Here is a 57,671-nt window from a genome sequence, read left to right as displayed (position 1 = left end):
CATTTAGGAAATGGAAAAGATGAAATTTATCATCTTGCGAATACTTTTGATGAATTATTAGACCAGGTAGAAGACTCCATCAAACGTGAACAGCAATTTACATCCGATGTTTCACATGAACTTCGTACTCCATTAAGTGTTATCTCTATGCAGTGTGATGCATTATTAGATACAGATAATTTAGATGAAACAATAAGAGAAAAACTGCTTGTTATCCATAAAAAAACACGCATACTAACAAACATGTTATCCCAGCTTCTTTTATTATCAAGAGCTGATCAGGGAAGAGAAAAACTGCATATGGAGCGTTTAAACTTTACAGAATTATGTGAAATGGCAATCGAAGAATGCCAGCTATATGCCAAAGAAAAAAATATTTCCATAACACATGAAATTGAAGAAAATATACAAATTTATGGAGATCAGACACTTCTTATCCGTTTGTGGATGAATCTGTTAAATAATGCTTTGCAGTATGGAAAAGAAAATGGACATATTCATGTTTCTTTAACAAGCCATGATGGATATATTTATGGAAGTGTGGAAGATGATGGATGTGGTATACATGAAAAAGACCTTCCATATATATGGAATCGTTTCTATCAGGCAGATAGTGCCAGATCAAATAGTGAAAGCAGTGGATTAGGTTTATCCATGGTGAAATGGATCATAGAGGTACATCATGGGGTGATTCATGTTGAAAGCACACTGCATAAAGGAACAAAATTTTTCTTTGAAATTTCTCAAAAAAATGAAATATTTTAATCTTTCTTTAATCTTTGCCTGTTAAATTATAGATGTAAAAGATAAAAAGGAGAGATGAAATATGAAAAAATTATACAAATTATGTTATCCATTATTAGCAGTTGCAATTTTAGCCGGATGTTCAAATGGAATGGCAAATACAGCTTCAGATGGATCTTATATCAGTGAAGATAGCGCAAAAACTACTGCTTATAATCATGCGAATGTGAATGAAAAAGATGTTGCATCTATACAACTAACAAAAGATAAAGAAAATGGAAAAGATGTATATTCTATTGAATTTTACACAAAAGATAAAAAATATGATTATGATATTGATCGCAGCACAGGTGAAATTCTTAAAAATGAATCTGAAAATTTAACATCTGCAATGAACAATGAAAAAAATACAGATTCTAAGAAAAACAATACTTCCACTACTGTAAATACAACTTCAAATTCAAATAATAAAACTACTGCTTCTAATACTCCATCAAACAATACAAACAAATCTAGTTCTTCTAATAAAACTCCTGCTTCTTCAAGTATTACCAAAGAAAAAGCGAAATCTATCGCCTTTGCTCATGCGAAAGTAAGTGAAAGCAATGTAAAAGGATTAAAAATAGAAAATGACTGGGAACATGGACAGGAAGCATATTCTGTAAGTTTCTATACTGGAAATTATGAATATGAATATGATATTGCGAAAAGCAATGGAACTATTTTAAAAGCTGATAAAGACTATGAAAAAAACAATAATTCTTCTAATTCTAACAGCATGATATCAAAAGATAAAGCAATGTCTATTGCTTTGGCAAAAGTAAGCGGAGCCACTTCTTCTAACATCTATATTGAATTAGAAAAAGATGATGGAAGATATACATATGAAGGTGAAATTAATTTCAATAATAAAGAATATGAATTTGAGATTGATGCCTACACTGGAAACATCTTAAAATGGGAAGTAGATAGTTTCGATTAAATTGTTTTAAAAATTATCAGTTAATTTTAAACTCAAGATTGCATATACACATGCGTTCTTGAGTTTTTTTAATATCATACAGAAATAGTTTATTTTTTATTATCCTATTTTTTACAATGTTATAATTACAAGGTTGCCTGCCTCTAAACGAACAGGAAGGAGGTGATTTCCTGTGGAGATTATCATTACGATAATTTCTTCTATTATTGCAGGTACAATATGTCATTGGATCTGCGATTGGATGGATAAGAAGAAATAGGCAACAACAGCATAAAAAAGGAACGGTGGCAGCCGTTCCTTTTTCTTTCCTGTGGATCATCACGATAATTTATCCATAATTATTATACTCTACTATTAAAAATAATGTCAATGACTTTTTATTCCAAATTTTTTATCTAGCATATTTCATCTTTATGTTGTAATATCCATTCATAAAATTCTACACCATTGTCCAATACACTCTCATCAAAATCAAATGTTTTACTGTGTAATGGAGCTGTATCACCTAAACCAAGAAAGAAAAATGCACCAGGACATTCTTGTAGATAATAAGAAAAATCTTCACTTGTATAATATGGTTCTTCTAGTTGATACAACAATGGATTATTTAATCGAAAAATATTTTGAAATATCGTTTGATCATTACATAAAGGAGGATATCCATCCGATAGTTCTATTTTTATACTCGTACCATATCGTTTTTCCATTTCTATCTTTATTTGATTCATTTTATTTAAATAAAGATTAAGCATATTCTTATCAAAATAGCGTATCGTTCCTTCCATATGACTTAAATCGGAAACAATATTACATGTGGTTCCACTTTTCATATAATTGATACGGCATAAAACATGTGATAGGTTTATTCTTCCATAAATATTCATAAGAAAAGATGCAGCACATTCTAAAGCATCTTTCCCTTTTCGATATTGTGCTGTATGCACTCCTTTTCCTTTTATATCAATCATAATCTCATGACTACCTGCCATCATAGGTCCCGGTTTTCCTGCAATTTTACCTTTTTCTATCTTTGGCATAAGATGAAGACCAAAAATAGCTTTTACATGATAAGTTTTTAAAATATGCTTTTCACATAAGCGTTTTGCACCTGCACATCTTTCTTCTCCTGGCTGAAAAATAAGCAGTACATTGCACGTTAAAGACTTATAATATTTAACTATTCTTTGTGCTGTTTCCAGTAACATTGCCATATGTCCATCATGACCACAGGCATGCATAACGCCTTTCTGCATAGATACTATCGTATGACTTTCATCTTCTTCTATTGGCAATGCGTCCATATCACTTCGAAATGCAACTGTATACTCCTTATTCGCATTAAAATATACACATAAAGAAGAAGGGATTACCTCAATGATTTCACATGGCAATCCTTTTAACTGCTCTTTTAAATAAGATATTGTTTTTGGAAGATGCATATCTAATTCTGCTCGTTTATGAAGTTCTTGTCTATATCTTTGTATTCTTTTCATACTATAGAATATGTTTCTTCTTCTATAACATGAATAAAATTACGTATTTCCTGCTCTTAAATTACTTATATAAATATATGATAAGTAGAAAGACGATAAAAAAGATGTTAAAAGTCTTTATATAGAAAAAGCTTATCCTTTTATATACTGGTAAGCTTTTCTTGGGGTATGATCTCTGACATAGATAATCCCACATTCTTCAAATCCTTCTTTTAATAATAGATTCTGCATAATAAGATTATCTTCATGTGTATCTGCACGTATATGAGAAATTTTTTGTAAACAGAAGTTCATGACTTCATGGAAAACATTTTTTGTGTAGCCTGTGCTTGCTAAACGATGAATTGTACCATACAGGGTATCACTTTTCCATTCTCCATTTTCAATGATGCGATAAGTTGGATCTTCTCCGATAATAAATGCAAACACTCCATGAATACAATTGTCTTCTTCCATAACATAAAACTGTTTTTCTTTTATATCTTCTAAAATTGTTTCCGTATCCGGATAACTGTCTGCCCACTGTTTTGTATTTCCATTTTTTCTCATATATGCTTTCGCACTTGCAAAGACTTCTAAAATTCTTTCTATATCCTTTTTTTCTGCATTTCTAATGATCATATACTTCACCGTTGTTCATTATATCGAAACTTTTCTTATATGAAAAGACATTCTTTTCAAAGATCATGCATATAGTTCCTATTAGGGATGGTGAAATATGCTTACATTTTATAAATATCATGGACTTGGAAATGATTTTCTTATTTTGAATAAAAAAGAGGTAAAGAATCAAGATATCTATAGATTAACGAAAAAGTTATGTGATCGTCATTTTGGCATTGGGGCAGATGGTATTATTCTTTCTGATGAATTATCAATGGAAATTTATAACGCGGATGGCTCTTATGCGCAAATGTGTGGAAATGGCATACGATGCTATGCGAAATACTGTTATGATGAAGGAATATGCAGAGATACTTCTTATGATTTAACATGTGGGAAACAAAAAATTCCTATACAGATTCTTTCACTTGATCCCTTTATGGTAAATGTGAATATGGGAATTCCTTTATATGATGCGGATGCAATAGGTGTTCGCAAAGATTTATATCGCCTTCCTTATCCTTTTCTTATGAAAGATGGAACGGTACTAAAAGGTTATAGTTTTTTTATGACAAACACACATACCGTTATTTTTGTAGATCGTTTACAAGAAGATAACATTATGGATTGGGGAGAACAAATTTGTCATCATCCTTTATTTCAGGATGGCACAAATGTAGACTTTGTACAAATTATAAATACCTCTACCCTTGCTGTTCGTACGTATGAAAGAGGTGTTGGATTAAGTTTGTCTTGTGGCAGTGGTGCTTGTGCTGCCTTTGCGGCTTCGCATCGATTTAAAAACACTTCCTCCATGATGAATATTTTATTTTTGAAAGGGGAATTGGGAGTTTTTTTAGAAGAAGAACATATCCATATGGTTGGAAGTGCTTCTAGAATTGCGAAAGGAGTATATGATGGAATCTAAAGATATCATTGCCTATTTAAAAAATGCAAAAAAGAAAACTCCAGTATGTATATATATAAAAACAAAACAGCCTGTAGATTTTCCAAATACAGAAATATATGGAATACAAGATAAGATTATCTTTGGAGACTGGGAAGATATTCATCCTGTTTTAGAGAAAAATAAGGAATATATTATACAATATCATGTGGAATCCTCCTGTCGCTATTCTGCCTGTGATCTTTTTAATCCTTTATCTTGTCATGCAAGAATAGAACCTGGTGCTATTCTTCGAGACAAGGTAGATATAGGAGAACATGTTGTCGTTATGATGGGAGCTGTCATTAATATCGGGGCCAGTATTGGAGAAGATACGATGATTGATATGAATGCGGTCGTAGGTGGCAGAGCCATTATCAAAAAAAGATGTCATATAGGGGCAGGCAGTGTAATTGCTGGTGTAATAGAACCTGCCAGTGCCAAACCTGTTATTATCGAAGATGATGTTATGATTGGGGCAAATGCTGTTATTTTAGAAGGGGTGCATATTGGAAAACACGCCGTTGTTGGTGCGGGTGCTGTAGTATTAGAAGATGTAGAAGAAAACTGTGTGGTTGCTGGCTGTCCTGCCAAAGTATTAAAAAGAAAGGATATACAAACCATCCATAAAACTTCTATTCAACAAGATTTAAGAAACCTGTAATTAAGAATCATCTAAAAAATGTTGCATATGCTCATAAATTTCTTCATATACATGAAGAGATGATTGCTTTGAACAAATATAGTTTTGTAAAATGCCTGTAATATCTACATTCTGTAAAATAGAATACAAATTTTTATTCGTATTCCTTAATTGTATCAATGGATAAAGCTCTGATGCATTCATCGCAAGTATTTTTTCTTTTCTTGTATGGTCAAAAATATAAAAGTCATCAAAATCCTCTTCTTTTATTAAAGGAACAGAAACTTGACTATCCGCTAATGCCTGGATACCTTCTTTGCTTTTTACTAATTCTAGAAACGCCTGCGCTAACCCAGAATATTTACTTTTCTTATTTACCGCAAATCCATAGGTTACACAAGCAGGATGAAGTTGCTGATCATTCCATGTGGGCATTGGCATATAATGAAGTTTTTGCTGTTTATATGGTATTGTATTTTCGATAGATACTTCACTGTCAAACAATCCACATGGATAGGTATCATCGAAAAAGAAGTTAGGCTGCAAGTAAATATCGTCCATAAAATGTGCATCGTGATACAGCTTTTTATAATGATCTATCTGTACACTGAATATTTCTTTGTCTGGATAATTTTCTTGTTTTCTTTTATCCTGCATGATAAAACCATCTTTAATAAATGGATATATATAATCTAAATCATGACTGTGATAATAAGAAATATGATTCTCCATCATAGATTCAAAGCTTTCTAAATCCTCTATCTTTTTCCCTTTCTCATGTAAAGTTTGTTCATTATAAAGAAAAAGTTTTCCCTTTGCGCAAACAGGCACAAATATATGTTCTAGTTCTTTTCTTACTAGATGTTTTTCTATTTTATATTCTTCCTGTATTGGTATGTTTTGTAATTTTGATGTTAGTTGTAAAGCTTCCAAATCATTTGTCCATATAATATCTGCATCCAATTCTTTATGCGGCATGTATGGAGAAATACGAAATATAATCGCACTCTGTTTATTTGGATATCTTTTGTTCCATAACTCTTTTAATTTTAACGCATAATCTTCATTCTCCACTTCAACAATGATTCTTCCATTGTCCTCCATAGGAAGCTTTTCTATTTTCGTAGCTGCTGTACAACCAGAAGCCAAGTACATAAACATAAGTATAAGCAGAAGTTTCTTTTTCAATTTTCATCTCTCCTGCTTTTGAGTATACAAAAAGATATTTATCAAATTTGTCGAACAGTGAAATCGTGTTATCGCTTACTTTTTATAGAAATATACAGTTTATCGATGTAAATATGATATACTATACATGTTAAATAGTATTGGAGGTTCTCATTATGAAATACTTAAAATGTCTGTTAGAGACATTAGAAAAACAGGAAGAACTTCATCATAAAGATATTTATAATTATGTAATTCCTTCCTCCTGGAACACGTATGGATATAAATCTGCACATGTTTTAAAATCAAAAGAAATCATCGTTAATCCGTATAGTTTTTATAACTATACCTTGCATTCCATGTTTGAAAAAAATGAAGATCAATCCAAGAAATTAGAGGATAAAAATGAAAAGTGGTTAAAAAATACAAGTATCTATGCAATGAATATACGTGCACATTCCGCATGGGATCATGATCGTGATGAACATGTCAGCCAAGATAATCTTTATCATATGCATGATAATGGAACATTTTTAAAAAGCATGATCCTGCTTCCCTTTTTAAAACGTATGGGTATCAATACCATTTTATTATCCAGTGTTGCAAAGCTTGGGAAAACTTCTAGACATCATAAATATCCAGTCAAGGAAGCCGTATATGATTTTCAATCTGTTGATGAAAACTTAGCGGATTCTTTGGTTGATATGAATGCAAAAGAGCAGTGTGCAGCTTTTGTAGAGGCATGTCATTATATGGGGATGCGTGTTATTTTTGAATATTGCCCGGGAAAATTAGCAAGAGAAAATGTTTATATCAAAAAACATCCAGAATGGTTTTACTGGATTCAAAAAGATTATCTAAAAGATTATCACGCTCCAGAATGCAGTGCACTGCCAAACAATGTGATTCCTCATACATATACATTAAAAGATTTTTATCAAAGTGAAGATGTAAAATCGCATATTGCACAGTTCAGAAAATATCCAAAAACAGATAGTTTTTCTACTTTAAAAGAAATAGAAGATGCTTATGATATCACTGTTGCACCTTTTATCGTTGATCAAATTAACGCAAATATTCCTTGTGATGATGATACAACCCTCTTTCGATTATATGAAAAACCTTCTTCTCATATTCCAAAACATATATCAACAGAAATTCCTTATATGAGTGAAGATACAATTCGAAATGATCTTCATCCAGGAAAACTGCCTATACAGGAATTATGGGATATGCTTTGTGAAAATATCATATGGATGAAAGACAATTTCCATATTGATGGTATCTTTCTGCAGAAACCTTATTTACTGAGTGAAAAGCTGCAAAAACAAATTTGTAAAGCTGCAAAAAGAAATCATAAAGATTTTGTGATGATCGTAGAAGAAAACACAATAGAAAATTGTAGTCTTTGGATAGAAAAAGGATTTGATGCGATAAGTGGAAGCAGCGGATATGAGAGTAGTGATATATGGAATCGAAGCTTTCAAACGTTTGCCTATCGTTTAAAACAAAATCCTTGTCCTGTATTTGCGGCTGGTGAATATACAGACGCAAGACGAATCTGCTGTATGGATGGAGGTAAAAAGCTCAGTATTTTACTTCATGTAATGAGTCATTTTCTTCCAAATGCCATTCCATTTATGTTGAATGGTGCAGAATGTATGGAAACACAGCCTCTTCAATTAAGTGAATATGGAGATTCAAAATACTTATATACCGTATCAAAAGATGATCCAAGATATTTAAAACAGGCTTATCTGGATTCTTATGCTTTTGATTACAGAAATTCTGATTTAAATGCTTTAGCCTCTATCTTGGAACCTGCTGAAAAACTGCGACAGAAATATGTATGGAATTGCACACCTGAACATTGTATCCCTGTATGGTTTTCTTCTCCAAAAGATGAGGCCTTGGGATTTACATATATAAAAGATGATTCGGCTTTAATGGTTGTAGCCAATACAAATATTCATAATGTAACATCCCTGCAGATTCATACAGAAAATCTCTTCACAGAACTTCCTTTTTCCTTAAATGATGTACATCAGATTTTATCTACAGAAGACCCTTATGTTCATGATGTTTCTTTCGATACATTTAGAAACATACCACTAGAATTTCAACCGGGTGAAGTTAAATTTTTATTGTTTCAAAGAAAAATAGAAAAAAACTAAATACACAAAACATTATCATAAAGGAGCTATATGGCTAATCAATCCAATAGCTCCTTACTTTTTAGTACATATACCTTTGCGTTCATAAAATTCAATTCATTTTATTTAACTATTCTTAGAAGTATAAAATCATAGAAAAGAAATTATATGTAACTCTAATGTAGAAGGATTCCTGTTAGTTCTTCTATTTCTTTTGTAGAATATCCTTTTTCTTTCATTTTCTCTGCTATTTCTATTGATTTGTTGTGTTCTCCATTTTCTTCACCTTCTGTTTTTTCTTTTAGTTTTAATCTTTCAATTGCTTCTTCCGGTGCTAGGTTTTCTTCTCCTTCTTTTCTTACTCCCATCATGTTGATGATATTGTTTGTGTTTCTTCTTCCAATTTCCTCTTCCCACTGTTTCGTTGCTTCACACATATTTAGTACCTCCTCTTCTTTGTGTTCTTCCGCATACTTTATGATTTCTTCATTTTCTGTTATAACTCCTGCCAGCTTTATGACATCTTTTTTTACATACACATCTGCACATTCTTTTTTCATCTCTTCTATCTGTTTTCTGTAGATGTGCTGGATCATATAAACAAGCTTGCTTACATCCTCGTTTTGAAATGTATGTTCACTTGACCGTATTTCCAGCAGGTTCATAGAATAGTCGCTGAAGCTTTTCTCCATCCATTTTGGCATATCCACCATCATGTCTTTTAATCTTCTTGGTCCATCCCATGGCTTTTCCCCATAGTATACCACCAGAGTAAATACAGGATGGATTCTCTCTTCTTTTCGCATTCCTGACAGGAATTCATCCCTGTTTGCATAAACTGCATTTCCTTTATTTTCTCTTTTCTTCTTTGCACATTCTTCACGATACCCTAAGGCATCGTACATCATTACCCGCAAAGGCATCCCATAATGGATGTGGCTTTGGTTTTCCAGCAGGAAGATCGCATATTCACTGTCCCCTGCAAACTTTCTAATTAGATCTGCCCTTCTTTCAACAAAGACATCTTCCTTCTTTTTTGTCTGAATGCTTCCTGACAGATTGCTGTCTGCCTCCATCAGTTTTTCAGGAAGAATGACCTGTTTTCCTTCGTATAAGACCGTGTTGAATAAATCCGCAAAACGCTTGTTGTCCTTCCAGAAATCCCTGGATAAAATATCCAGATTTGACATACGCATCACCTATTTCCTTTCTTTTTTTACGGATATCGGAAGATGATACATATTCATCTTCATTATAAAAACATGAATATTGTTTGTCTATACCGATATCGTGATATACAGGGCATACATTTACCCTGTTCACTAACTTATACGAAACAAATAGGTAAAAATACAAAAATATCTACAAAAAAAACAATTAAAGTTACTTTTTTTAGAAAATAAACTCTATCTATCTAACAAATAAAAATTAGAATTACTTTTCCTGGAGCATGTTTACTTCACTTAAACTTTATATGTTTATTTCTTGAATACTGTACATACACCTTTTCTCCTTTTTTTCTTTTGCATATATTGAAACAAGGGAGGGATAAAGTGAATATAAAATTTATTCTTTCTATAGGTTATGGGCTTTGCTGGTTTTTCTTTTCTTTATATTTTGCACTTATATGGGGAAGAGAAATAAGTGATGAACTACCTGTAATTTATGTATGGTGGGTAATTATCGGTATTGCGTTGTTGCCTGGTTTTTTAATGAATACCATGTTTTTTTCTAATCTGTTAAACCAAAAAATGAAACACTATCCAAATACTGATGAAGATATAACCCTTCTTTTATGTGATCATAATGAAGAAGTTAATATAAAAGAAACCATACAGAGTATTCTTAACCAAAAATATCTTGGTCATATACGAGTGATTGTTGTGGACAATGCCTCTACAGATAAAACAAAAGAAATGGTATGTTCAATGAGAAAAGATGTTCCTTGTCAATGTACTTTAGAGTATACATTTTGTAAAGAATTAGGAAAATCAAAGGCTTTAAATCATGGTTTACGTTTCGTTAATACAAATTATTTTCTTACTGTAGATGCGGATACCTGTCTAGAAAAACATGCTGTACAAAATATTATGAATCACATTGTATATAAAAAAAGTGCATGTGTTGCGGCAAATTTATTTGTTAAAAACACAAATGACTCTTTTATATCAAAGATACAAACTTATGATTATCTTTTAAGTATTGCATCTGTAAAAAGATTTCAAGGCTCTTATCATTCTACTCTTGTCGCACAAGGAGCTTTTAGTGCCTATAAGACTGCTGTTGTAAAAAGTATGAACGGGTGGAAAGATGTAATGGGTGAAGACATTGTATTAACCTATGAAATATTAAACAAAAAGCTAGCCTCTACTTATGAACCATCTGCGGTAGGCTATACAAAAGTTCCAGCTACTTTTGATGGATTGTATAATCAGCGTAAACGCTGGGCAATTGGTATGATTGAAGGACTTAGCTTTATTCCGCCATGGAAACAAACAGGATTTTATCCAAAATTTTTCACCACTATCAATCTATCGGTAATTTATTTAGATCTAGCTTTTTTATTTGGATTTATTCCAGGAGTTATACTTGCTTTTTTAGGTTATTACTATTTTATTGGATTTTTAACTTTATTTACAATTATCTTTTGTATCCTTTTATATGCAACGATGTATTTATATCAAAAAAAGCTTCATATAGAGTTTCAAAACTCTATCTCAGGATTTGTTGGATTTCTATTATTTTTTCAGTTTATACAAAGTATTTCTTCTTTACATGGATATTGTATTCGTTTATTTCACAGAAAGGAGCAATGGAAATGAAAAAAAGAAACTTGTTATTTATTCTATTTATCCTTCTTTTGATTGTCGTCATTGTACTCAGTATATAGATAAAATAGTGAGGTTAACTACTTCACTATTTTTCATAATATGTTTAAATCAGTGATCAATCTTTTGGAATACATTATTATATTCTTCTCAAAGTAGAAAATAAGAATTAGTTAAATCAACTTTCGAATAACAAACTTTATAACTGCAAAAGTTTTAAGAAATATATCAAACTAAATAAAATACGATATTATATAAAAAAGACACTTAAAATTTTCTTTGAAGTTGGAAAAGTGCATAAAATTTTATAAAAATGGTTGGAAAAGTGTAATATGTATTTGCCTATCTATATGATAATGTTTATTGAAAATGATAAACTTAGAGATTTAATTTATAAATTGAATCTGCTAGGACTATAATGCTGGTAGAATAAGCAAGACCTAAATAACACGATTTTTTATTGTTTAGGTCTTTTTTATTCCTATTTTTTCACTATTCTTATTGACTTAATCAATAAATCTACTATACTAATAATTGTTTACTTGTAAACTAATGGAGGGTTTTATGCTTACAAATGTAGAAGAAATGTTAAAAGCCTGTATGTATATAAGAAAGGTCTATGTTAATGAATTTTACTCTTATTTTAAGGAAGAAAACTATTCACCTAATGAAATAGATATTCTTTTATTTTTGCACAACAATCCTAATATCAATACAAGTATGCAATTATGTGTTTGTCTGAATGTTTCAAAGACATTAGTTTCTAGAAGTATCGATTCTCTAATCAAAAAGAAACTTCTTATTAGTAAAAAAGATGAAAAAGATAAAAGAATACAGCATCTTTTATTAACTAAGGAATCAAATACTATAATTAAAAAAATAGTAAGTTTAAAAGATAAAATAAATGAGGAGATTTTTAAAGATATTTCACCAGAGGAATTTGAACAAACAGAAAAAACACTAAACAAAATTAGATCTTGTTTGGATAAAAAAATAAGGAGAGATGCGTTATGAAATTAAAAATGTCACAAGAAGTAGATTTAGGAAAGGAACCAGTTGGCAGATTATTATTTATTTTAGCTGTACCAACCATACTTTCACAAATCGTAAATGCCCTTTACAATATGGTTGATCGTATGTATATTGGGCATATACCAGAAGTTGGAGCGGCAGCCTTAACTGGTGTTGGAGTATGTTTTCCTATCATTATGATCGTTTCCGCGTTTGCCTATCTTGTAGGTATGGGAGGAGCCCCACGTGCAAGTATTTTAATGGGAAAAAAAGACAATAAAGGGGCAGAAAAAATTCTTGGTAACTGTTTTTCTGCATTGTTTATCACTTCCCTTCTACTTACAATTGTTGTATTAGTTTTTAAAGAGCCACTATTGTTATTGTTTGGCGCAAGTGAAAATACACTTCCTTATGCAATTAGCTATATTAATATTTATGCAATTGGTACAATTTTTGTACAGATGACATTAGGATTAAATGCTTTTATATCTGCACAAGGATTTTCTAAAATTAGTATGTTAACAGTTTGTATTGGTGCAGTAACAAATATTGTATTAGATCCAATCTTCATTTTTGGATTAGATATGGGGGTTAGAGGTGCTGCACTTGCAACAGTTCTTTCACAGTCGATTAGTGCTGTATGGGCAATTTATTTCCTTGTTGGAAAAAATACAATTTTAAAATTAAAAAAAGAGAATTTTCCTATTTCAAAAGATGTATTACTCCCATGTATCAGTCTTGGTGTTGCACCATTCATTATGCAGTCAACCGAAAGTATTCTAGTATTATGTTTTAACTCATCTTTATTACAATATGGTGGAGATTTAGCTGTAGGTGCTATGACAATTTTATCTAGTTGTATGCAGTTTGCAATGCTTCCATTACAAGGACTTACACAAGGTGGACAACCTATTATTAGTTATAACTATGGTGCAAATAACTCTGAACGTGTAAAGAAAGGATTCAAGCTGATTCTACTTTCTTCTTTAATTTATACCTCTATTATCTGGTTAATTGCTATGTTTGCACCACAGCTAATGGTTATGATATTTACAAATGATGCTGATCTTGTACCATTAACTGTTTGGGCATTACGTATTTATATGGCAGGTATGATTGTTATGGGTGCACAGGTTGCATGTCAACAGACATTTATTGCTTTCGCAAAACCTAAGATTTCTACATTCCTTGCATTGTTTAGAAAAATTATCGTACTAATTCCTTTAATTTATTTGCTTCCTACATTTATGGAAAATGATGTAGAAGCTGTATTCTTAGCTGAACCTATTGCAGACTTCATCGCAACTACAACAACTGTTATTTTATTTATAATAACAATTAAAAAATTATTAAAAGGAATGCGTGAAAAAGAAAAACAGAAAGAAATTAAACATTAAAAGTATAGTTGTTGATTTACAATAGACATTATTCTTTTAAAAATATATAAAAACAGATGATAATAGGAATACCATAAATCATCTGTTTTTTTTTACTTAAATATTTTTATAGTATAGAAATTTATTAACAAATCATTATTAATTAGGATATGTAATATTTCCTAAAATAACTTTTTGTTTTGCACCAGTTGCATTTGGCACATTTGAAAAATGTTGATGCATAGTTTCATTACCTAATATCACAAATGCAATTGCTTCTTTAGCATCTGATGAATAACCTTTATCTTCCTGAGTCAATATTTTTATATTTGGCAGCTCATTTTCAATCATCTTCTTAAGAGTGGCATTATGAGCCCCTCCTCCACCTAAAATTACTTCAGATAATTGATGATTTGGTAAGACAAATTTTCTATAACTTTCAGCTATAGAATAGGCTGTAAACCATGTTAATGTCGCTATAATATCCTCTTTATTTTCTCCTTGATAACATTTTAATAATTCATCTGTAAATGGCTCTCCAAACATTTCACGACCAGTTGTTTTAGGTGGTTTTAAATTTAAATACGAATGTTTCATCAATTCATCTTTTAGATTTTCAATTATTCTTCCCTTTGATGCTATCAAACCATTTTCATCATATGACTTTCTATATAATTTTCTCATTGCTTCATCAATAATCATATTTCCTGGCCCAGTATCAAATGCATATACATTATCAATAGTGCATCCAGCCGGTAAAACAGTAACATTCCCTATTCCACCTATATTTTGTAATGCAACTGCTTCATCTTCTTTTCTATATAAAATAAACTCACTGTATGGAACTAATGGTGCACCTTCACCACCTACTGCCATATCCTTAACACGAAAATTAGAAATCACAGGACATTGACATCGTTGTGCAATTATTGCGCTTTCTCCTATCTGTAAAGTACTAGGAACACAGTCACCATAAGCATGTGGTATATGATAAATTGTTTGTCCATGACTTGCTATGAATGCAACATCTTTACTATTTATACCTGCTTTGTGACAAACACTTAATGCTGCTAATGCAAATTGTTCACCTAATTCAAAATTTAATGAGCAAATTAAATCTGTAGTAATTTTTTCATTTGCACAGCAACGACGTATTTTTTCCTTAATATTAAGAGGAATTTCACAAGTACAAAAATTTATCTGACGAATTTTAGTATTTTCACCAAACCCTGTAACTTCACATAAAACTGCGTCTATTCCATCTAAAGATGTTCCAGACATTAATCCTATTGCTAACATTTTTTCTCCTCATCTTATTTATTATTTACTTCATGAATTAGTTCTCTTGTTTTAGTTAGATCTTTTTTTGCCTGATCTATATTTTCTTTTATAACACCATAATATATTAAATCAGTTAACTCTAATGATGCATTTCTAGAAGAAATAGCCCCTAAACGAAGATCTTTTTCAATAACTGGTGTATAAAGATTAATATCAGCTAATTTTGATAATGTACTACGCACATTATATTGTGTTATAGCAATAATCGGTATATTAAGTTCTTTTGCCTTTTCTACTCCTACATTTACTAAGTGTGTTTCTCCACTATAGCTAATGGCAACCAATACATCATTTTCTTGCATGTGAGCGATTCTAGCTAATAAAATATGAGGGTCTTCATGGTATATTACGTTATGATTTACTCTTGTTAGTTTATGCATAAAATCTGTACATACCAGACCACTTCCACCAATACCGATTAAATATATGTTTCTCGCATGAATTATTAATTGAATAGCATTTTTTAAAGTATTTAGATTTAGTAATTTATAGGTCTGTTCAATTGAATGTAAAGAAATTTGTTGAACCTTGCGAACCATTACATCAATTGAATCATTTTCTTTAATCAAGACATTAAATAGTTCATCTTTTTCATTATCATCATCATTTTTTGCTAAATCCATTTTTAATGCTGTTAAACCTTTATAACCTAATTTTTTTGAAAATCTAATCCATGCCGCTGCTGAAGTATTAGTTCTTTCCGCTAAATCTTGAACAGAAGCTTCAACAGTTTCTAAACGATAATTGAGAATATAATCTGCAATTCTCTTTTCTGTAGAAGTAAAAGACTTTCTTCCCTCTTTTATTTTATAAATACAGCTCATATTATCCCTCTTTTCATTACACACTTACTTTACACTTTAAAAAGATTATATGCAATAAGATACGCTCCAAAAACAGGAGGATACTTTGGTTCTTCTAGAATAATATTTTCATTTAAATAATATTTTAATGGATCAATAATAAGCTCTTTTGCTTTCCAAACACCACCTATATAACTTACATAGCATTTATTTGGAAAAGATTTCGATAAAGAGTGTATTATCTCAGCAATTTCTCTTGCGGCTTCATCATAAATACGAAGGGCTGCTTTGTCGTTTTTCTTTGCTAAATCATTTACTAAAAGTGCTAATTTTGCGATTTTTCCCCGATCATTTTTTAATATATTGGCAGTATATGATATAAGATCATAATCATCTTTCAATTTTAATGAATTTTTAACAAATTCAACGAGATCAGTACGAGAATGTCTACCATCACATTGTTTTGTATATTCTTGAAGTAGCTTTTTACCTATCCAATAAGCACTTCCTTCATCTCCTAACATATATCCCCATCCACCACTTCGTTCTGTGTGACCTTGTAATGTCGAATATGCAATTGATCCGGTCCCAGAAATTACTAATATTCCATCTTTACCATTTAAAGCACCTGCTAATGCTATTTCTCCATCATTACAAATAACATATTTATGATTTTTAAAGCTTTCTTCGCAAATAGACTCGATTCTTTTTCTTAATTCTTTATCCTTTCCATATCCAGCTAATCCTGCACAAATATAGAAATGTACATCAACATCATTTTTTAGAGATTGCGCTAGCCTTTCTAGACCTTGCTTAAGTATGGAAATTGCCTTTTCTCTATCAACTTGTAAAACATGACAACTTTCTAAGATACATTCTGCAACACATTCTTTTTCTTCATTATAACATGCAAATGCTGTTTTAGTACCTCCTCCATCAATTCCAACATAATAATTCATTATTTTACCTTTCTAAGACGAAATTTCTGCCATGGTTTAATATAGTCTAACAAAAAATGTTCCTCTTTTCGTATATGTCCTACTACATTCGTCTTGCCACTATTTTTCATATCATGCAGAGCTATTTGTAATTCACCAGCATAATGACCATATTCACTGCTTTCAATGATTACATCACCACGTCGAATAATTTCTGGTGCATGAAATAATGCGAAATGGTGTCCTTTATATTTTACTCTACTTTGTGTGGATCGTATCATATTCTCATTTTGATCACCTCGATTAAAATGAAGTTCTTCAAATAAGATTTTCTGTTCAATCTCTGGCGTATCTTTATATAATTCAACATCTAATGTTAAAAGAGATAAATCTAAACCTTTTACTTTATCTATTTCCTCATCTGTAGGATAACAATTAGAAATTAAAATATCATCTATACTATCCATAGCAATAAAGTGTTTTATTTGCACATCCATAGGCAAATGACGATGCATTTCAAGTGTAGGCAAACCCTCCGTTACAGGCCAAGATCCAAAAGTATCTTTATTTTGACTTGTAACAAATGCAGCTGTACGTAGTCCATATTTAGAAAATCGTTTTGTACAATTTTCAAAGAATTCCAAACCTAATCCAGTATAGCCATGTGGATAAAAATTATGACAAGCATATAAATTATATCGATTTGGTTTATAATCCATTATAGTATCAATAGTATGAACATCATTACTCATATTAATTTCAATCTTTAAATCATATGGGTTAAAAGTCATAATAGCTTCTTCATTACCAGTAAATCCCATATCTAATCTTAATCCATCCGCTCCAATATCTTTAAAGAATGTCAAATCTTGATAACTAATACCTAATTGATTAAATACTCTTGGAGAAACATCTACAATAATTTCAAATCCTTTTGATTTCGCATATGTATTTATTTCTTTAAAATCTTTTATAATTTCTTCTTTACTTTTCTCTACGGATAGTAAACAAGAAAAAATTCTAGAAAATCCAGCTTTTGATGTTTTATCTATATAATTTAAAATTGTTTCTTTATCTGATTTTTCTGGATAAATTGAAATACCTAATCTTCTCATTTTTATAATTTCCTTTCTTTTATATTTATAAAATGCCTTGTTTATATTATAACAAGGCATAAAATAATTTAATCTTGAACTATTTCATTACTATTTTCATCAGCTAATAATTGTTTATCATACATTCTAAAGAATGGATAATAAATTAAAATAGATAATATGATTAAAACAATACTTAGTACTGCAGCACGCCAATCATTTCCACATGCAAGGAATGCCCCAATTGGCCCTGGTAAAGTCCAAGGTGAACTTGCTACAACATTATTAACTAACCCCATAGTTGTTGCAAACCAAGCAATAAGACCATTTAACATAGGCGCAATTATAAAAGGAATAATTAACATTGGATTTAATACGATAGGAGCCCCGAAAATCATTGGTTCATTTATATTAAAGATAGCAGGAACTATTGCTGTCTTACCTAACGCTTTACCATAAGCAGATCTTGAACGTATTGCGAATAGGATTGCTAAACCAATTGTTGCACCAGATCCTCCAATCATAACGAACCACTGATAAAATGGCTCAGCTGCAACATTTGTAACAGCAGCATGTGCTGCAAAATTTGTTGTATTTTCTTCTAATAATACTAACCATAATGGACGTGCCAATGATCCTACGATTGACCATCCATGAATACCAAATGACCAAAAGAATTGTGTTATAAATATAATTAACAACACAGAAGGCAATGAATCTGTAGCACGAATTAATGGAGAAATTATTTTCGAAATAATTCCATGAACATCAATACCAATGAACATAGTCACAGTTGCAACTGCCAATAGAACAATAGCTGTAGGTGTTAATGCCTCAAATGAACGTGCAACAGATGATGGGACTTGTGGTGGCATTGAAATTTTAAAACCACTCTTTTGTGTGAATCTATATACCTCAACAGCAAAGAACGAAACAATAATACCTATAAACATACCAGCCGATCCTAAATTTGTCATAGGTAACACAAATCCAGTAGGTACAGCAGATAAATAATTAGCTAATTCTGCATTTTGAGAAGCTAATGAAGCAATTGCTTCAGTTTGTGCAGGAATTGAGCTAGGAATAATTGTTAATAAAAATGCTAATTCTGCAAGTATTCCACCAGAAAGACCATCAAGATCATAAGAATTTGCTAAAGAATAACCGATACCGAATACAGCATATAAAGTCATAATATACATAGATACACGATATGGCATTAAAATTTTTGTTTGATTTTCAGCAATAAATTGTGTAATACCCCAATCTTGTGGCATTGAATTTGGTAAGAATGCAATTACCATGAACATTGATGAAACGATGATTAATGGTAAAGTTGCAATAATACCATCACGAATAGCTCTTAAGTGACGTTGTTCAGCCAATTTTGCCATAGGTGTTGATAGCTTTTCATCCATAAATTTTGTGATTGCGTTAAACATCTATTTTTCTCCTCTCATTTTACAAAACGTCCCTTATTTTAACTCACCTAACTCTTGTTTTATTTGAGCAAGTAATTTAGGACCACCTAAAGGTGTATAACCCTGAGGCTGTATCAAGATACATGGAATACCAGCATCATCTGCTTGTTTTTTTAATACATCAAAACGATGACGAATCTGTGGAGCAACCATTCCAATTGCGTAACCATTTTTAATTTCTTCTGCAAATGCTTGTGTACTACATTCTGTAACTGTAATATCTAATCCTTGTTTTACAGCAGTATCCTGTAATGCTTTTGCTGCAATTGCACTTGACATCCCCTGTGAGCATACTAATAATACTTTCATAAAAAAATCTCCTTTCTTTTATATTTTAATTATAACAGTGTAAACGTTTTCTTGCAATATAATTTTAATTTTTTTTAATTTTTAACGAAATAAAATTTTATTTTAGCATTTACATAATTATTCCTGCGTATATTAATAGGAATAGCATCATTGCAACGAATAAAGATAATAAACCTCCTACTATCCAAAAACTACGGCATATTCCAATTTTTCTCTCAATAAAAAATTGCGAAAAGGAAACTGAAAAACCGGAGCATAAACCACCTAAAATTACTGTAGGTAAATGATAGTTTACATTAATTAAATCACATATTGCCGGTATAATTAATAATGCTAAAAATGTTACTAATAGAATTATTAATGCACTTCGATATCCAAACATAGGAATATCATAATCTGTAGTTCCTAATGAAGTACGGTATTTTCTAGGTTTTTTTCTATTCTTATATTGCCATGTTTTTAATTTTGCCATAAAAATTAATAATCTCCTTTCTTACACTCTCTGTTGTAGAAATTTCGCTATAACAATGATCTGCATTTTCAATCCATACTGCATAACAGTTTTTAAAAATAGACTTATAGGATAAAAAGCTTTCTTTTGACACATATTGATCTTTTGTTCCTTGTACTAACTGTACAGGACCTTTAAAATAACAAATATCATCAAAATAAGAGAATGTTTCAGCTTCTTCTATAAATTCATTTGAAATATGAAATCCATTGATTTCTGCACCATCTGTATGTCTTTTTCCTGATTGAGTTATCATTCTCTTTAAAATTTCATTAAAGTTTCCTGCTGGAGATAATAGGAAAAGTGATTGAATGTTTTTATCATTTAAAAGATGTGTTGCTACAACTCCTCCCATACTAAAAGCAAATATATGTATTTTATAATTTTTTTCAACAAAAGATTGAATAACTGTTTTGGCTTGTTCAATTTGAGAAGAAATACTCTCTTCTTCAAAAAAATTACCATCACTATCTCCTGAACCTAAAAAATCAAATCTATATGTTGAAAAACCAGAAAATGCTATATCTTGAGCAAAAGTTTTTATCATTCCATGATGATCTACTTTATTACCTGTAAAACCATGAAAAATGAGTACAACATCACTTTTATTATTTCCATGTAAAAATCCTCGAATAGTTTTATCTTTATGTTTTACTTCTAAATATTTCACAACTCTATCCTTTATTTTCTAATGAGTATAATCTTTTATTCATCTTGATTATATTTTCAGCTAATGTACGTACTTCCATAGATGTCATCAAGTGATCCTGAGCATGTACAAATAATACTGTAACATCGTGATGTTTTCCAGCAGCTTCTGATTGAATTAAATCTGTCTGTATTTGATGTGCTTTTACTAAATATTCATCCGCTTCTTTTAACAATTCATCTGCTTTTTCAAAATTACCTTCTTCTGCAGAAGCAATTGCTTCATAAGATAATCCTTTTGCAGTACCTCCATTACTAATAATTTCAAAAATAATCATTTCCATTTCATTCATTTTATTTTTCCTCCTTATTTAATAAATCAATTGCCTTTTTCATATGTCCTTCTGTTTTTGTCAATGCCAAACTGGCTTCTTCTTTCGTTTTTCCTGTAATAGACATTATGATTGCTAATTTTACACTTTTTCCACTTTCAATAAATAATTTATTTGCTTCAGATTCATCTACATTAGCTAAATTACTTATTATGCTACATGCACGATACTCTAATTTTTCATTTGTTGGCTGAACATCTATCATGTAATTTTTATATACTTTTCCTAATTTTATCATTACAGCTGTTGAAATCATATTTAATACCATTTTCTGTGCTGTACCGGCTTTCATACGTGTTGAACCTGTTACTACTTCTGCACCTGTAACTACCTCAACTGGATATTTTGATACTTTAGAAATTTCTCCATTAAGCACACAACATACACTTCCTGTAGTAGCACCAATTTCATTAGCATAGTCTAAAGCTCCTATAACATATGGTGTACGACCACTTGCAGCTAGTCCGATGACCATATCATTTTTATTAACTTTTTTTTGTATTAAATCTTCTTTTCCTTTTTCTTTAGAATCTTCAGCTCCTTCCTGTGCTTTAAATATTGCTGGGTAACCTCCTGCAATGATTCCCTGTACAAGTTCATCTGAAACACCATAAGTTGGTGGACATTCAGATGCATCTAATATTCCTAATCGTCCAGATGTTCCAGCACCAACATAAATTATTCTTCCACCTTTCTTCAAAGATTCATAAGCTGCATCAATTAATTGAGTTATCGATGGTATTTGTTCTTCAACAACAAGAGCTACTTTTTTATCTTCTTGATTAATTTTTTGTAGAATTTCATTCGTTGAACATATATCAATATCTAAAGTATTAGGATTTTGTTGTTCTGTATTTAAATTTTTTAAAAAATTATTTGACATGAAATCTCTCCTTTTCTGATTTTATAAAATTCTTATACCATTCAAAACTATCTTTTTTATAACGCTGGTATGTTCCTTTTCCTTCATTATCAGCATCTACATAAACTACACCATATCTTTTTTCCATTTCACAACTACCTGCTGAAACAATATCAATAACACCCCACATAATATAACCTAAAATATCTACACCATCTAATTGTGCTTCTTTAATTTGTTCAAAATGTTCTTTTAAATATTGAATTCTATACGAGTCATGAATCGTTTTATCTTCTTCTAAAACATCACGACTTCCTAATCCATTTTCAGAAATAAAAATAGGTTTTTGATATCGGTCATACACTTTATTTAATGTTACACGTAAACCAACTGGATCAATCTGCCAACCCCACTCAGTTGCCTTTAAATATGGATTTTTTGTTGTAACTACCAAATTACCAGCAGTTTTCTCTTTTTCTTCATAAGATGTTACACTTGATTGATAATAAGAAAATGATACAAAATCTGCTGTATTTTCTCTTAAAACACGTTCATCTTCTTCTGTTACTTCAAATTCAATATTTCTTTCTTCAAAAAAACGAGTCATATAATTTGGATAATATCCTCTTGTTAATACATCTGCACAAAACCATGTATTTGTATTTTCATCTGTAACTAATTTCATATTATCCAAAGGATTGCAAGAATATGGATAATAACAAAAGCAAGCTACCATACATCCAAATTTTCCTTTTACCAATTTATGTCCTAGTTCTATGACTTTTGCACTCGCTACAAATTGATGATGAAGTGACTGAAAAACTAACGACTGGTTATAAGGTTTATTTTCTTCACGTAATAATCCAACACCATTATATGGAGAAAAATATCCTGCATTAATTTCATTAAAAGGAAGGTAGTAATCTATAACATCTCCCCATTTTTCAAATATAGTTTTTGCAAATCTAATATAGAATTCAATTAACTTACGATTAGTCCAACCACCATAATGCTCCACTAGGTATAAAGGAAGCGCATAATGTGTCATAGTTAAAAATATTTTCATTCCACTTTTTTTTATTTCTGAAAATACTTCATCATAATATCGAATTCCATCAATATTTGGTTCTTCTTCATCTCCGTTTGGATATAGTCTAGCCCAACTAATTGATAAACGATAGATATCAATACCTAATTCTTTAAGTAACTGTATATCTTCTTTAAGATGATTATATCCATCAGAACCAGATCTAAAAGGATAAAATTTTAATTTATCTTTTTTTGATTCACTTACCGATTTTTTTGTTAAAAGTCGTGTTTCGGTAGTTGCGTTTGATGTTCTAATTAGATATGGACGACAATCTTGCGTATCCATACCCTTTCCACCTTTATCCCATCCTCCTTCATATTGGCTAGATGCAGTCGCTCCACCCCATAGGATAGGTTTTTCTTCACAATGAAACTTCATTTTACCTCCTAACTTATGTACTTCAATTTAAGTACCTAATCTATATATGTAATATAACATACTTACGCCCATTATGAAATATTATTTTACTTTTTTTTGAATAAATATGAAATATATTTATCAGTGCATGTTAAAATAATAAGTATTTTTGTTATTTTTTATAATATTCTAAGAAAATTATTTATCATTAACTTTAAATGAGATTTCTTTAATGCTCTATATCTAGCCACTGGTGTCTTCCATTGCATATGTACATGATTGGGACATACTTCTGCTGTTATTATATGTACTCCCTTCCAATTACATAATTCTCTCAATATTGCTCCTATCTCTAATCTTTTTTCTCCATAAAATACTTTTCTTCTATACTTTGGAGCAAATACTATATGATATTTGCAATTCCATGTAGTGTGTGATAGAGTATGTAAGTCGTTAGATGATTTATTCATTTTTTCGTCCTCCTTTTGATATGTCTTTGCAGTTGCCAAGCCGCATTTTCTTTTTATCAAAAGGAGTTTTTCTTTTAAAGACTCATCGCTAAAGCTTTTTTGAACCCCTAGACTATCTAGGGGTTTTCTCATAACAAGAAAAACAACACTTCTATGGTAAGAGGTGTTGTTTATTAGCTTTATAAATATTGATAATTCCCCATAAATACACTCATTCCCTATTTCTCAACAATATACTCATATATCTCTTCTTCGTGTATTCCTGCATACTGTACTAATAATTTTTTGTATTCTTGTATTACTGCGTTTAATTCTGTATTAGAAAAACAGTAGATCACGCTTATTATCTTATGATTCCCCATTTTTACCATTGTTCTTTGACTATCACTCGTTGTACTTCCAAAAGCTCCTTTTCCGTCAAATAATACAGGCATTTTACTATAATTAACTTTCTCTTTCCCAATCCCATCATAATAGGCATCTTCTTTTTGTACATCCAAGCAAACATCACCATCAATATTTTCCAACATATAAGATCCAACAGTATATCCACTGCTTATAGACATATAATTATTTATATCAACAATATTATTAATTTGATAAAGACCTTTTTGTTTTATAATTCTTCTAAGCATTGCTTCTGCTGCATTACGGTATTTGCTAGGATTATTTCCTAATAACTTATAGGCAGCTCTAGTATCTTCTACTGCATTTATTTTACGAATATCTTCCATCTTCATATTTGATAATTCGGATATTTTTTCATTTAACAAATTGTTTATTTCATTATCACTTTCTCTTATCTCTGCTTCATATTCTAAAATTCCCAATTTCACATATTGAAGTTCTTTTGCAATACTTTTTGCTATATACACCATAACTATCCCTCACTTTTCTATTAAATTATAATACACATTCTTTAATATAAATAATCGATATTATTTGTAATCTTCAAATTCATTATACTAATTTTATAATTATAAATCGAATAGGAATTTATTTCATAAAAAAAAGGGGAGGTTCTCCTCACCCTACAGGTTGTTGACAAACTATATATTTTGAAAATATATAAAACCAATTTAAAAAAAGTGGTAGAAAGATTCCTTTTACTAGGTGATTTTTGGTAAATGATAGCTTAAAATCACCTGTTTTTTATACAAAAGTGGGGATAAAAAAAAGACCGAATGACAAAGTCTGCTCAAAGAGCGACTTTGTCAACGGTCTGAAGGGGAGGTTCTCCTCACCCTAATGAATTTTTTTATTTATGCTTATCAGGATTATAAACGATTTTTAATCGTCTTTCACTACCTTCGCCTTCACTTACAGTTGAAACATAATTCATATCACTTAAACAGTTATGAATTGCTTTTCTTTCATCTGCAGGCATAGGATCTAAAACGGCATCTGTTCTAGAGCGTTGTACTGTTCTTGCGATACGTTTTGCAAGAGCACATACTTTTTCATATTTTTCTTCTTTGTAGCCGTTTATATCAATTAATACTCGTACACGACGTTTAAATTCACCAGATGCAGCAGAACGCAATACATTATTGATCGACTGTAATGTCTGTCCGTTTTTTCCAATTAGGATTGCATTGTTTTCCGCATCTAATGTAACTTTATAGAAATCATTTTGTTCACTGACTTCAACATCAGCCTGCATACCAATTCCATTAAAATATTTTTGTAAATATTCTTTCATGAACACACAAATATCTTTTTTACAATAGGCAGAAATTGTTGTCTTACTACCAATTCCTAAAAAGCCATTTGACTCTTCTACTACTGTATATGTAAGATCACTTATCATTACATTTTTATCTTCAGCAGCAGCTTTTAAAGCTTCATCCAAATTTTTAGCAGTATATGTTTTCATAGGAATCCCTCCTAGTCTTTCATAAAGTATTTATGAACTACAAAGTTTTGTCCAACACGAACAACAGAACCTACTAACCAGTAGAATGACATTGCAAGTGGCCAGTTAATCGCAAATACAGCAATCATAGCAGTACTCATGTACATCATCATGTTCATTGAACCCATCATACCATTTGCTTTTTTATCTGGCTGTGCATATTTCTTTTCTTTGACATGGTTCTTTTTGTTTCTTCTTTCCTGCAGCCACTGAGGAATTTTGAAAGATAATAGCTGGAAGATAATCATCAATCCAAAGATAACGATATACCAAAAACTATCACCCAATCCTTCAATTGGTGATTTTGTCAAATCAATACCGATAAAAGAACCCGTTACAACACTGTAAGCTCTCATGGTTGCCTGATACATTCCTAAAATTACAGGGAACTGAATAAATGTTACTAAAATTGTACCAAAAGGATTGATCTTATATTTTGAATACAATGCCTGCATTTCCTGCGCCTGCATCATTTTTGCACGATCATCTGTTCTTCCTGCATATTTTGCCTGAATTTTTTGCATTTCTGGCTGCAGAGCCTGCATACGCTGACTTGCTACCTGTGACTTGATTGAGAATAAGAAGATAATTAACTGAATCAAAATTGTTGCAACGATGATACCTACACCGCCATCACTGAATCCTGCAACAAAGTTAATAAGCTGAGAAATAGGATAAACAATTAAACCATTAAACCAGCTTTCTTCTAAAGCATCTTTCCATGTTGTCTTTGGAATTGTAATCGTATCTTCCGGTTTTAAATCTTTATACTGTTTCTCTTCTTTTGAACCAGGTTCAAAACTTACATTCTTTTTCTGAACAGTTTCTTCTTTAATCGTTATGATGGAATTAATGTATGTTTTTCCCGTTTTTTGATCACGTGGAACACTACATCCTGTAAGTAGAACCATCATTAACGTAGCAACTAGAAGAAACTTCTTTTTTCCTTTAAAAAATTTTTTCATTTGTATTCTCCTCATTAAAATTGCCTACCTTTATATTTTAACTTTTTTAACCAATCTTTCCAAGAGTTTTTTGTTGTTTAGATAACTTTCTTCTTTATATTTTACACGTACAAGTATAATTGTATCGAAATTTTCACTAAAATCATAAATTTCCTGTACCATCATACGAACCTGACGTTTAATTTTATTTCTTTGTACAGCTTTACCAAGCTTCTTTCCAACAGAAATTCCAACTCTTGCATGCTCTTCTTTTTTTGGTTTTACATAAATGGCAAAGGAAGGACAAGTATAAAACTTTTTGTAATTCAGGATTTCCGCAAATTCCTGTGTCTTCTTTATTCGAAATTCCTTTTTCATATTTTTTTCCCTTCTTTTTTTACCATTGAAAAAAAATCACCCGAAGGTGATTTTTTAAGCTGATAACACTTTTCTACCTTTGCTACGACGACGTGCTAAAACTTTACGTCCTCCAACAGTAGCCATTCTGGCTCTGAATCCATGTGTTTTCTGGTGTTTTCTTTTGCTCGGTTGATATGTTCTTTTCATTAAGAGCCACCTCCACTTCTTTTTCTTTTATACAAATTGAGCATTGCCCACAAATTATACATAAATTTATTAGTAAAGTCAATAAAATATGAAAAAAATTGAAACTCTGTAAATCTTGAAATCATCCTTTACCAAGTTTTTTCTTTCCTTATAAAAGAGATGTTCATTTTCACCACATTTTTGTGGAAAAGTCAGCTTTTTATCCTTATTTAAACTTATTCACATGTTTTCCACTACTTTCCCACATGTATTTCAGTATAGTTTTCCACATAGTGTGGAAACTGTGGTAAAGTCTATATTACCCTTTATTTATCGTATTATTTTAATGTTGAGAAATTTTATTATATAAATTATTTTCTTACATTTATCCACTTTCCCACATTCAACATTTTTCCACTGTGGATTTCCTCATAGTTTTCCATGTGGATATTTGTGGAAAATGTGGATAAGCCTTAATTTATCATGTTTTTTGTACGTTTTCCTGTGGAAAAATTATTCTCCCTTATTTTTACATAGTTTTTTTCCACAAAATATAGTACAATGAACCCTGTTGAAAGGATGAAGAATCATGTTAGATAGTAATAAAGGTGAACTTTCTCAAATTTGGAAAAAGACGATGGATCTTTTTGTAGAAAAAAAAGACATTGACAGTGTTTCGTTTCAGTCATTTTATGCACGTTCAAGACTCTATGATATAAACCAGGAATTTGCGACAGTAGTTGTTTCTACACAAATTGAAAAACAGGTTTTACAACATGAACTTATCGATATACAAAATATATTAAGCTCAGTTGTTGGTTATCCAGTTGTATGTCAGCTTGTACTTCAAAAAGAAATTGAAATGATAGAGCCGGCAGTTGTAACACAGAAACGAAATGAAATATTATTTGAAAATAAAATAAAAGAAGAATTTAATTTTGATAACTTTGTTGTTGGTAAAAACAATCGAGAAGCACAGGCTGCTGCTATGGCTGTCTGCCATTATCCTGGACAGTTTTATAATCCTTTGTTTATTTATGGAAACTCTGGTCTTGGGAAAACGCATCTAATTCATTCTATCGCCAACTATGTAAAAGAAATTCGTCCTGAAGATAAGGTCTTATATATATATAGTGAAGACTTTGTAACACTCATCATTGAATCCATGAAAAATAAAACGGTCGAAGAAGTTAAACAAAAAATATGTTCTTATGACTATGTTATGATCGATGATATTCAGCGTCTTCGTCAAAGTACATCACAGGAAGTTTTCTTTAATTTATACAACAAATTGGTAGGAGACAATAAACAAATTGTTATCACAAGTGATATTCATCCTACAGAATTAAAAGGTATTGAAAATCGTCTAATTTCCCGCTTTTCTCAGGGATTAACAGTTTCTGTTGGATCTCCTGAATTTGAAACAGCGAAAGCTATTTTATTAAAAAAGATTGAGGGAAGAAGAGAAAGCGAAATTTTAATTCAAGATGAAGTTTTAGATTTCTTAGCGACTCGTTTTTCCAGTGATGTCAGAAAGCTGGAAGGATCTTTAAATGAATTATTTTTCAAGGCTGTTCTATATAATCCGGAAATTATCGATTTGGACTTTGCGAAAGAAGTATTCAAAGAAAATCCTGTTGTCGCAGTTGTAGAAAATACTCTAAATGCACAGCGAATCAAATCTGTAGTTTGTGAATATTATGGCTTATCTGTTGGACAATTAGAATCTAAATCAAGAACAAAAAATATCGCCAATGCACGACATATTGCGGTTTATTTATGCCGTAAACATCTACATATGCCATTTGTAAAAATTGGATTTGAATTTGGAAATAGAGATCATTCCACAATTATGTCCAGTTATGAAAAAATGGTAAAACTGTTAAAAGATAACGAAACTTTTCAGCAGGCTGTTTTCCAGTTAGAAACAAAACTAGGTATTGGAAATTAAGTTTTCCATATGTTTTCAACCTTTTCTTCCACAGTAAAATTTGTTAAAATATACCTAAGTTATGCGGTTAATTTATACTTTTCCACATTTTCCACATACTTATTGTTATTTATTATTAAATATATATTAAAGAAGGGAGTTTTTACCCATGTATTTCAAGGTAAGTAAAAAAGATTTTTATAACGCTTTATCGGTAGCATCTAGAGCTATTTCTAATTTTTCACCATTACCTGCTTTTTCTGGTATTAAGATTGAAGCGAAGGAACATGAATTAGTATTAACTGGTAGTGATTCTGATGTTTCTATTCAAACTACATTACAGAAAGATGAAGAATGTATTTTAGAGATCAATGAAATGGGATCTATTGTTATTGAAGCAAAATATATATTGGAAATTGTTAGAAAAATTGATGCTGATGTTGTTGAATTTGAAATGATTGATGGAACTCTTACAAAAATATCTGGTAATACTGCAGAGTTTAAAATTAATGGGATGAGAGCTAGTGAATATCCTGCAATTGATTTTTCAAAACCACAGGAATGTTTTGTAATCAAAGGTGAAACATTAAAAAAAGTAATTACACAGACAAGTTTTGCGACAAGCGATAAAGAAACAAGACCTGTTTTAACAGGTGTTAATTTCTCTTGTGAAAATAAAACATTACATTGTGTAGCAACGGATTCTTATCGTCTTGCGAAGAAAACAGTTGAAATTAATGAAGATTTAAACTTTAATATAACAATACCTTCTAAATCTTTACAGGAGGTTGTAAAGACCTTAGAAGATGACTTTGATGTAGAAGTTACGGTAAATGATAAAAAAGCACAGTTTATTATGAAAAACACGATTCTTCAGACACGTTTGATTGATGGTGTATATCCAGAAACAAATCGTTTGATTCCATTAGAGTTTTCTTATGAACTTACTATTGATGCACAGGACTTGCTTGGGGCAATCGATCGTGCCAGCTTTATAAAAAGCGATGGAGTTTCTGTTATTAAGTTTTCATTAAGTGAGGAGGAATGTGTATTATCTTCTCGTTCTGTAGAAGTAGGATCTTCTATGGAGGTTTTAAACAGTGCCAGCTTTACTGGTAACTCTTTAGAAATCAGCTGTAATGGACGTTATGTATTTGATGCATTGAAGGCTCTTAACGGTGGGCTTGTTAAATTTAGTCTATGCGGAGAAATGAAGCCATTTATCATGCAGGCAATTGATGATGACAGTGTCTTGCAGCTTGTTTTGCCAGTGCGAACTTATGCGTAATTTATAAACTTATAAAAGAGGTTGTATGTATTTTAAATGACCTCTTTTTTTCTTGTTTTTTTACCTGAAAAAATCCATAAAATCTATGAAAATATTCCTTTAAATTCACAAAAAACCTAGTATTTATGGTATAATAGAGTGGAATGTGAAAGAGGGTTTTTTATGGAAATCAAGGTTATAAATGAGTATATTACGTTAGGTCAGTTATTAAAAAAAGCAGACTTTATTCAAAGTGGCGGTGAGGCAAAATTTGCGGTAAAAGAATTGGATATTACTGTAAATGGAGAAAAGGAAGATCGACGCGGTAGAAAGTTATATCCTAACGATGTTGTTGTGATTGAAGGAAAAACCATCACATTGTTATGAAATTGACATTTCTTCGTCTGCATGATTTTAGAAGTTATGGGGACATGCAGATTCTTCTTGAAGATGGTATTCATATTTTTTCTGGAAAGAATGCGCAGGGAAAGACAAATCTTTTAGAAGCTGTTTATTATCTTTCTACGACAAAGTCTCATCGTACAAACAGGGATGAAGATTTAATAAGGGAAGGCTGTGAAGCTTTCTTTATTCGTGGAGAAGTAGAGAAAAAAAGGAAAACAGAAGATCTGCGTATTGCGTTGAATCAAAAAGGGAAAAATCTTTTTATTTATCAAAATCCAGTTAAAAAAGTTAGCGATTTTTTAGGCGAGCTTAATGCGGTTATGTTTTGTCCGGATGATATGAATCTATTTCAGGCGTCTCCAAGGCGTAGAAGAAGGTTTGTAGACATGGAACTGGGTAAAGTGAGTAAGAAGTATGTAAGTACACTTTATACGGCTCAAAAGCTTTTAAAAGAGCGAAATGCGTATTTAAAGCAGGAACATGTGGATAAGAATTTTCTTGAGGTATTAACTTCTCAGCTGATTGATGTTCAAGTGATCATTATGAAACAGCGTTATCATTTTTTAGAAGAGTTGTTAGAGAAAAGTAAAGATTTTTATGAACAGCTTTCTCTTGATCATACAAAGCTGCATATTGTTTATGAAAGTTGTGTTCCTTATTGCGATGATGAAGATGTTTTGAAAGAGGAACTAAAACAGAAATACAAGAAAACGCTGGATAGAGATATGTATTTGAAACAAACGACGATTGGAATACATAAAGAAGATTTTAATTTTCAGATCAATGGAAAAGATGTAGATACCTATGCATCTCAGGGGCAGAAAAGAAGTGTTTTATTAGCTTTAAAAATTGGTATGGTACACATGATTCACAAACTCATTGATGATTATCCTGTGTTGCTTTTGGATGATGTGTTTAGTGAGCTTGATGTTTATAGAAGAAAAAAACTGCTGGAGTCACTTCCAAGTGAAGTGCAGATTTTTATATCTACTACAGATATAAGTGAAGCAAAAGAAATACATAAAATGCGTAAAGTTACTTTATGGAAAGTAGAAAGTGGCAAAGTTGCCAGAGTAGGAGGATAACTATGGATGAAAAACAGATGAAAGAGATTGAAGAACTTGAAAATATAAAAGTTGATCATTCTTATACTGCTGATGATATTCAGGTTTTGGAAGGTCTGGAAGCTGTTCGTAAAAGACCTGGTATGTATATTGGTTCAACAAGTGAAAAAGGACTTCATCATCTCGTTTGGGAAATCGTAGATAACTCTATTGATGAAGCTTTGGCAGGTTTTGCAAGCGATATTGAAATTTCTATTGAAAAAGGCGATATCATTCGTGTTAGTGATAATGGTCGAGGAATGCCTACTGGTATTGTTGAAAAATCTGGTATTTCTGGTGTTGAAACAATTTTTACGATTTTGCATGCTGGTGGTAAATTTGGCGGGGGCGCTTATAAGGTATCTGGTGGTCTTCATGGGGTTGGTGCCAGTGTTGTTAATGCATTGAGTGAATGGCTGGAAGTAACCGTTTATCAAAATGGAAATATATATGCCATGCGTTTTGAAAATGGAGGAAAACCTCAGGGACCATTAGAAGTTATCGGAGAAACTGATAAGCATGGTTCTACTGTTCGTTTTAAGGCGGATGCAGAGATTTTTAAAGAAACTCAGGTATATGATTTTGATACTTTAAATACACGTATTCGTCAGCTTGCTTTCTTGAATAAAGGAATTAAGCTGGTATTAAGAGACGAGCGAGGAGAAGAACCAAAAGAAATCGTTTATAAATATGATGGAGGTCTTCGTCAGTACGTTGAATACCTAAATAAAAATAAAAACGTTTTACATGAAGAAGTTGTTTATGTTGAAGGCGTGGAAGAAGGTATTTTGGCAGAAATCGCATTGCAGTATAACGATGGATACATGCCTAATATTTATTCTTTCTGTAATAATATCAATACGGCAGAGGGTGGAACGCATGAAGATGGATTCCGTTTGGCTTTGACTCGTATTATTAATGCATATGCCAGAGATAATGGTATGATTAAAAAAGATGAAACGCTTGCTGGGGATGATGTTCGTGAAGGTTTAACAGCTATTATTAGTATCAAGCATCCAGATCCTCAATATGAAGGACAGACAAAAACAAAACTTGGAAATTCTGAGGTACGTAAGATTGTTTCTAGTATTTTAGGAGAGCAGCTGGAACGTTTCTTCATGGAAAATCCTTCTACTGCAAAAGTTATCGTAGATAAGGCAATTCTTGCCAGCAAGGCTCGTATGGCTGCGAAAAAAGCCAGGGAGTTGACAAGAAGAAAGAATGCCTTGGAAATCTCCTCTCTACCTGGTAAATTGGCAGATTGTTCTTCTAAAGATGCCAGTGAATGTGAAATTTATATCGTCGAAGGGGATTCTGCCGGTGGTAGTGCAAAACAGGGTAGAAATTCTAAATTCCAGGCAATTCTTCCACTACGTGGTAAAATTTTGAACGTAGAAAAAGCTAGATTGCAGCGTATATTTGAAAATAATGAAATTCGATCTATGATTACCGCATTTGGCTGTGGTATCGGTGAAGAAATGGATATTTCTAAACTTCGTTATCATAAAATTATTATCATGACCGATGCCGATGTCGATGGTGCACATATTTGTACGTTGATGTTAACTTTCTTCTATCGTTATCTTCGTCCAATCATTGAAGGTGGTTATGTATATATTGCAATGCCTCCATTGTTTAAGCTTCAAAAAGGACAGCGTGTAGAGTATGTTTATGATGAAGCAGGTCGTGATGAGATCTTGGCACAAATGGGTGAAAATGTTAATATTCAGCGATACAAAGGTCTTGGAGAAATGAATCCAGAGCAGTTATGGGAAACTACAATGGATCCAAATGTTCGTACCTTAAAACAGGTAAATATTGATGATGCAATGGTTGCGGATTCTGTATTTGAAATGTTGATGGGAGAAGAAGTTGCTCCTAGACGTGAATTTATTCAGGAAAATGCCGTTTATGCGGATATAGATATTTAATGGGAGGTGTAGGATAACATGGAAACAAATAAAGACAGATTAATAGAAGTCAATATTTCTGAAGTCATGAGAAAATCCTTTTTGGATTATTCTATGTCTGTTATCGTGGATCGTGCACTTCCAGATGTTCGTGATGGATTAAAACCAGTACATCGTCGTATTCTTCATGCGATGAATGAACTTGGCATCGTTGCCAATAAACCTTTTAAGAAATCTGCGCGTATCGTAGGGGAAGTTATTGGTAAGTATCATCCTCATGGTGATATCGCTGTATATGATGCTATGGTACGTATGGCACAGGATTTCAGCTATCGCTATATGCTTGTACAGGGACATGGAAACTTTGGTTCTATGGACGGTGACGGCGCTGCGGCTATGCGTTATACCGAAGCTCGTATGAGTAAAATTGCGATGGAAATGCTTCGTGATATAAATAAAAATACAGTTGATTTTGGACCTAACTATGATGGGGAAGAAACAGAGCCAAAGGTAATGCCGGCACGTTTTCCAAATCTTTTAGTGAATGGTTCGGTAGGTATTGCGGTAGGGATGGCTACCAATATACCGCCACATAATTTAACAGAAGCTATTGATGCCACATTAGCTGTTATGAAAAATCCAGATATTACAGTAATGGAATTGATGGATAATTATATTAAAGGACCAGATTTTCCAACTGGTGGTATTATTTTAGGTCGTTCTGGAATTCGTCAGGCATATGAAACAGGACGTGGATCAATTATTACAAGAAGTCGTTACCACATTGAAGATATGGATAATGGAAAGCATAGAATTGTTGTTACCGAAATTCCATATCAGGTAAATAAAGCAAATCTTATTACAAAGATTGCAGAGTTAGTTCGTGATAAGCAGATCGATGGAATTACATATCTAAACGATGAATCAAATCGTGATGGTGTAAGAATCATTATTGAACTTCGTAAAGATGTACAGCCGGAAGTAGTTATGAATCAGCTGTTTAGATTATCTTCTTTACAAACTTCTTTTGGTGTGAATATGCTGGCTCTTGTCAATGGTGCTCCTAAACAGATGGGAATTAAAGAAATGCTGCAGCACTATGCGGATCATCAGATTGAGGTTGTTGTAAGAAGAACAAAATTTGATTTGAAAAAAGCAGAAGATCGTGCACATATCTTAGAAGGTCTACGTATTGCGTTAGATCATATTGATGAAATTATTCATTTGATTCGTTCAAGTGAAACGGATGCTATTGCCAGAGCTGGATTGATGGAAAATTTTAAATTAACTGAAATCCAGGCAAATGCGATTTTGGAAATGAGACTTCGTCGTTTGACAGGTTTGGAAAGAGATAAGATTGAAAACGAATATCAGGAATTGTTAAAAACAATTGCAGATTTAAAAGATATTCTGGCAAATCATGATCGTGTCTTAAAAATTATTGAAGATGAATTAACAGAAGTAAAAAATCGTTTTGGTGATGAACGTCGTACGGAAATTAGTGAAGCTGATTTTACAATGGAAGATGAAGACTTGATTCCTGAAGAAGACGTTGTTATTACGATGACAACAAATGGATATATCAAACGCTTGCCTGTTGATACTTATCGTACACAAAATCGTGGTGGACGTGGTGTGAAAGGAATGGCAGTAAATGAAGATGATATCGTAGAAATGTTAACGACGATGTCAACACATGATTATTTGATGCTGTTTACAAATCTTGGTAAAGTATATCGTATCAAGGGATATAAAGTACCAGGTTCAAGCCGTACTTCAAAAGGTCTTCCAGTTGTTAACTTATTAAACATTGATAAGGAAGAAAAAGTAAAAGCACTTGTACCGGTTAAACGTGAAAGTGAGTCTGCATACTTGTTGTTTGTGACAAAAAATGGTCTTGTAAAACGTACACCAATGTCAGAGTTTGATTCTATTCGTCAAAATGGTAAGATTGCGATTACCTTAAAAGAAGATGATGAACTTATGGGTGTTAAGGAAACAACAGGGGATGATGAAATTATCATTGCCGGATCTAATGGTAAAGCAGTAAGATTCCATGAAGATGGTATTCGTCCTATGGGTAGAACTGCAAGTGGTGTTAAAGGGTTTAATGTAGATGGTTCTGAGGTTGTAGGTTTAGCAACTTCAAGAGATGGTACACACTTGCTTGCGGTAAGTCAGAATGGATATGGTAAACGTACACCTATTGAAGAGTATAGATTAACTACCCGTGGTGCAAAAGGTGTTAAAACGATTAATATTACAGAAAAAACCGGTGATTTAGTATCTGTTCGTGCTGTAAATGGCGATGAGGATGCAATGATCGTTACAAATAGCGGTATTATTATTCGTATTTCTGTAGGAGATATTGGTATTTATAGCCGTAATACACAGGGTGTTAAATTAATTAATGTTTCTGATGAAGAGTCAGTTGCGAAAGTTGCTATTGTAGAACATAGTGAAGAAAACGAAGAATCATCTGTTGACAATACGACACAGGAATGATATAAATTAAGAAAACGTTGATAAGGATAAGTAACAAAATCTACTGTTTACAGAGAGATAACGTATGGTGAAAGTTATTAGCAGTTGTTTGTGAAATCAACCTTGGAGTGAATCAGGGAAATAAAGTATCTGATTACGGTAGCTACGTTATAGCTTTGAGTGAATCTGGAAATTTATTATTTCTTGATTAAAAAGGGTGGCAACACGAGGTATCGTCCCTTTCGGACAATACCTCTTTTTATATGTTTAGGAGGAAATATTCATGTTAGATATTAAATTTTTAAGAGAAAATCCTGAAATTGTAAAAGAAAATATTAAAAAGAAATTTCAGGATCACAAAATTGAATTAGTAGATAAAGTTATTGAACTTGATAAAGAAAATCGTGCATTAAAACAAAAAGGTGATGATTTGCGTGCACAGCGTAATTCTATCAGTAAACAAATTGGTGGATTAATGAAGGAAGGTAAAAAGGAAGAAGCAGAAGAAGCAAAAGCAAAAGTACAGGCAATGGCTGATGAAATGAAAGAGACAGAAGAAAAAGAGGCTTCTGTTGCAGCTGAAATTAAAGATATTATGATGCAGATTCCAAATATCATTGATCCAAGTGTTCCTATTGGAAAAGATGACTCAGAAAATGTGGAATTGCAGAAATATGGTGAACCAGTTGTTCCTTCTTTTGATATTCCATATCATACGGATATCATGGAAAAATTCGATGGTATTGATTTAGATAGCGCAAGAAAAGTTGCAGGTAATGGATTCTATTATTTGATGGGAGATATTGCTCGTTTGCATTCTGCAGTTATTACTTATGCAAGAGACTTTATGATAAATCGTGGATTTACTTATGTAATTCCTCCATTTATGATTCGCAGTAATGTTGTTACAGGTGTTATGAGTTTTGCGGAAATGGAAGGAATGATGTACAAAATTGAAGGAGAAGACTTATATCTAATTGGTACAAGTGAACATTCAATGATTGGTAAGTTCATTGATACAATTTTAGATGAAAAGAAACTTCCATACACTTATACAAGTTATTCTCCTTGTTTCCGTAAAGAAAAAGGTGCTCATGGTATTGAAGAACGTGGTGTTTATCGTATTCACCAGTTTGAAAAACAGGAAATGATTGTTGTGTGCAAACCTGAAGAAAGTGCTGATTGGTTTGTTAAACTATATACAAACACTGTAGATTTATTTAGAAGCTTAGATATTCCAGTAAGAACTTTGGAATGCTGTTCTGGTGATTTAGCGGATTTGAAATGTAAGTCAGTTGATGTTGAAGCATGGAGTCCTCGTCAGAAGAAATACTTCGAAGTTGGTAGCTGTTCTAACTTAACTGATGCACAGGCTCGTCGTTTAGGTATTCGTGTAAAAGACAAAGATGGAAATAAATATTTTGCGCATACATTAAATAACACAGTTGTTGCCCCTCCACGTATGTTAATTGCTTTCTTAGAAAATAACTTAAATGAAGATGGAAGCATTAATATTCCAGAAGCATTACAGCCATATATGGGTGGTACAAAAATCTTGATGCCTAAAAAATAAAAAAATGTAATTTTAGAAGAGAAATTCTATTTTCTGTATAGAAATCTCTTCTTTTTTTACGTTTTCCTGCTTTTATCTGTATATTTTTTTGACTTTAAAAATATCAAAAAACACGATAAATAAAGGCTTTTTTAGTTATTTTATATATTATCATTGCTTTATAATTTGCATTGAAATAATTTTTTTAATATAGTTATTCACTTTGATTCATTTTATTGCTTAAGAATTTTTTATAAAATGTTTCACGTGAAACATATAAAAGTATTTTTTTAAAATTATTGAAATAATCATTGCATATTATATTTGAATCAAGTATAATATAAGAGCTACTACAATGGTATCTACTGAATCAGGTCAGATTGGGAACAAAGCAGCCTTAAGGGAGCTCTATCATGTGTGGTAGCTTTTATTTTACGCTTTGTGAATGGAGGCATATTTATGTCTTATGAAAAATATATGAAAGAGGCTATCAAAGAAGCTAAGAAAGCAGAATTGAAAGATGAAGTTCCAATCGGCTGTGTGATTGTAAAAGATGATAAAATAATTGCTAGAGCACATAATCTTAGAGAATCAAAACAGCAATCTATTGCACATGCAGAAATTTTAGCTATTGAAAAAGCGTGTAAAAAAATCGGTAGCTGGAGATTGGAAAACTGTGATCTTTATGTCACATTAGAACCTTGTCCAATGTGCAGTGGTGCAATTCTTCAATCAAGAATTTCTAATGTAATTTATGGCGCTAAAGATTTTAAAGGTGGCTGTATAGAAAGTTGTATGAAAATGTATGAAGTTGCAGGTTTTAATCATTATCCTAAAACAATAAGTGGTATTTTAGAGGATGAATGCGCAGAATTATTAACATCTTTTTTTAAAAAGAAAAGACTTATAAATAAACAAAAGAAAGCAAGTAGTTAACAAAACTATTTGTTTTTTTACATTAAAAACATGATATAATTATTTCGTTAGAAAGCAGGTGAAATATGGCGTATAAAGCTCTTTACCGTACATACAGGCCTTCAAGCTTTGAAGAAGTAGCAGGACAGCAACATGTCGTGCAAACATTAAAACACGCAATTGAACAAAATAAAATAGCGCATGCATACTTATTTTGTGGACCAAGAGGAACAGGTAAAACATCAATTGCCAAGATATTTGCGAAGACAATTAACTGTACATCGGAAGGACATAGACCATGTCAGAAATGTGAAAACTGTCTTGAAGTACAAAATGGAAGTCATCCAGATATAGTAGAAATAGATGCTGCTAGCAACAATGGCGTAGAAGAAGTTCGTAATCTTATTGAAAAAGTAAAATATGCACCATTAAAAGGTAAATATAAAGTATATATTATAGATGAGGTTCATATGATGTCTACTGGTGCATTCAATGCATTGTTAAAGACTATTGAAGAACCACCAGCTCATGTTATTTTTATTTTAGCAACAACAGAACCTCATAAAGTATTGCCTACAATTATTTCTCGCTGTCAAAGATTTGACTTTACAAAAGTTCCATCGAAGGAAATAGAACATAGAATTCATACGATTCTAAATGCAGAAAATATAACTTGTGAAGAAGAAGTTATACGTATTATTTCTCAATTAGCAGATGGGGGACTTCGTGATGCTTTATCTATTTTGGATCAATGTATTGCATATGCACAAAATAATATTGAAGTTCATCATATAAATGAAATTTATGGTATTACTACAGTTTCTGAAAAGATTCAAATGCTGAATGATATTATTGATCAGAATGCAGTCTCATTGATGGATAAAGTTGAAAGTATAATTGAAAAGGGAATCGATATTAAACGATTGACAGTTGATTTGATAGAGTTACTAAAGGAATCTATACTATTTGAATATACAAAAGATTCTTCTTTATTAAAAATACTAGGTAGTACTGAAGCACAGCATTTAGTTGAAAAGACAACACTTCAAAAACGCTTTTCAATGATACATTTATTAATGGAAACATATGATAAATATCGCAATGCAGCAAATGTTCCTTCTTATTTTGAAGTATGTATGCTTCAAATGTTAGATGTTGCAAGTTTAAAAGAAGAGAACAATATACATATTGCCGAAGAAAATAAACAAAGTAATGTGAAACCTAATGTTTCACGTGAAACATTAGTAAAAGAAAAACCTTCTTTAATCGTAGCAGATGAAGAAGAGGATGATGAATATATAGGTAATATAGAAGAAGAAAAAGAAGAAATAAGTGAAGAAAATATACAAAAAGCAGAAATAAAACAATATGAGAAATCAATAAAGCCACTAGACAATGAGTTTTTATTAAGTTTATTAGCGGGGGCAAATAAACCAGAGAAAGCAAAAGATATCGAAAAATTTAACAATCTTGATTTTTATATGATGGATTTAAATTATGCTAAGTATGCAAATTTATTAAAAAACTGTTCGATTTTGGCAAGTGGAAGTAACTATATTGTTTTATGTACTGATAATCAACCGGAAGCTAATGAAATTAACGAGGCAGATCAACAAGATAAATTTGGCGAGTTAATGGTGAAATTACTAGAAAAGAATAAAAAAGTATTTGCAATAGCGAAAGAACAACAAAAAATAGTAATACAATTGTTTAAAGATAGAATGATTGCTGGAACACTTCCACAGCCAGCATACATTGAACCAAAAATGATAGAGAAAAAAGTGGAAAAGCAAATGAGTGAAGAAGAAAAAGTTCTTGATTTATTTGGAGAAGAAAATATTATTGTAACGGAGGAATAAAATTATGAATATGCAAGGATTATTAAAACAGGCACAGAAAATGCAGAAAGAATTAGCAAAAGTAGAATCTGAATTAAACTCTACAATCTATGAAGAAACAATGGGTGGAGGAGTAATTAAAGTTGAAGTTAAAGGATCAATGGAAGTAGAAAGCATTTCTATTGATACTTCCTTATTAAATGAAGAGGGAAAAGAAGACTTGGAAGAAATGATAAAAAGTGCAATAAATGAAGCACTTGTAAAAGCAAAAAAAGATAAAGATAAAAGAATGAATGCAATTACAGGTGGCGTTAAAATGCCAGGTGGATTTTAATGTATCCAAAAACTTTTGAAACGTTGGTAGAGTGCTTTCAAAAACTTCCAGGTGTAGGATTAAAAACAGCAGAACGTTATGCATTTCATGTTATAGAATGGAAAGATGAAGATATACATAAGTTCATTGATGGTCTTTCTAATATTGAAACAGGAATTCACCAATGTAAAATATGTGGCAACTTATCTGAAAATGAACTTTGTGAAGTATGTACAGACTTATCTAGAAATAAACAAATGATTTGTGTTGTGCAAAGTCCAAAAGATGTCATTGCAATGGAAAAAACGAAAGAATATAATGGCTTATATCATGTATTAAATGGAGTAATATCAACATCAAAAGGTATTCTTCCAGAAGACATAAATATTAATACATTACTAGATAGAATTAATGAAGAAACAAAAGAAATCATACTAGCTACAAATCCTACTGTAGAAGGAGAAACAACAGCACTATACTTGTCAAAATTATTAGAACAATATGATGTTAATGTTACACGCATTGCACATGGCCTGCCAATGGGAGGACATTTGGATTATGCTGATGAATTAACATTAATTAAAGCAATTGAAGGAAGAAAAAAAATGTGAGAAGGCTATGACTTCTCCTTTTTTATATGTGATAACATCAAAAATGTGATAAAATTAATAAAAGAAAGCTGGTGAATTCATGTCTGCAATTGCTTATATTACAAATCAGGAAATGATAGAATTTCATAGATTAAATGGAAATAAAACAATCAATTTCTGGAGATTAGGAAATACAAAGAAAATAAGCTTTTTTAAGAAAGGAGATTTACTATTCTTTTTATCAAAGGGTACAGAAAAAGGGAAAGAAAAAGGAATTGTAGGATATGGTGTCTTTCAAAAATCTATGGATTTAAATATTCATCAAATGTGGAATCAATATAAAGAACAAAATGGATATGCAACAAAAGAAAAATTAATGGAAGAAATTATACGTATATCAAAAAATAATAAGATTCCTAAAGTATTGAATTGTCTATATTTAAAGAATGTTGTATTTTTTCAAGCACCTGTATATTTGAGCGAAATTGGAGTCTATATATCAAATAAAATGGAAAGTTATATGTATTTAGATAAAGAAAATATAACAAATACATATCGAATTTTAAAAGTAGCAGAGAATGTAGGCAGTGATATATGGTCAATGCAGGACGAAGAAAAAACAAAAGCACAAATGGAAATAGATGCTAATTATGTAGTATTAAAAAATATTTCTGAAAAATTACAATGTTCAATTTATACAGATTATGAAAAAAAGAAGATTAATAAGTATATAAAAAATATAAAATTCACTAAGAAAAATATATACTCTCTTTCTCCATATGAATGTATAGAAATAAAAGAAAATAAATGGATATTGAAAATACCTTGTTTTGTAAATACATTAGATTTTCAAAAGAAAATTCAGTATTTAATAGGACATTGTATCATGTTTAAAAATCAACTAGAAAAAACGAATATAGAAATCAATTTCTCAATAGAATTTGTATTTAATCAGATGATTAAAGAAGAGTTAAGTGAAATACTACAAAATTCATCTATTTTATTTGAATGTGATGATCAATTAATATAAGAGTGATAAACCATACTAAAACATAAATTGAAAAAGATTTACTAGACTATAAAAAAGTTGTACCGTATTAAAATAATGTACAACTTTTTAAAAACTTTCTAAGGCTCTTTGAATTTTAGATTTACAATTTGAAGTATAAGTAATATGAACATCTTTTAAGATGTCTTGAAAAATGGATAAACCATCATGTTCTTTTTTATATTCGTATTCTATTTCATAATCAGTGCATCCATTGTAAGAAGAAATATCAAAACATATTTCCGCAAATTCTGTTTCTATAGTAGCACGTTGTGTACATAAAGTAGTTAATTCTATTAGATTTCCATTAATATGAAATTTATCTAGTAGACTTTGTATTTCTACATCTTGAAAAGCATTCAGAGAATTTTCATTTACTTCTTTTTCAAACTCCAGCAATCCATCATTGCTATGCATCTTTAAAGTAAAAATAAATTTATCATTAAATTGTCGAATACGCATAGCTCCTTTTTTCTTTTGAATACAGTGTGTATCTGTATCATAGTAAGTATTGCATTGTGTTTTAAATACAGCATTAGGATAATTGCTTAATAGCTTTTCAAACTGTTCTTTAGTTAAAAGGACTTTATACTCTTTTTCAATATTTTTATTCATGTTCCATCACCTTTATGATATGATACAATAGTATGAATAAGAAGGGAAGTGCAAATGTATGAAATATGCTATAGTTTCTAAAAAAGATGCATACTCTCATGAAGTAGAAAATAAAATCCGAAAAATTTTAGATGAAAATCATTGGATATATGATGAAGAAAATCCAAATCTAGTTATTTGTGTAGGAGGAGATGGAACACTTTTATATGCATTGCATTGTTATATACAACAATTAGATAAAATAAACTTTTTAGGTATTCATACAGGAACACTTGGTTTCTTTACAGATTATACAGATGAAGAATTGGATCAATGTATGTATGATATTCTTCATAAACAACCAGATATCTTTACTTCATCGCTATTAGAAATCAAATTAGATAATTTAGAAAAACCAATCTATGCTTTAAATGAAATGCGTGTAGAAAATATAGTAAAATCACAGGAAATGGAAATTTATATTGATGGAGAATATTTTGAAACATGCAAAGGTTCAGGAATTTGTTTATCAACCCAGGCTGGCTCTACTGCCTATAATAGAAGTCTGGGAGGAGCTATTATCGATAGTGGTATTTCCTTAATGCAGTTATGCGAAATAACATCAATTCAGCACTCTAAACAACGTTCATTAGGAAATCCATATATTATGATGAATGATCGTATCATAACTATGCGAAGTAACACTTTTGATACTGCTTATTTATGTTATGATCATCTAAACATGCCATTAAAAGATACTTCTGAAATCGTATGTAAAATGTCAAATTTAAAAGTTAGATTCGCTCGTTATAGAGAATATAGTTATTTAAAGAGACTAAAAAACTTATATTAAAATTTAACAAAAAAGTCATTAGAAACCTTAATTATTGGTTTATTAATGGCTTTTTTGTTTGGAAGTAATATTTTTCCACTATATAGTGGAAAATAAAAATTTTATAATTAAAAACATGATTATTATAATATATATGTAAAGAGAGAAAGGGGTTTCAAAGATGGATAATGAACAAAAATCATTTCAATTAATATTACATAGTGGAAATGCAAGAAGTCTTGCACATGAAGCTCTTCAACTTATTAAAGAGGAAAAAAAAGAAGAAGCAAATAATAAAATGAAGGAGGCAAAAAAAGAATTGCTGGAGGCTCAAAAATTGCACGCTCAAATGCTTAGAGACATGGCAAACAGTGAAGAAATAAAAGTGGATTTACTTCTTATACATGCAGAAGACCATGTATCAGGTTCACAAAATTGTTTAGATATGGCAGCAGAAGTTATTGCTATTTACGAAAGGTTTGGTGATAAATAATGAATCATGATTTTCTTTGGGGAGGTGCAACCGCATCATATCAATGTGAAGGTGCCTGGAAAGAAGATGACAAAGTAAAATCTATGTGGGATCATTATTTACATGAAGAAAATCTAGAAAATGGTGATATAGCTTCTGATCACTATCATCGATATGAAGAAGATATTCGTATGATGGCAGAGGGTGGTCAAAATTCATATCGATTTTCTTTAAGTTGGCCTCGTATTATTAAAAATAAAGAGGGAGATGTGAATGAAAAGGGAATTGAATTTTATCATAAAATTTTAGATACATGCAAAAAGTATGGAATTGAGCCATTTGTAACAATTTATCATTGGGATTTACCACAATATTGGGAAGAAACAGGTGGATGGTTAAATGAAGAAGTGTGTTATGCATATCAACATTATGCAAAAGTATGTTTTGATAATTTTAAAGATAAAATAACACATTGGGTGACATTTAATGAACCAAAATGGTTTATATGCAGTGGATATTTAATTGGAAATTATCCTCCAGCTCATCAAAATCCACAAGAAACAATAAAAGCAGCATTTCATGTAATGTATGCAAATGCACTTGGAGTTAAAGCATTTAGAGAAGGAAATTATCCAGGGAATATTGGAATCGTACATAGTTTTACACCAGTAAATGGTATTGATGATACAGTTGAAACTAAAATTGCTATGCGATATGCAGATAATTATTGTAATAACTGGATATTAGATACGGCTGCAAAAGGAGAAATTCCAATTGATTTGTTAACTGCTCTATCCAAGATATATGATATCTCTTTTATCAAACCAAAACATTTAAAAACGATAAAAGAAAATACAGTTGATTTTCTCGGATTGAATTATTATTCTAGAACATTAGTTAAACCTTATACAGAAGGAGAAACTGTTTTAATCGTAAATCATAAGGGAAAAGAAAGTAAGGGAGAAAGTAAAGTTATATTAAAAGGCTGGTTTGAACAAGTACTTCATGATCCTAATATGACTTATACAGAATGGGATACTGAAATTTATCCAAAAGGTTTACAAGAAGGATTAATAGAAGTGTATCAGCGTTATCATCTACCTATTTATATAACTGAAAATGGAGTAGGTGTACAAGAAGATGTAAGTGTAGATCAGGTACAAGATGATTATCGTATTGCTTTTATGAATGATCATATTAATGCAATTATGAATGCAATGGACGAAGGTGTAGATGTAAAGGGGTATTATGCATGGAGTTCATTCGATTTATATTCTTGGAAAAATGGATGTAAAAAACGATATGGACTAGTAGCAGTCGATTTTGAAGATAATTTAAAAAGAAAACCAAAGAAAAGTTATTATTGGTACAAAGAAATGATTCAAAACAATGGTAAAACTATTAAAAGAGAAAAATATTAAAAATAAGGAGAAAATATTATGAAGAAAATTATGTTAGTTTGTAATGCAGGAATGTCAACAGGAATGTTAGCTAAGAAAATTCAAGAAGCTAGTAATGGAACAATGGAAGTAAGTGCTTATGGTGAGGCGGAATACATGGATCATACAGATGGTGTAGATATGATATTAGTAGGACCACAGATTCGTCATTTATTGCCAAATATTAAAGCCTCTGTATCTTGTCCTGTACAATCTATTGCACCACAACATTATGGAATTATGAATGGAAAGGCTGTTTACGAAGAAATCGTTAAAACCTTAAAAGGATAATAGTTTAGAAATAATGAGGAGATAGAATATATGAAGTTTGAAACAATAAACGCTAAAATGGAAAAATATATTCTTCCATTAGCAAATAAAATGAGTTCACAAAGGCATCTAAAAGCAATAAGAGATGCCTTCATCTCCCTAATGCCAATTACATTAGTAGGAGGTATAGCTGCAATTATTAATTCAGCACCAGTTACTGAATCAACAACAAATGGGATTTTACTGGCATGGGCATCTTTTGCTCAAGATAATGCTCTTCTTTTAAATTGGGTTAATACCTTAACATTAGGTGCAATGTCTATTTATATATGTATAGGTATTACAAATTTCTTATGTAAACAATACAAAACAGATGTTTTGTTACCAATTATGTTATCTGTAACAGGTTTTATGATGCTATGTATTGCACCACAAAGTCTTGGATGGGATGGAAAAATTGTAGAAATATCATACTTAGATGGAAAAGGATTAATACCTGCTATTTTCATAGCTATATTTACAGTAGAGGTTTATCATTTATTAAGAAAAAAGAATGTTGGAAGAATTAAAATGCCAGATTCTGTACCTGCATCTTTATCTGAAACTTTTGCATCTTTAGTACCAGGAATCATAATTCTAGGTGTATTTGTGTTAATATTTGCTTTATTTAATGCACTAGGAACCACAATGCCAGGTTTTATTTATTCTACATTAGCGCCTGCATTCACAGCTGCAGATACATTACCGTTTGCAATCATTGCGACATTACTTGTTCATGTATTTTGGTTTTTTGGAATTCACGATGCAGCTCTATCTGGAATTTTATCTCCAATCCGTGATGGAGGGTTATCATTAAATGCAGCAGCACATGTTGCAGGACAAAGTCTTCCAAATATTTTCACTACTCCATTTTGGGTATACTTTGTTGTTATCGGAGGATGTGGTTCCTGTTTAGCACTTGCTATATTGTTAATTCGTTCTAAATCTAAGCAATTACGTACGGTAGGAAAAATAGGGATTGTTCCAACGTTCTTTGGAATATCTGAACCAATTATTTTTGGTGTACCATTGATGTTAAATCCAATTTTCTTTATTCCTTTTATCTTTGGTTCTGTAGTTAATGCAACAATTGCGTACATTCTAATGGATATTGGAATAATTGGTAAAACGTTCGCTATGTTATCATGGCAAATGCCTAGTATTTTTGGAGCATTCCTTTCTACAATGGATATAAAAGCATTTCTGTTAATTATTGTTTTGATTATAATTGATATTTTGATTTATTATCCATTCTTTAAAATATATGAAAAACAATTAGTACAGCAGGAAATTTCTGAAGAAGAGTGAAAAAATGGGTAATTCCCATTTTTTCGTATATCTTTATTTATGCAGTTAATGATACAATAAAAAGTACATGTTAGTTTCTAGGAAAAGGTGAAAATATGATAGAACTTACAAAAAGACAACTTGAAATAGTTAATATTATAAAAAAAGAAAGAATTGTTTCATCATCTAAAATTGGACAAATGTTAAATGTATCCTCAAAAACCATTCGAAATGAAATCAATGAAATTAACTCTAAATGTAAATCTTCCTATATTGTATCAGAAAAAGGAAGTGGATATAAAATAAATTCTAATTTACAAGTGCAAATCAATGATGAAGATTCACAGTTGAATAGAAATTTTTTAATTTTACGTGATTTGCTTTCTAAAGAAGAAATTGATTTATATGAATTGGCGGAATCTTTATTTATTAGTGAATCTACTTTATTAAAGAGTATACAGATGTTAAATGAAATTATTAGAAAGAGAAATCCAAACATTCAAATACAAAGAAACCATAATATGTTAAAGTTAAACGGAAGTGAGGAGGAAAGAAGACAAGTATCTACTTATTTTTTAATGCATGAATTGGAAGAGTATAACTTTGATTTAAAAAATTATGCTGACTTTTTTTCGCTCTTTGATTTAAATATACTAAAAGAGCTTATATTAGAATTTAATAAAGAATATCATATAAAAATGAAAGATGTAGAAGTATTATCTTTTGTTATGCATGTTGCAGTTATGATTGATAGGATCCTGCAAGGAAATGAGATTATAATGCCGGAATATACACAAGTTGATCAATCACAAAAAGAATTAGCTATTACATTTTATAAAAAACTTAAAAATTGGCTTCCAATTGCGATGTCTGAATCAGAAATAAATTATTTGGCATGTCTTTTTGCAGGAAAAGTGTCTTCACAAAATAAGGAACAATTAGAAGAATTAGGAGACTTTGTGAAAAAAGTACTGCAACAAATTAAAGATTATTATGATATTGATTTAACAGAAGATGAAGAATTAATAAAAAATTTACAAATACATTTGATGGGATTGAAGAATAGAATTGAACATAATACTTTTTTAAATAATCCATTAATTGCGGACATTCGAACTCATTTTCCAATTATGTACGATATTAGCATCTTTTTTGCGGTAAAAATTCAAGAATTTTTTGATACAAGGTTGCAGGAAGGAGAAATAGGATACTTAACTCTTCATTTTATGGGGGCAGTGGAGCGATTGAATTCAAAAATACATAAAAAAATCGTAGTTATATCACCTATTGGTGAAGCGGTAAATGAATATATTAGAAAAAGATTATCTTCTGTACATGAACTTCGTATTGAAATCTGTGAGATATTATCTATTTTTGATGTAGAAAAAATTGAAGAATATAAACCAGATTTAGTTGTTAGTCTAATGAGTATTCCGAAAGCAATTTCCTATCCTTATTATGTATGTAAAGAACTGTTAAGTAATCAAGATATAGAACATATTTATTTGGAGCTCACTAATAAAAAAGAAAATGAGAAAAATAACATTGAACATTTTTTTGATAATGATCTATTTTTCTATGATCAATGCTTTGAAAATAAAGATGAGTTACTTTCTTATTTATGTGAACAATTATGTAAAAAAGGATACGCAAAACAAGATTATTTAGAAAAGGTTTTAAAAAGAGAACAAATTGCACCAACTGCATACGGCAATTTATTTGCAATACCTCATCCTATTGAAAAGTGTGCAGTAGAAAATAAAATATGCATATGTATATTAAAGAAACCAATTATTTGGAGTGATAAAAAGGTTAAGATTGTATTTTTATTTGCGTTAACAAAAGAAAAAAATGATAAATTTGATTCTATGTTTACGCAGATGGTATCGCTATTGGATAATATAGATAAAGTAAAAAAATTAGTTAAAACAAAAACATTAATAGAATTTCTAGCAGAATTTGTTCAAGAATAAATGATAAAAAAGGAAAAATAATCTTCCATAATAAAAAAAGTATGGTATTATAAGTTCATCTGGTGATGAAAGCTCAGCTCATCACCCTCACACTTTGCATAAAACATAAGAAACTATCGAAGTGATGACAAGAAACCTAAGGGTTTCTTTTTATGTGAAATGGAGGAAAAAACATGAAAGAAAATAAAATGGGCGTTATGGAGATGAAAAAACTTATTCTTACGATGTCATTTCCTATTATGATTTCTATGCTTGTACAGGCATTATACAATATTATAGATAGTATGTTTGTTGCCAGAGTATCAGAAGCAGCATTAGCTGCAGTATCTCTTTGCTATCCAGTTCAAATGATACTCATTGCGGTAGCATGTGGAACAGGAGTAGGGGTTAATGCTTTATTATCACGCTATCTTGGTGAGAAAAAATATAAAGAAGCAAATCAGATAGCATCACATGGATTATTTTTAGCAATATGTAATTGGCTTATATTCGCAGTTCTTGGTATGTTTTTTTCAGAAACCTTTTTAAGAATCTTCTCTTCAGATGAACAAATATTACAAATGGGAATTAGTTATATGAAAATATGTACACTATTTTCCTTTGGTGTATTTATTCAGATTACATATGAAAGAATAATGCAATCTACAGGAAACACCATTTATAATATGATTATTCAAGGAGTGGGAGCACTAATTAATATCATCTTGGATCCAATTTTTATTTTTGGTTATTTTGGATTACCGGCTTTTGGTGTAAAAGGAGCTGCCATCGCAACTGTGATTGGTCAAATGATTGCGATGATGTTGGGAATTATAATTACACAGAAAAAAATAAAAGAGGTAAAAATTCATCCAAAAGAATGGAAACTGGATATAAAAATGATAGGAAAAATGTATCAAATTGGATTTCCAGCTATTTTAATGCAATCAATTATGAGTTTTATGACAGTTTTTATGAATATGATTTTAATACCATTTTCAGAGCTTGCTGTTTCTGTATTCAGTATTTATTTTAAGCTGCAGCAATTTGTCTTTATGGCAGTATTAGGTATGAACAATGCATTAATTCCAATCATATCTTATAACTTTGGCGCAAAGAAAAAAGAAAGAATCTTAGAAGCCATTCATTTTTCATTAATAATTTCATCAATTATTATGATTCTTGGAACAGTTGTATTTGAATTATTCCCAAAGGAGCTTTTATACTTGTTTGATGCGAAAGAAAATATGCTTTCTATTGGTATTCCTGCTTTACGTATTATAAGTATAAGCTTTGTATTTGCAGGTATTTCTATTGTATTATGTTCCGTATTTCAAGCACTTGGACATGCAAATCAATCTCTGTTGATTACTTTGTTAAGACAATTGGTAATTTTAATACCTTTAACATGGATACTGGTACGAAACTTTGGATTAGATATTGGATGGATTTCATTTCCAATAACAGAAATCATTTGTACAGTCCTAAGTATAGGTATGTTAATAAATATAAAAAGAAAAACGATTATGAAAATAAACTAAAGTCTCTTAGGAGGCTTTTTTAGTAGTTATTGTTCTCTTTTCAAAAAGATAGAAAAAAAGCATTTAGAATAAGATCCAAATGCTAAATTTCAATGAGTTATTCAACATGTTTTTTCGATTTACAACTTGTATTAAAGATTATACCGAAAGCTATCATGTAAGAAATAATTGAAGAACCTCCATAAGATATCAAAGGAAGTGTAATACCGGTAATAGGCAATAATCCGATGACCATACCTATATTTTGAAATTGCTGATAAATCAATATTCCCAATACTCCAATAACAATATACTTCTCAAACATATTCTCACATGCTGTGGCAATACGACATAAATATAAATCCAAAGCAGCACATAAAATTACGATAAATACAGTGCCAATTAAGCCCCAGCTTTGTCCAATAACAGCAAATATAAAATCTGTCTGGGCTTCCGGAATATCAACAAGATTAACTCCCATTCCATGACCAGTAAGTCCTGAAGATCCAATAGCTAATAAAGCCATATACAAATGATAACCATCTCCACCTACGTTTTCCTCTGGATGTAGCCATCCATTAAAACGAGTAAGTTTATATGGACCGCCAACTAGTTTTCCAAGAAAATCATAATGATAAACATACAAGAAAACAAATATCAGAATTGCGATTAACAAGAATACCCCAATAAATATAATCCATTCCTTTTTTATACCGGAACATAACACCATAGCCACAATAGATATGGCTATGATAATGCATACTCCAGTGTCTGGCTGAAGAAAAATCAAAATCATAGGAGGTAAAGCCCATTTTAATATTTTGATAAATAAATTGAAATCTAATTCAAAGGAATCTATAGATTTATTCTTATTGTGCTCATCAATAACATTTGCAGTGATGATAACCAAAACAATTTTCATATATTCACTTGGTTGAAAAGAACCTAGAACTGGAAAATTAAACCAGGAAGTAGCACCATTAACTGTAGAAACAAATCCTAGAAATTTTTCAGCACCAGTAAACCTATAGTAGATATGTCCAATTAAACATAAAACAAGACATCCCATTAAAATCCAATATCCAATTTTTGCAAAATCAAAAAGACTATCATTTCCTATATAATGAAGAATGGCAATAACACCAAATCCTCCAATGAAAAATGCTGCTTGCTTTACAAGATAAAATGTACTTGCAGAAACACCAATAATCCCGGATGCTGCCGCAATTGACAATAGACTTGTACACATCATTAACACAAGAAGGGCAATCAGTACAAAGTCAAATTTATCCGGTCGCTTTGCTTTTGATGATCCTAAATCCATATTGCACCTCCATTCTGCACATTATTATATCATGTTTTTATTCATAAAAAAGAAACATGATGGAATTGTCATAAAAATATAATAAATTTCAAACACATATAAAAAATAAACAAAAAAGATAACACATAAGCTTTAAATCTGTAAAAAATAAACATATTTTATATTAGTGGTATTTTCTATAGTAAAAAAAAATAAAACTAGCAATGTAAAATTTATTAAAATTACTAATATAGATAAGAAATATATAAAGTAAAAGAAAAAGATAAAAAAGAAAGTAGAAATTTGATATAATGGTAGGCGATTGGAAGTGATGAAATGGCGAAAAAGAATACATATACACCTATGATGCAACATTATCTGGAAATTAAACAACAACATCAAGATGCAATTATTTTTTACCGTCTTGGTGATTTTTATGAAATGTTTTTTGAAGATGCAAAAACAGCATCACAGGAATTAGATCTTGTTTTAACAGGAAGAAATGCAGGAGTAGAAGAAAAAGTTCCAATGTGTGGAATTCCTTTTCATGCTTCTAAAGGATATATTCAGCGACTAATTCAAAAAGGATATAAAGTAGCAATTGTAGAACAATTGGAAAATCCTGCAGAAGCAAAAGGGTTAGTAAAACGTGATATTATAAAGATTGTTACACCAGGTACGATCATGGATGAGGTCAACGATGAAAAAAACACTGCCTATATTGCTTCTATGCATGATTATCAGTTTGGTTTGGCTGTTGTATTATGTGAAATGACAACTGGAGAAATGCGTGCACAGCTAATTGATAAACAAGTCATGGCTATTCAAAAAATAGTATTGGGAAATAATGTAGTAGAAGTTGTACTTCCTGAAAACTTTGATAAAAAAATTGTACGTATGATGGAAGATATGGAAAGTATTACGATTTCTTATCAAAATGATACAAATATAAAAGAACCATATAAGCATTTATTAAGTGGTATCAAAGATGAAAGAATTTATACTGCCTTTGCGACACTTACGAATTATTTAGATGAAACACAAAAAAGAAGTATGGCACATCTACAACATGTTGAAATGGTGTATGAAAACGACTTTCTACAGATGGATTATAATACAAAACAAAATTTAGAACTTATTAATAGTATAAAAGGAAATTCACGCTCTATGACTTTATGGAATTTTATGGATAAATGTAGAAGTTCCATGGGTTCTCGTTTATTAAAAAAATGGATTGAATATCCTTTAATGGATGCAAATAAAATTAATCAAAGATTAGACGCTATTGAATATTTAAATGAAAACTTTATTACAAAAGATGAATTAAGAGAACATCTGGGTTATGTCTATGATATGGAAAGATTAAGTGCCAGAGTTGCATATGGAAGTGCTAATCCAAGAGATATTTTACGTCTAATTAAAACATTAGAACATGCTCCTATGATTTTTGATATATTTAAAGAATGCAGTGCTTATGAAGAATTTCATAAGATCGATACTTGTCAGGAATTATATGAAAGAATTGAAGGAGCTATCGTAGAAAATCCACCGTTGAATTTTAAAGATGGCGGTGTATTTGTTGAAGGGTATAATGAAGAACTAGACAAGGTTCGAGAAATTGGAAAACATGGAAAAAACTGGATTTTAGATTTAGAAAATAAAGAAAAAGAAAGAACAGGTATAAAATCTTTAAAAATTGGATATAATCGTGTATTTGGATATTATATAGAAGTTACCAAAACAAACTTATCACAGATAAAAGAAGAATTTGGTTATGTAAGAAAACAAACATTAGCAAATGCAGAACGTTTTATCACACAGGAATTAAAAGAAAAAGAAGATGCAATTATCCATGCGCAAGAAAGAAGTATTCGATTGGAAATTGAACTTTTCCAGGATTTATTGAATCAGATAAAGGTATATCTTCCAAAATTACATGATCTTTCACAAGCATTAAGTACGATTGATGCATTGTATGCTATGGCAGAAGTTTCTAATGAAAATGGATATACTAGACCTAAATTCCATCATGAACACCATATTTCTATGAGTGAAGCAAGACATCCGATTTTAGATAAATCCATGAAAACAAGTCGCTATGTTTCTAATAATTTAGAAATGGAAGAAGATAAGGATGTTTTAATTATTACAGGTCCAAATATGGGTGGTAAATCAACTTTTATGCGACAAACTGCTCTTATTGTGATTATGGCACAGATGGGATGCTATGTTCCTGCAAGAAAAGTAGAGATGCCAATCTTTGATCAGATTTTTACACGTATTGGAGCAAGTGATGATATTATGTCAGGACAGTCTACTTTTATGGTAGAAATGATGGAAGCAAATAATGCTTTGCAAAATGCGACTGCAAATTCATTAATTTTATTTGATGAGATAGGACGAGGTACATCTACATATGATGGAATGGCTCTTGCACAGGCAATGATTGAATATATCGTTCAAAATATTAAAGCAAAAACATTATTTTCAACACATTATCATGAACTTACTGAAATGGCAGAAAAAAACTCAAGTATATACAATGTACATGTAGATGTTCATGAAGAAGATGAAAAAGTAACTTTCTTATATAGGGTAGTAGATGGAAAAGCAGATAAGTCTTATGGAATTAATGTGGCTAGACTGGCACATCTTCCAAACGCAGTTTTAGAAAGAGCTGCATCTATTCTTTCAGGTTTGGAACAAATAGAGATGACATATGAAGTTCCATCACAAGTGATACCTTATATGGTAAAAGAAGATCCAATAAAAGAAGAATTATATCAAAAACTAAAACAAGTAGACGTTAATCGTATGACACCAATGGAAGCACTACAATGTTTATATGATTTAAAAGAATCTATACAAAAAAAAGTAAGGAAATCGTAACTGGTTTCCTTTTTCTATACTACAGGAAATAAAAATCTGATTGAATTCCAAATATTAATAAAGGAAATATAAGGTAAAGGAAGAAAAATAAAGCCAATATAAAAGCAATTTAAAAAATAAAAACGCTTACAAAAGGGTAATGTAGAAAAAAGTAAAAAAAAGAGTAAAAAAATGTTGACATAGGTTAAAGTGGGTGGTAATATATACGAGCACCAAGCGAGAGAGCTTGGCTCGGTCTTTGAAAACTAAACAGGAAACGTCAATTTCAAACAATGAAAAAGATAACAAAGTAAAAGAAGAAACGTTAGCAGAAAACGTTTTGAGCTAAAATCAAATGGAGAGTTTGATCCTGGCTCAGGATGAACGCTGGCGGCATGCCTAATACATGCAAGTCGAACGGAGCGAATATGGAAGCTTGCTTCCGTAAGAGCTCAGTGGCGAACGGGTGAGTAACACGTAGGTAACCTGCCCATGTGCCCGGGATAACTGCTGGAAACGGTAGCTAAAACCGGATAGGTGAATAGGAGGCATCTCTTATTCATTAAAGGACCTGCAAAGGTGCGAACATGGATGGACCTGCGGCGCATTAGCTGGTTGGAGTGGTAACGGCACACCAAGGCGACGATGCGTAGCCGACCTGAGAGGGCGAACGGCCACATTGGGACTGAGACACGGCCCAAACTCCTACGGGAGGCAGCAGTAGGGAATTTTCGTCAATGGGGGGAACCCTGAACGAGCAATGCCGCGTGAGTGAAGAAGGTCTTCGGATCGTAAAGCTCTGTTGTAAGTGAAGAACGGTCAGTAGAGGAAATGATACTGAAGTGACGGTAGCTTACCAGAAAGCCACGGCTAACTACGTGCCAGCAGCCGCGGTAATACGTAGGTGGCGAGCGTTATCCGGAATCATTGGGCGTAAAGGGTGCGCAGGTGGTACATTAAGTCCGAAGTAAAAGGCAGCAGCTCAACTGCTGTTGGCTTTGGAAACTGGTGAACTGGAGTGCAGGAGAGGGCGATGGAATTCCATGTGTAGCGGTAAAATGCGTAGATATATGGAGGAACACCAGTGGCGAAGGCGGTCGCCTGGCCTGCAACTGACACTGAGGCACGAAAGCGTGGGGAGCAAATAGGATTAGATACCCTAGTAGTCCACGCCGTAAACGATGAGAACTAAGTGTTGGGGAGACTCAGTGCTGCAGTTAACGCAATAAGTTCTCCGCCTGGGGAGTATGCACGCAAGTGTGAAACTCAAAGGAATTGACGGGGGCCCGCACAAGCGGTGGAGTATGTGGTTTAATTCGAAGCAACGCGAAGAACCTTACCAGGCCTTGACATGGATGTAAATGTTCTAGAGATAGAAAGATAGCTATACATCACACAGGTGGTGCATGGTTGTCGTCAGCTCGTGTCGTGAGATGTTGGGTTAAGTCCCGCAACGAGCGCAACCCTTGTCGCATGTTACCAGTATTGAGTTAGGGACTCATGCGAGACTGCCGGTGACAAACCGGAGGAAGGTGGGGATGACGTCAAATCATCATGCCCCTTATGGCCTGGGCTACACACGTACTACAATGGCGGCTACAAAGAGAAGCGAACCTGCGAGGGGGAGCGGAACTCATAAAGGTCGTCTCAGTTCGGATTGGAGTCTGCAACTCGACTCCATGAAGTCGGAATCGCTAGTAATCGCAGATCAGCATGCTGCGGTGAATACGTTCTCGGGCCTTGTACACACCGCCCGTCAAACCATGGGAGTTGGTAATACCCGAAGCCGGTGGCATAACCGTGAGGAGTGAGCCGTCGAAGGTAGGACCGATGACTGGGGTTAAGTCGTAACAAGGTATCCCTACGGGAACGTGGGGATGGATCACCTCCTTTCTAAGGAGAAAGAGTGGAGAGAAAGATATTTCCTGTTTGGTTTTGGAAGGCTGAGAAGCATTCCGAATCGATCTTTGAAAACTGAATAACAGAAGACATAACAGAAGGTCTATAACGAAAAGTTGTAAGAAATTCACGAGTTGAAGTTAAACAAACAGAAAACTCAAAGCTAAGCTAATGGTGATTAAGTAAGAAAGGGC

At 31.5% G+C, this 57,671-nt stretch carries 50 protein-coding genes, 2 rRNA genes, 1 other RNA gene, 1 pseudogene and 1 other annotated feature (2 of these 55 only partly in view); of the genes and pseudogenes, 31 read left to right on the top strand and 23 right to left on the bottom strand.

The window, feature by feature from the left end; all coding sequences use genetic code 11:
* Positions 1-765 carry the 3' portion of a sensor histidine kinase gene (locus tag A9CBEGH2_RS10050; protein ID WP_163104690.1) on the top strand. The gene continues 600 nt to the left of window position 1, outside the view, so only the last 765 of its 1,365 coding nucleotides appear in the window; its start codon lies off the left edge, out of view; its stop codon occupies positions 763-765.
* Between the two features lie 61 nt (positions 766-826).
* Positions 827-1,726 carry a PepSY domain-containing protein gene (locus A9CBEGH2_RS10045; RefSeq protein ID WP_163104688.1) on the top strand — a complete coding sequence of 300 codons (900 nt, stop codon included), beginning with the start codon at positions 827-829 and terminating at the stop codon, positions 1,724-1,726.
* A gap of 395 nt (positions 1,727-2,121) precedes the next feature.
* On the opposite strand, the gene A9CBEGH2_RS10040 is transcribed toward A9CBEGH2_RS10045, so the two are convergent.
* Positions 2,122-3,219: a M20 metallopeptidase family protein gene (locus tag A9CBEGH2_RS10040; RefSeq protein ID WP_163104686.1), complete on the bottom strand. Its 1,098-nt coding sequence runs from the start codon at positions 3,217-3,219 to the stop codon at positions 2,122-2,124.
* A gap of 132 nt (positions 3,220-3,351) precedes the next feature.
* Complete coding sequence (locus A9CBEGH2_RS10035; protein ID WP_163052265.1) at positions 3,352-3,840, bottom strand: GNAT family N-acetyltransferase; 489 nt, start codon at positions 3,838-3,840, stop codon at positions 3,352-3,354.
* Positions 3,841-3,937: 97 nt separating this feature from the next.
* On the opposite strand from A9CBEGH2_RS10035, the gene dapF reads away from it, so the two are divergent.
* Both dapF and dapD read left to right on the top strand, forming a co-directional pair.
* A complete protein-coding gene (gene dapF / locus A9CBEGH2_RS10030; RefSeq protein ID WP_118277892.1) occupies positions 3,938-4,750 on the top strand; it encodes a diaminopimelate epimerase in 813 nt (270 codons plus the stop codon).
* Positions 4,740-5,432, top strand: a complete 693-nt coding sequence (gene dapD / locus A9CBEGH2_RS10025; RefSeq protein WP_118277891.1) for a 2,3,4,5-tetrahydropyridine-2,6-dicarboxylate N-acetyltransferase — start codon at positions 4,740-4,742, stop codon at positions 5,430-5,432. Before dapF ends, dapD begins: the two co-directional genes overlap by 11 nt.
* On the opposite strand, the gene A9CBEGH2_RS10020 is transcribed toward dapD, so the two are convergent.
* Positions 5,433-6,599 carry an extracellular solute-binding protein gene (locus A9CBEGH2_RS10020; RefSeq protein ID WP_118277890.1) on the bottom strand — a complete coding sequence of 389 codons (1,167 nt, stop codon included), beginning with the start codon at positions 6,597-6,599 and terminating at the stop codon, positions 5,433-5,435.
* Positions 6,600-6,754: 155 nt separating this feature from the next.
* Here A9CBEGH2_RS10020 and A9CBEGH2_RS10015 point away from each other — a divergent pair, with 155 nt between their 5' ends.
* Positions 6,755-8,752, top strand: a complete 1,998-nt coding sequence (locus A9CBEGH2_RS10015; protein ID WP_163104684.1) for an alpha-amylase family protein — start codon at positions 6,755-6,757, stop codon at positions 8,750-8,752.
* A gap of 155 nt (positions 8,753-8,907) precedes the next feature.
* On the opposite strand, the gene A9CBEGH2_RS10010 is transcribed toward A9CBEGH2_RS10015, so the two are convergent.
* The gene (locus A9CBEGH2_RS10010; RefSeq protein ID WP_163104682.1) at positions 8,908-9,921 is read right to left on the bottom strand and encodes an Rpn family recombination-promoting nuclease/putative transposase; all 1,014 of its coding nucleotides are present in this window, start codon (positions 9,919-9,921) and stop codon (positions 8,908-8,910) included.
* Positions 9,922-10,284: 363 nt separating this feature from the next.
* Between A9CBEGH2_RS10010 and A9CBEGH2_RS10005 the strand changes: the two genes are divergently transcribed.
* The 3 genes from A9CBEGH2_RS10005 (at position 10,285) to A9CBEGH2_RS09995 (ending at position 13,967) form a co-directional block, all read left to right on the top strand.
* Positions 10,285-11,553 (top strand): glycosyltransferase family 2 protein, encoded by a 1,269-nt coding sequence (locus A9CBEGH2_RS10005; protein ID WP_118278038.1) that lies wholly within the window; start codon positions 10,285-10,287, stop codon positions 11,551-11,553.
* A gap of 570 nt (positions 11,554-12,123) precedes the next feature.
* Positions 12,124-12,573 (top strand): MarR family winged helix-turn-helix transcriptional regulator, encoded by a 450-nt coding sequence (locus A9CBEGH2_RS10000; RefSeq protein ID WP_118278037.1) that lies wholly within the window; start codon positions 12,124-12,126, stop codon positions 12,571-12,573.
* Positions 12,570-13,967: an MATE family efflux transporter gene (locus A9CBEGH2_RS09995; protein WP_118278036.1), complete on the top strand. Its 1,398-nt coding sequence runs from the start codon at positions 12,570-12,572 to the stop codon at positions 13,965-13,967. The genes A9CBEGH2_RS10000 and A9CBEGH2_RS09995 overlap by 4 nt, the downstream gene beginning before the upstream one ends.
* A gap of 138 nt (positions 13,968-14,105) precedes the next feature.
* Here A9CBEGH2_RS09995 and anmK read toward each other — a convergent pair whose 3' ends face one another.
* From anmK to rpmH, 17 genes and pseudogenes are all read right to left on the bottom strand, one after another.
* The gene (anmK, locus tag A9CBEGH2_RS09990; protein ID WP_118277258.1) at positions 14,106-15,245 is read right to left on the bottom strand and encodes an anhydro-N-acetylmuramic acid kinase AnmK; all 1,140 of its coding nucleotides are present in this window, start codon (positions 15,243-15,245) and stop codon (positions 14,106-14,108) included.
* A 14-nt stretch (positions 15,246-15,259) separates the two neighbouring features.
* Positions 15,260-16,111 carry a MurR/RpiR family transcriptional regulator gene (locus A9CBEGH2_RS09985; RefSeq protein ID WP_118277259.1) on the bottom strand — a complete coding sequence of 284 codons (852 nt, stop codon included), beginning with the start codon at positions 16,109-16,111 and terminating at the stop codon, positions 15,260-15,262.
* Positions 16,112-16,140: 29 nt separating this feature from the next.
* Positions 16,141-17,049 (bottom strand): N-acetylglucosamine kinase, encoded by a 909-nt coding sequence (locus A9CBEGH2_RS09980; protein WP_118277260.1) that lies wholly within the window; start codon positions 17,047-17,049, stop codon positions 16,141-16,143.
* A complete protein-coding gene (locus A9CBEGH2_RS09975) occupies positions 17,049-18,143 on the bottom strand; it encodes a DUF871 domain-containing protein (RefSeq protein ID WP_118277261.1) in 1,095 nt (364 codons plus the stop codon). Before A9CBEGH2_RS09975 ends, A9CBEGH2_RS09980 begins: the two co-directional genes overlap by 1 nt.
* Positions 18,144-18,211: 68 nt before the next feature.
* A complete protein-coding gene (locus A9CBEGH2_RS09970; protein WP_118277262.1) occupies positions 18,212-19,564 on the bottom strand; it encodes a PTS sugar transporter subunit IIC in 1,353 nt (450 codons plus the stop codon).
* Between the two features lie 33 nt (positions 19,565-19,597).
* A complete protein-coding gene (locus A9CBEGH2_RS09965) occupies positions 19,598-19,912 on the bottom strand; it encodes a PTS sugar transporter subunit IIB (protein WP_118277263.1) in 315 nt (104 codons plus the stop codon).
* Between the two features lie 109 nt (positions 19,913-20,021).
* The gene (locus A9CBEGH2_RS09960; protein ID WP_118277264.1) at positions 20,022-20,384 is read right to left on the bottom strand and encodes a hypothetical protein; all 363 of its coding nucleotides are present in this window, start codon (positions 20,382-20,384) and stop codon (positions 20,022-20,024) included.
* Positions 20,356-21,093, bottom strand: a complete 738-nt coding sequence (locus A9CBEGH2_RS09955; RefSeq protein ID WP_158572236.1) for an alpha/beta hydrolase — start codon at positions 21,091-21,093, stop codon at positions 20,356-20,358. The genes A9CBEGH2_RS09960 and A9CBEGH2_RS09955 overlap by 29 nt, the downstream gene beginning before the upstream one ends.
* A 4-nt stretch (positions 21,094-21,097) precedes the next feature.
* Positions 21,098-21,424, bottom strand: coding sequence for a PTS lactose/cellobiose transporter subunit IIA (locus A9CBEGH2_RS09950; RefSeq protein ID WP_118277266.1), 327 nt, complete (start codon positions 21,422-21,424; stop codon positions 21,098-21,100).
* Position 21,425: 1 nt separating this feature from the next.
* Entirely contained in the window at positions 21,426-22,346 is a 921-nt protein-coding gene (gene murQ / locus A9CBEGH2_RS09945) for an N-acetylmuramic acid 6-phosphate etherase (RefSeq protein ID WP_118277267.1), read from the bottom strand.
* Positions 22,336-23,793 carry a glycoside hydrolase family 1 protein gene (locus A9CBEGH2_RS09940; protein WP_118277268.1) on the bottom strand — a complete coding sequence of 486 codons (1,458 nt, stop codon included), beginning with the start codon at positions 23,791-23,793 and terminating at the stop codon, positions 22,336-22,338. The genes murQ and A9CBEGH2_RS09940 overlap by 11 nt, the downstream gene beginning before the upstream one ends.
* A 230-nt stretch (positions 23,794-24,023) precedes the next feature.
* Positions 24,024-24,242 (bottom strand): annotated as a pseudogene (gene tnpA / locus A9CBEGH2_RS09935) (IS200/IS605 family transposase); the annotation flags it as partial.
* A 218-nt stretch (positions 24,243-24,460) separates the two neighbouring features.
* Positions 24,461-25,120 (bottom strand): B3/B4 domain-containing protein, encoded by a 660-nt coding sequence (locus tag A9CBEGH2_RS09930; RefSeq protein WP_118361489.1) that lies wholly within the window; start codon positions 25,118-25,120, stop codon positions 24,461-24,463.
* A gap of 380 nt (positions 25,121-25,500) precedes the next feature.
* The gene (locus A9CBEGH2_RS09925) at positions 25,501-26,118 is read right to left on the bottom strand and encodes a Jag family protein (RefSeq protein ID WP_118277270.1); all 618 of its coding nucleotides are present in this window, start codon (positions 26,116-26,118) and stop codon (positions 25,501-25,503) included.
* An 11-nt stretch (positions 26,119-26,129) separates the two neighbouring features.
* Positions 26,130-27,122: a YidC/Oxa1 family membrane protein insertase gene (locus tag A9CBEGH2_RS09920; RefSeq protein ID WP_115716242.1), complete on the bottom strand. Its 993-nt coding sequence runs from the start codon at positions 27,120-27,122 to the stop codon at positions 26,130-26,132.
* Positions 27,123-27,152: 30 nt separating this feature from the next.
* The gene (gene rnpA / locus A9CBEGH2_RS09915) at positions 27,153-27,479 is read right to left on the bottom strand and encodes a ribonuclease P protein component (protein ID WP_115716244.1); all 327 of its coding nucleotides are present in this window, start codon (positions 27,477-27,479) and stop codon (positions 27,153-27,155) included.
* A 54-nt stretch (positions 27,480-27,533) separates the two neighbouring features.
* Positions 27,534-27,668 carry a 50S ribosomal protein L34 gene (gene rpmH / locus A9CBEGH2_RS09910; protein ID WP_008977969.1) on the bottom strand — a complete coding sequence of 45 codons (135 nt, stop codon included), beginning with the start codon at positions 27,666-27,668 and terminating at the stop codon, positions 27,534-27,536.
* Positions 27,669-28,236: 568 nt separating this feature from the next.
* On the opposite strand from rpmH, the gene dnaA reads away from it, so the two are divergent.
* The 13 genes from dnaA (at position 28,237) to A9CBEGH2_RS09845 (ending at position 42,984) form a co-directional block, all read left to right on the top strand.
* Entirely contained in the window at positions 28,237-29,598 is a 1,362-nt protein-coding gene (gene dnaA, locus A9CBEGH2_RS09905; protein ID WP_118277271.1) for a chromosomal replication initiator protein DnaA, read from the top strand.
* 148 nt (positions 29,599-29,746) lie between these two features.
* Positions 29,747-30,865, top strand: a complete 1,119-nt coding sequence (gene dnaN, locus A9CBEGH2_RS09900; protein WP_115716247.1) for a DNA polymerase III subunit beta — start codon at positions 29,747-29,749, stop codon at positions 30,863-30,865.
* A gap of 162 nt (positions 30,866-31,027) precedes the next feature.
* Entirely contained in the window at positions 31,028-31,231 is a 204-nt protein-coding gene (yaaA, locus tag A9CBEGH2_RS09895; protein WP_115716248.1) for a S4 domain-containing protein YaaA, read from the top strand.
* Positions 31,228-32,334 (top strand): DNA replication/repair protein RecF, encoded by a 1,107-nt coding sequence (recF, locus tag A9CBEGH2_RS09890; protein WP_118361495.1) that lies wholly within the window; start codon positions 31,228-31,230, stop codon positions 32,332-32,334. The genes yaaA and recF overlap by 4 nt, the downstream gene beginning before the upstream one ends.
* A gap of 2 nt (positions 32,335-32,336) precedes the next feature.
* On the top strand, positions 32,337-34,283 hold the full coding sequence (gene gyrB, locus A9CBEGH2_RS09885; RefSeq protein ID WP_118361497.1) for a DNA topoisomerase (ATP-hydrolyzing) subunit B: 1,947 nt from the start codon (positions 32,337-32,339) through the stop codon (positions 34,281-34,283).
* 18 nt (positions 34,284-34,301) lie between these two features.
* Positions 34,302-36,767, top strand: coding sequence for a DNA gyrase subunit A (gyrA, locus tag A9CBEGH2_RS09880; RefSeq protein WP_163104680.1), 2,466 nt, complete (start codon positions 34,302-34,304; stop codon positions 36,765-36,767).
* Between the two features lie 8 nt (positions 36,768-36,775).
* Positions 36,776-36,990, top strand: a binding site (T-box leader).
* Positions 36,991-37,029: 39 nt separating this feature from the next.
* Positions 37,030-38,319 carry a serine--tRNA ligase gene (serS, locus tag A9CBEGH2_RS09875; RefSeq protein WP_163104678.1) on the top strand — a complete coding sequence of 430 codons (1,290 nt, stop codon included), beginning with the start codon at positions 37,030-37,032 and terminating at the stop codon, positions 38,317-38,319.
* Between the two features lie 318 nt (positions 38,320-38,637).
* An RNA gene (gene ffs / locus A9CBEGH2_RS09870) (signal recognition particle sRNA small type) lies at positions 38,638-38,733 on the top strand.
* 24 nt (positions 38,734-38,757) lie between these two features.
* Complete coding sequence (gene tadA / locus A9CBEGH2_RS09865) at positions 38,758-39,234, top strand: tRNA adenosine(34) deaminase TadA (RefSeq protein WP_163052253.1); 477 nt, start codon at positions 38,758-38,760, stop codon at positions 39,232-39,234.
* 65 nt (positions 39,235-39,299) lie between these two features.
* Positions 39,300-41,072 carry a DNA polymerase III subunit gamma/tau gene (gene dnaX / locus A9CBEGH2_RS09860; RefSeq protein ID WP_118361500.1) on the top strand — a complete coding sequence of 591 codons (1,773 nt, stop codon included), beginning with the start codon at positions 39,300-39,302 and terminating at the stop codon, positions 41,070-41,072.
* A gap of 4 nt (positions 41,073-41,076) precedes the next feature.
* Positions 41,077-41,385 carry a YbaB/EbfC family nucleoid-associated protein gene (locus A9CBEGH2_RS09855; protein ID WP_118277277.1) on the top strand — a complete coding sequence of 103 codons (309 nt, stop codon included), beginning with the start codon at positions 41,077-41,079 and terminating at the stop codon, positions 41,383-41,385.
* Complete coding sequence (gene recR / locus A9CBEGH2_RS09850; RefSeq protein ID WP_118277278.1) at positions 41,385-41,975, top strand: recombination mediator RecR; 591 nt, start codon at positions 41,385-41,387, stop codon at positions 41,973-41,975. The genes A9CBEGH2_RS09855 and recR overlap by 1 nt, the downstream gene beginning before the upstream one ends.
* Positions 41,976-42,054: 79 nt before the next feature.
* Positions 42,055-42,984, top strand: coding sequence for a hypothetical protein (locus tag A9CBEGH2_RS09845; RefSeq protein WP_118277279.1), 930 nt, complete (start codon positions 42,055-42,057; stop codon positions 42,982-42,984).
* Between the two features lie 87 nt (positions 42,985-43,071).
* On the opposite strand, the gene A9CBEGH2_RS09840 is transcribed toward A9CBEGH2_RS09845, so the two are convergent.
* Complete coding sequence (locus tag A9CBEGH2_RS09840) at positions 43,072-43,617, bottom strand: CYTH domain-containing protein (protein ID WP_163104676.1); 546 nt, start codon at positions 43,615-43,617, stop codon at positions 43,072-43,074.
* A 58-nt stretch (positions 43,618-43,675) separates the two neighbouring features.
* On the opposite strand from A9CBEGH2_RS09840, the gene A9CBEGH2_RS09835 reads away from it, so the two are divergent.
* The 7 genes from A9CBEGH2_RS09835 to A9CBEGH2_RS09805 all read left to right on the top strand — a co-directional run bounded on the left by A9CBEGH2_RS09835 (position 43,676) and on the right by A9CBEGH2_RS09805 (position 51,428).
* Positions 43,676-44,449, top strand: coding sequence for an NAD kinase (locus A9CBEGH2_RS09835; RefSeq protein WP_118277281.1), 774 nt, complete (start codon positions 43,676-43,678; stop codon positions 44,447-44,449).
* Between the two features lie 160 nt (positions 44,450-44,609).
* Entirely contained in the window at positions 44,610-44,921 is a 312-nt protein-coding gene (locus tag A9CBEGH2_RS09830; RefSeq protein WP_118277282.1) for a PTS lactose/cellobiose transporter subunit IIA, read from the top strand.
* Complete coding sequence (locus A9CBEGH2_RS09825; RefSeq protein WP_118277283.1) at positions 44,921-46,321, top strand: glycoside hydrolase family 1 protein; 1,401 nt, start codon at positions 44,921-44,923, stop codon at positions 46,319-46,321. The genes A9CBEGH2_RS09830 and A9CBEGH2_RS09825 overlap by 1 nt, the downstream gene beginning before the upstream one ends.
* Positions 46,322-46,339: 18 nt before the next feature.
* Positions 46,340-46,630, top strand: coding sequence for a PTS sugar transporter subunit IIB (locus A9CBEGH2_RS09820; RefSeq protein ID WP_118277284.1), 291 nt, complete (start codon positions 46,340-46,342; stop codon positions 46,628-46,630).
* Positions 46,631-46,660: 30 nt separating this feature from the next.
* Positions 46,661-47,956: a PTS sugar transporter subunit IIC gene (locus A9CBEGH2_RS09815; protein ID WP_118277285.1), complete on the top strand. Its 1,296-nt coding sequence runs from the start codon at positions 46,661-46,663 to the stop codon at positions 47,954-47,956.
* Positions 47,957-48,051: 95 nt separating this feature from the next.
* Entirely contained in the window at positions 48,052-49,908 is a 1,857-nt protein-coding gene (locus A9CBEGH2_RS09810) for a BglG family transcription antiterminator (RefSeq protein ID WP_118277286.1), read from the top strand.
* Positions 49,909-50,081: 173 nt separating this feature from the next.
* A complete protein-coding gene (locus A9CBEGH2_RS09805; protein ID WP_118277287.1) occupies positions 50,082-51,428 on the top strand; it encodes an MATE family efflux transporter in 1,347 nt (448 codons plus the stop codon).
* A gap of 97 nt (positions 51,429-51,525) precedes the next feature.
* On the opposite strand, the gene A9CBEGH2_RS09800 is transcribed toward A9CBEGH2_RS09805, so the two are convergent.
* Complete coding sequence (locus A9CBEGH2_RS09800; RefSeq protein WP_118277288.1) at positions 51,526-52,731, bottom strand: FtsW/RodA/SpoVE family cell cycle protein; 1,206 nt, start codon at positions 52,729-52,731, stop codon at positions 51,526-51,528.
* 315 nt (positions 52,732-53,046) lie between these two features.
* On the opposite strand from A9CBEGH2_RS09800, the gene mutS reads away from it, so the two are divergent.
* The 3 genes from mutS to A9CBEGH2_RS09785 all read left to right on the top strand — a co-directional run.
* Positions 53,047-55,599 carry a DNA mismatch repair protein MutS gene (gene mutS / locus A9CBEGH2_RS09795; protein WP_118278048.1) on the top strand — a complete coding sequence of 851 codons (2,553 nt, stop codon included), beginning with the start codon at positions 53,047-53,049 and terminating at the stop codon, positions 55,597-55,599.
* Positions 55,600-55,930: 331 nt separating this feature from the next.
* A 16S ribosomal RNA gene (locus A9CBEGH2_RS09790) occupies positions 55,931-57,471 on the top strand.
* Positions 57,472-57,653: 182 nt separating this feature from the next.
* Positions 57,654-57,671, top strand: a 23S ribosomal RNA gene (locus tag A9CBEGH2_RS09785) (it continues 2,878 nt past the right edge of the window).
* Together the 16S and 23S rRNA genes form the textbook arrangement of a ribosomal RNA operon.

It is taken from the genome of Amedibacterium intestinale (assembly GCF_010537335.1).
GTDB lineage: Bacteria > Bacillota_I > Bacilli_A > Erysipelotrichales > Erysipelotrichaceae > Amedibacterium > Amedibacterium intestinale.
Note: the sequence above shows the minus strand (reverse complement) of the source record. Positions and strands in the feature narration are given on the sequence as shown.

Bases quoted from the DNA above. Each gene is read 5' to 3' on its own strand.
- dnaX (WP_118361500.1), top strand. From the start codon at position 39,300: ATGGCGTATAAAGCTCTTTACCGTACATACAGGCCTTCAAGCTTTGAA.
- A9CBEGH2_RS09960 (WP_118277264.1), bottom strand. From the start codon at position 20,384: ATGGCAAAATTAAAAACATGGCAATATAAGAATAGAAAAAAACCTAGA.
- A9CBEGH2_RS10000 (WP_118278037.1), top strand. From the start codon at position 12,124: ATGCTTACAAATGTAGAAGAAATGTTAAAAGCCTGTATGTATATAAGA.
- A9CBEGH2_RS09830 (WP_118277282.1), top strand. From the start codon at position 44,610: ATGGATAATGAACAAAAATCATTTCAATTAATATTACATAGTGGAAAT.
- A9CBEGH2_RS09820 (WP_118277284.1), top strand. From the start codon at position 46,340: ATGAAGAAAATTATGTTAGTTTGTAATGCAGGAATGTCAACAGGAATG.
- A9CBEGH2_RS09855 (WP_118277277.1), top strand. From the start codon at position 41,077: ATGAATATGCAAGGATTATTAAAACAGGCACAGAAAATGCAGAAAGAA.
- dapF (WP_118277892.1), top strand. From the start codon at position 3,938: ATGCTTACATTTTATAAATATCATGGACTTGGAAATGATTTTCTTATT.
- A9CBEGH2_RS10035 (WP_163052265.1), bottom strand. From the start codon at position 3,840: ATGATCATTAGAAATGCAGAAAAAAAGGATATAGAAAGAATTTTAGAA.
- A9CBEGH2_RS09845 (WP_118277279.1), top strand. From the start codon at position 42,055: ATGTCTGCAATTGCTTATATTACAAATCAGGAAATGATAGAATTTCAT.
- A9CBEGH2_RS09950 (WP_118277266.1), bottom strand. From the start codon at position 21,424: ATGAATGAAATGGAAATGATTATTTTTGAAATTATTAGTAATGGAGGT.
- yaaA (WP_115716248.1), top strand. From the start codon at position 31,028: ATGGAAATCAAGGTTATAAATGAGTATATTACGTTAGGTCAGTTATTA.
- dapD (WP_118277891.1), top strand. From the start codon at position 4,740: ATGGAATCTAAAGATATCATTGCCTATTTAAAAAATGCAAAAAAGAAA.
- A9CBEGH2_RS10010 (WP_163104682.1), bottom strand. From the start codon at position 9,921: ATGTCAAATCTGGATATTTTATCCAGGGATTTCTGGAAGGACAACAAG.
- A9CBEGH2_RS09940 (WP_118277268.1), bottom strand. From the start codon at position 23,793: ATGAAGTTTCATTGTGAAGAAAAACCTATCCTATGGGGTGGAGCGACT.
- A9CBEGH2_RS09810 (WP_118277286.1), top strand. From the start codon at position 48,052: ATGATAGAACTTACAAAAAGACAACTTGAAATAGTTAATATTATAAAA.
- A9CBEGH2_RS09835 (WP_118277281.1), top strand. From the start codon at position 43,676: ATGAAATATGCTATAGTTTCTAAAAAAGATGCATACTCTCATGAAGTA.
- A9CBEGH2_RS09920 (WP_115716242.1), bottom strand. From the start codon at position 27,122: ATGAAAAAATTTTTTAAAGGAAAAAAGAAGTTTCTTCTAGTTGCTACG.
- gyrA (WP_163104680.1), top strand. From the start codon at position 34,302: ATGGAAACAAATAAAGACAGATTAATAGAAGTCAATATTTCTGAAGTC.
- A9CBEGH2_RS09805 (WP_118277287.1), top strand. From the start codon at position 50,082: ATGAAAGAAAATAAAATGGGCGTTATGGAGATGAAAAAACTTATTCTT.
- murQ (WP_118277267.1), bottom strand. From the start codon at position 22,346: ATGTCAAATAATTTTTTAAAAAATTTAAATACAGAACAACAAAATCCT.
- A9CBEGH2_RS10040 (WP_163104686.1), bottom strand. From the start codon at position 3,219: ATGAAAAGAATACAAAGATATAGACAAGAACTTCATAAACGAGCAGAA.
- dnaA (WP_118277271.1), top strand. From the start codon at position 28,237: ATGTTAGATAGTAATAAAGGTGAACTTTCTCAAATTTGGAAAAAGACG.
- anmK (WP_118277258.1), bottom strand. From the start codon at position 15,245: ATGTTAGCAATAGGATTAATGTCTGGAACATCTTTAGATGGAATAGAC.
- dnaN (WP_115716247.1), top strand. From the start codon at position 29,747: ATGTATTTCAAGGTAAGTAAAAAAGATTTTTATAACGCTTTATCGGTA.
- A9CBEGH2_RS09985 (WP_118277259.1), bottom strand. From the start codon at position 16,111: ATGAGCTGTATTTATAAAATAAAAGAGGGAAGAAAGTCTTTTACTTCT.
- mutS (WP_118278048.1), top strand. From the start codon at position 53,047: ATGGCGAAAAAGAATACATATACACCTATGATGCAACATTATCTGGAA.
- serS (WP_163104678.1), top strand. From the start codon at position 37,030: ATGTTAGATATTAAATTTTTAAGAGAAAATCCTGAAATTGTAAAAGAA.
- A9CBEGH2_RS10015 (WP_163104684.1), top strand. From the start codon at position 6,755: ATGAAATACTTAAAATGTCTGTTAGAGACATTAGAAAAACAGGAAGAA.
- A9CBEGH2_RS09840 (WP_163104676.1), bottom strand. From the start codon at position 43,617: ATGAATAAAAATATTGAAAAAGAGTATAAAGTCCTTTTAACTAAAGAA.
- A9CBEGH2_RS09970 (WP_118277262.1), bottom strand. From the start codon at position 19,564: ATGTTTAACGCAATCACAAAATTTATGGATGAAAAGCTATCAACACCT.
- A9CBEGH2_RS10045 (WP_163104688.1), top strand. From the start codon at position 827: ATGAAAAAATTATACAAATTATGTTATCCATTATTAGCAGTTGCAATT.
- recF (WP_118361495.1), top strand. From the start codon at position 31,228: ATGAAATTGACATTTCTTCGTCTGCATGATTTTAGAAGTTATGGGGAC.
- recR (WP_118277278.1), top strand. From the start codon at position 41,385: ATGTATCCAAAAACTTTTGAAACGTTGGTAGAGTGCTTTCAAAAACTT.
- A9CBEGH2_RS09930 (WP_118361489.1), bottom strand. From the start codon at position 25,120: ATGGTGTATATAGCAAAAAGTATTGCAAAAGAACTTCAATATGTGAAA.
- A9CBEGH2_RS09980 (WP_118277260.1), bottom strand. From the start codon at position 17,049: ATGAATTATTATGTTGGAATTGATGGAGGAGGTACTAAAACAGCATTT.
- rnpA (WP_115716244.1), bottom strand. From the start codon at position 27,479: ATGAAAAAGGAATTTCGAATAAAGAAGACACAGGAATTTGCGGAAATC.
- tadA (WP_163052253.1), top strand. From the start codon at position 38,758: ATGTCTTATGAAAAATATATGAAAGAGGCTATCAAAGAAGCTAAGAAA.
- A9CBEGH2_RS09925 (WP_118277270.1), bottom strand. From the start codon at position 26,118: ATGAAAACATATACTGCTAAAAATTTGGATGAAGCTTTAAAAGCTGCT.
- A9CBEGH2_RS09975 (WP_118277261.1), bottom strand. From the start codon at position 18,143: ATGAGAAGATTAGGTATTTCAATTTATCCAGAAAAATCAGATAAAGAA.
- A9CBEGH2_RS09825 (WP_118277283.1), top strand. From the start codon at position 44,921: ATGAATCATGATTTTCTTTGGGGAGGTGCAACCGCATCATATCAATGT.
- A9CBEGH2_RS09965 (WP_118277263.1), bottom strand. From the start codon at position 19,912: ATGAAAGTATTATTAGTATGCTCACAGGGGATGTCAAGTGCAATTGCA.
- A9CBEGH2_RS09815 (WP_118277285.1), top strand. From the start codon at position 46,661: ATGAAGTTTGAAACAATAAACGCTAAAATGGAAAAATATATTCTTCCA.
- gyrB (WP_118361497.1), top strand. From the start codon at position 32,337: ATGGATGAAAAACAGATGAAAGAGATTGAAGAACTTGAAAATATAAAA.
- A9CBEGH2_RS09800 (WP_118277288.1), bottom strand. From the start codon at position 52,731: ATGGATTTAGGATCATCAAAAGCAAAGCGACCGGATAAATTTGACTTT.
- rpmH (WP_008977969.1), bottom strand. From the start codon at position 27,668: ATGAAAAGAACATATCAACCGAGCAAAAGAAAACACCAGAAAACACAT.
- A9CBEGH2_RS09995 (WP_118278036.1), top strand. From the start codon at position 12,570: ATGAAATTAAAAATGTCACAAGAAGTAGATTTAGGAAAGGAACCAGTT.